Genomic DNA, 57671 nt, shown 5'->3' on the forward strand with positions numbered 1-57671 from the left:
ATTGCATACATCTTACTCAAGATATGATGTGACGCTTCGTGTGCCATTGTAAATCTGCGACGTCCCTGCTCCTTTTCAGCAAGAAGAAATTTATCAAGTACGATGGTATCTTTCGGGAAAACAAAGGGAATAATTTTTCCGTCCTGATGTATCAGCAGTGGTGTTGCTCCATCTGCCAGAAAACCAATCCTGCCTGCATCATCTTCTGCGAAAGAAGCGTATTCAATTCGTAACATAAGAAATTCTGTAATGAAATGTTCTATGTCGATGGATTGAATCACTCGATTGCTAAACTTATTAGCATAAGCTGTTATCAAGCCTTCGCTGATTTCTTCCAACTCGGCTCTTGACATATAAATACTCAAGTTGTGTCCACCTCCGACTCCACCTTGTCCGGCGGTGCAACTCCTCCGGCAAAGTTCTGTTGTATTTCCGCACTATCCAAATTGATTAGATAGCGAATTCCTTCAAGTGTTCTCATTCGTCTGTCCTCTGTTATAGTTCTTTGATGATGTGACAAGCCACACCCTGAATGCAGCACTCATCTACAATGATGTCTTTCATCTTCTTATTTTCCGGGTGGAGAATGATTTTCTTATTCTCATCATCTCGGAAGTAGCGTTTCAATGTATTCTGATTATCCACAAGGGCAACTACTATATCGCCATCATTGGCTTCTACCTGCTTTTTAACAACCACAAGGTCGCCGTCATCAATCCCTGCTTCAATCATAGACTGACCGCTTGCTCTTAATATGAAGAAATCTCCTTTGCCGAAAATGGCAGTAGGAAGTGATACATATTCTTCAATATTTTCTTCCTCATACTGAGGACTGCCACAAGGAATAGAACCTACAATCGGTGTCTGTGTCTGTTCGCCACTGTACTTACGGGTCACATTGGTACGAATCTCCTGCCCGTCATACTCAATCATATTCTTCTCAGCCATCTCTACCAAGTATTTATATGCTGTACCTCTGGCAATACCAACCGCTTCAGCAATCTTTGTAGTCGATGGGGATTGTCTGTTTTGCAGGTAATAATCCTCGATGTACTTTTTTATCTCACTCATAAGTTCAGGACTCTTGCTTCTCATACCTGCACCTCGCTTTCTTTTCTATCGGAAGCAATTTGCTTTCGATAGTTTTATTATACCTGATACGAAGAAATTTTCAAGTAGGTTTTTCGCAAAAGAAAAGAGGTGTCGCAATTTGCTAACACCTCTCCATTCTTTAATATTGACTTTACGCTTTATGCAGACCATCTACATAAATGCAAATCTGCACTATTCATTCTCTTTCATATCTTCAGTAGCTTTTGTAAGCATTTGTCTGTATTGCTCTTTCAAGTTTTCCGGTGCAAGTATCTGTACCTTGCCATTAAAGCCAAACACCCAACCGAAAAAGGTTGGACTGGCTGATACTTCGGTCTGTACTCTGAAAGACGTCATATCATACGCAAGGGTTGTCACATCTTCTCCGAAACGGTCAACCATTGTTTTCATCAGGCTGTTATCACACCGTAAATCCACAAGGACTTTTTCGCCTGAGAACATAAAGAAAACTTCCTTTGTGTAATTCTCAATATCAAAATCATCCGGCATAGGAATAATATCTTTATCCAATATCTCCGGCTTGGAAGCAATACGGTCTACCCTGAAATTGATAACCTTTCTTTTCTTCTCTGAATATCCGAGAACATAATAATAGTCCCCACACCAGAGAAGTTTATACGGGCTGAGCTTATACACTTCGCCCTTGTTCTTCAGAACCTTTTTCTTTAATCCGGTATAATCATAATACTGAAAAGAAATCTGTTTACCTGTATTGATGGCATCGTTTATAGCGTCAATGATATAATATATCTGCTCATTATCCGGCTTAATTCGATTGACCACATAGTTATTACGCTTCAACTTTGCCACCTGCCCCGGACTGGTCATCGTATGTATCTTCTCAATCAGCGTTTTGCTTTTCTTCTTTGTAATAAACTTCGATGACTCCACTGCATCTATCAGCAGTTTCAGTTCCGGCAATTCAAACTTACGACTGGCTACAAAGTATTTGCTCTGAGTAGAATGGATAGTAACAATATCCATTCCAAACTCCTGAAGTGCAGCAATATCTTTTGTGACCGTCGTTCTATGTGCAGATATTCCGTATTCATCATTCAATATATTGATTAGCTGCGTCGTCGAAAGCGGATGTTCCTCGTCCGTTCGTTCCTCTAATATTTTCTTTAAGTATAATATTCTCGGCTTTGTTTCCATTGTTTGCCCTTTCCAAGTTATTACTCATATAGTCCTTTGAACATTTCTCCCTGTATCACGCTGATTTGTTCAGTCGGAATTACTGTTTCATCCTGCATAATCAGTTTGCGTTCAAATTCATCAATCTTTTTCACTATGCCGGAATGCGTGAGATATGCTCCTCCGGATTTTTTATCATCAGGCACGAAATAAGTTATTGATATTTCCTGTTCTGTGCCGATATTATCTCTAATCATATTTAATTGGTCATTTAATTTCATAATGACTTCATCGCTTAACTCTAACCGTTCATCTGTTAGCCTTGCAGTCTCTTTAATGGCTGCATCGTGTCCTGTAAGTGCCGCAAAAGGTGCAAACTGTGCTGCTCTGTCGTGAAGTGACATACGAGGATGGTTCTTCGATGTCGGATTCGGCAGATTGATTATATCGTCATAGGAATGTTCATCCATCTGTTACAGCACCTCCTTTGCTCGACAAACTTGAATTGAGATTTCACATATTCTAAGGGATTTAATAATTATTATATTATGTTATCAAATTCCTTACAAGCCCTTGAAAACACTAAGTTTATCGCAGGTGAGCTTTCCCTTAGGCTTTCCCTTATGTTATATCTTCCCATACGAGTTTATGAACTCTGATAGGGGAAAAAATAAGGGAAAGAAAATTATATAAAACAAAATAAAACTGACATAGTGAACTGATTGAAATGCTTCTGATTTTTTTACTGATGATTGAATGATAAGGAGATTCGATACGATGAGAACAATATTTGCAGAATACAATCCTAATCAAAACAGCATTGATGTTTATACCAGTGCAGGCTATATACTCCGTATTGATTGTTGGGAAGCCGAAAAGAATTTAAAAACCACACCTGGATCTGATTGTGCTTTGACATCGCTTGCAATTGATGAGCCACTAGAATATGCAAGGTTATATCTTGATGAAAATTTGCAGATGTGGGTAGATGCTGAAGATTCCTTAGAATTATAAAGTTTTGAACTGTGATTTGCAAGTCTTGAAAACATCAGTCATAATGTGTTTAACAGTTCCGATCCGGTTCCAAATGTACTTCGGATTCCCGGAACCGGATACTCCGGCAATTCCCACAAGCTTATTTAGTGGAATATCCACATTAATATGTTTCAGATTATGAACATGTGCATTTCGAATTTTAATCACATTCGGATGATTCTGTTCCTTCATTTTCTTATCCTTTCCGTATAACAATTTTCTTATCCTATTATACAGCAAAAGCGTATTGCCGGTCGTATAAACCACAATACGCTTTTGCCTTTATGAAGCTACTTTGTTACACAATACTCATAAACCATTCCACTGTTTCTGGTGAATAATGGGAAAAGAATAAACTCTTTCCAGTATCAAGTGCCTCGATCTGCTTCATTTAGTCTTCTGTCAGCACAAAATCAAATACATTGAAATTCTCCTGCATTCGTTCTTCGTGCGTTGATTTTGGAATCACAACAACGCCATTCTGAAGCAAGAAACGAAGTGCCACCTGAGCTACACTCTTTCCATATTTTGCTCCGATTTCTTTCAGTACCGGAGTATTGAAAAAATCATTTTTTCATTCTGCAAACGGTCCCCAGCTCATAATCTGTGTATTATGTTTTGCAAGATATTCACGAGCCACTTTCTGCTGCTGGAACACATGTGTTTCCACCTGATTTACCGCAGGAACAACTTCTGCGAAATGTGCAATATCGATATAACGATCCGGATAGAAGTTTGAAACGCCGATTGCACGTGCCTTGCCTGCTTTATAGGCTTCCTCCATTGCACGGTATGTTCCGTAATAATCGCCAAATGGCTGATGAATCAAAAGCAGATCCACATAGTCTGTTTTCAGTTTCTTCAAGGATTCCTCAATCGAAGCCTTTGCTTTTTCATATCCTGCATTGCTGATCCAGATCTTTGTGGTAATGAAAAGTTCCTCTCTTGGCAGACCGCATTTTACAATTGCCTGACCTACGCCTTCTTCAGAGGGGTATTGTCAAGTGTGTATGTAAGATTTTATGAAATTGCTTCTATTTTCATCTGAATCCATTAAACTAAAAAATTAAATCTTCCGCCGATTTTATTCTCCTCCGGTTTGGTAGAATCCCAGTCAATATTTTTGATCTTATCCAAAAGTTCTTCTTTTGAATTTGCCTGAACCGTAGTTTTTCTTACTTCGATTTGCTTGGACTGATCCTTTTTCTTTGCCTCTTTTTTCTCCTCAGCTTTCTTTTCCTGAAGCTTTTCAAGATATTCTTTCTGACTGGCTGATGATTTTTCTAACTCTGCAAAGAATGTGGTAGTTCCGTCACTATTAAAAGAGATGCCAAATTTTGTAATTTTTGTATCAGTATCTGCATTGCCGTTAGTCTTACCGAATACTCTTTCAAATCCGAACTGGGCATTGATTTCATCTGACATACGCAAGGCTCCCTCAATGCTATGCATTTTTTCTGCATAATACTTCGAATCTGATTATTTACACCTTCAAATCAACCTTGTTCTTTTTTATAACTTCTTTATGCTTTTTCATCGAGAATACTTCTTTTCCTTCCTTTGTATCCTTTGCTTTTTCCAACTGCTTCTGTAGGATTTCTTCGGCTTTTTCACTCATATTCTGGAGAAAGGATTTTACTTTTGAATCTTTATGTCCTATTGCCCATGAACTAATATTTCCATCTTTATCTATTGCCCATCCCTGTTCAACTCTCCATCCAATATCTGCTTGTTGCTTTGCAAACTGCTCATCTAGTTTTTTCATGTTACCAATTTCTTTTATGTACTCATCTTCTAAGTCTGAATCATTTGCCATTTTTGTTAAAAACTGAGGAGAAATCGCTACATTCGTGGTAGTTGATTTACCATATTTCATCCCCGGACTATAATTTGCTGATACAAAACTATAATTGTCAAATTTTTTAGAAAGATAGGAAAGTTCATCCGCTGCAGTTTTTCGGGTTGTCCCTGTCTTTACATCTTCTGTTTGCTCCACAACCTGCTTTTCTGTGGTTTCCTTAGCATTATTTTTCCGTATATTACCGGTATAAGCATTTGTGTAAATATTAGAGTAATTGTTTACACCTGTAACTGCCATACTAACATCCCTTTCGTATTACAAAGCTTTCATTACCTTTTATTAGCATAATAATCCCAAATACCATTAAGCATTTTCCGATCACCATCTGATACATTCAGATTTAGCCTTAAATCTTTCCAGTCACCCGAATACTGCTGCAATAATTTCTGGTTATCCGACTGGATGGCGGATAAAAATGCCTGATATGCCGAATTTTGGATAACCCCCTTTTCTTTAGATTTTGCAGTATTCTCCTGGTTCTCACCTATGTTCTGTTCATTTGCTGTCTGTCCACTTCCTTTATGGTAAACTACCGATGGGGTAAAATCCTGTAATTCTGACCAGATTTCTGTTGAAGTTGCCATAAAATTACTGTGATTTTCATATGCCTGATTCAGCATATCCAGTTCTTTTTCTTTGGTTAATTCCTCAATTTTGCCCGATTCTGTCACATAATACTCCGGCTCATAATCTTGTTCCGCATATTTTTCTTCAATGCTGTTTTTCATTTTGTTATATGCTTCTGCCATTCTGTTTACATGATGTTCAAAGGAATCAGTTTTTACACTCTCTGTATCTTCTTTGACAAATATATCCGTCACTTCCTTCTCAAAACGGTTCTGATAATCCATAGAACTGACAGAAGATAAATGTCGAAAGCTCTCCTGCCCTGTTTTGGAAATGGAAAGTGTATCTGTATACTGTGTCATTTTCTTTTCTAAATCTGCCGGAACATTTTGCTTTGTATTTTTCCTGCTGTTATGTTCGATTGCAGAATATGTAATATTTGTATTATTGTAAATCTTCATAGCTGTTTCCTTCCCAGATAAATACCATTAGACTCTAATATCAATCGGCACATACCTTTTAATTGTGTCTGTTTGTACCATTTCTGCTGCCTCTAAACTATCTGTAGCAAGCTGCTCCTGCAAAACCTCGTCTGGAAGTTCTTCCATATTCTCCACAGTTTTTTCCGTCATCTGCTCTGTCATTTCTTCGGTTGTCTCCGAAAGTTCGTCCATGATTTCAGACATCATGCCCTTGTTTTCTTCTGTTCCAAGAGCTTCATCCACCATTTCTTCCTTTCGTTCTTCTTCTGTTTTAGGCTTATTCCTCTCAGCAGCTTCCGCAATCTTTTCGCCATGTTCTTCTGCCTCGTCCATGACATGAAACATCTGTGAATTATTATACTCCTGATTTGCTGCCGCAATTTCATCCTCATAATTATGAAACATTTCCAGCTTTTCAGAGATTTCTTCCAAACTGTCAGCCTTTCGGTTTTTCAAATTTTCTTTTTGTGCTTCAAAAAAAGCCACCTTATTATCCCGTTCCTGCTGTCGCTGCAATTTTTCCTGTGTACTTTTCAACATATTAGAACTATTAAATCTATTTATCAGTAAACCTCCACCGGATAAATTGACTGTAAAACTCATCTGGTTCCTCCTTCCCGACAAATTAATACAAAAGATTTTTCTTCTTGTCATTTAGGCTTAACATACTATACTTCCTTATCTATCTTACTTGACGTTAGAGAGGAATCTTTTTTAGAATATGTACCATTGTTTGTATAAGTCGCACTTGCCCGATTCGCAGCATTTGATATACCAGCTGCTTTCTGGGCTGTTTTGCCTGCAAAGGAATTGTAACCTGTAAAAACCGTTTTCAATGAACTGATATCTGCTTTCTTCAATTCATCTTCATCCAGCTCCAGCTTATTCCCCTTTCCTATGGTAATACCTATTTTAGAAAGTAAATGACTGGTTTTGTCTGTCATGCCTGTCATCCATGAAGCATTTCTAAGGACATCTTTTGTATTGGATTCTCCTGCCTCCTTAACAACATCATTATAATCATCAATAAAAGATTTCACTTTTTTGGTAATTGCATCCCAGTCATAATCCTCTACCTCTGTTTCTTCCCCGGTCTTTTCATCCTTCTTTTTTATTTTCTTTTTTTCCCAGAGTGACGCATCGTTTAGTGCATCTGCTGATTTTTTCAGGGAATCCGCACTTGTTTTCATCAGTGTAAGCTTCTGTGAAGTATCGCCTTTACCCGATAATTTTTCTGCATCCTGCTTTGCATAATATGCTTTCATAAGTTTTCCATAGCTTCCGTTTTTAATCGCAGCATAATCAGAAAGCATATTGGTGTTTCCTACGGATGAACTGTCGGAAGTTCCTCCAAATAATGCGGAATAATCTACATTGCTGTTATATTTACTTGTGTAATCACTAAAACTCTTAATCTCTGACATAATACCATTCTCCTTTACCAACTATAAACGAATATCAATCGGTGTATACACTGCCTGCTGTGTTGCATTCTGTGCATTTTCCAGAGTCGGTGTTTCTACTGTCACCTGTGTTTCCCCTTTGATATCCGTATTCTTTACGCTGTCTGTCTCCTCTGCCGCAGCCCCCGCAGATTCCTGTGTTTTCTCGGATTTATCAGTATTGTTCTTTGTTGCAGTGTCTTCTGTATTGCTGTTCTCCGCTTTTGCAGCTTCTTCTACTGATTTATTTGCATCTGCAAGTGTAGACATCTGTGCTGCTGTCGCAGACTGTGCCTTTGCCTGCAGCTCTGCCAGTTCTTCTTCCTTCTTCTCAGTATTTCCTTTTCCGGCATCCTGTTTGATTTCAGATTCAAGCACACTGGCACGTCCCTGTATCTGTGTTGCCATACTTCCCTGCACCTTTGCCTGTTTCATGGAAGAATCTGCGGAGATCATCGCCTGCATACTTGCCTGTGACAATCCGGTGTCTTTCTTTTTAGAAGTGCTGCTTGTTCCAGCCACCATATCATCCATAGATGACGAATTTTTACTCTGCTGTTCCTTTCTCTGCTCGATCTGGTGCTGTCTTAACTGCTGATTGAGATTGTTAATCTCCTGCTGTATCTCCTGACGCTTTTTCATCTTATCCTCTAATGACATTTCTTCATTCGATGATAAATCCTGTAGCTTCTGCTGTGCATTTGCAATCTGATTCTGAATATTTTTACTTACAGAATCATTCCCCTGTGTCATTCCCATTGTTCCTATCTGCGTATTTGTCCCACTAAATCCATTGATTCTCATCGTATTGGCCTCCTTGAGCTTAAATTCTGAAATCCGTTTTCTAAAAAATCTGTACAACATGATTTCTCTTTACTGATTTTTCGGCATATCTTTCTTCACAATAAACAGCGATGTTGTGAACCGCCCTTTTTTTGTTGTGAAGCAAATAAAAAGCACCTTGAAGGTGCTTTTTGTCCTTATTCTACCTGTAACATAATACTTAGAACCACTTCCTGATTCTCCTGCTCTAAAGATATATCTCCCATATACATCCTTGCAACTCTCCGGATATTATGCAGTCCAATTCCATGCTCCTTCCCGGATTTCGTTGTTTCAGGCAGATCACTGTCCTTATAATTTAACTCTCCCTCATATCTGTTCTTTATGGTTATCATAAAAATACTGTTTTTCCGAAAAGAAGAGAGACTGATATAAGGATTTTCTCCACTTACATTTTCCATGCAATTATTCAGTGCATTGTTTAAGATCACGCTTAAATCAAATGCATTTAATTTCGTATCCCCCGGATAATGAAAATCTGATATAAAACGAATCTGCTTTTCCTTTGCTTCTCTTAACTTTTCCATCAGAATCACATCAATGACAGGACTCCCCGTTTTTATCTCAGGAGATATTTCATTCCACTCCTTTTTCAAATGCTCCATATATTCTGCTGCATCATCCATATGATTCTCTGCCACAAGATGTTCCAGCATCTGTATATGATTCCCCATGTCATGACGCAGGCTGCGGATATCCTGATACAGCTTTTCCACTTCCCCGATATGCTTTTTCATGTCACTGACCTGATTTAACACCAGCTCCTGCCCTGTCTGTTCTTCCTGTGCCACCTTCCAGTTTTGAAACATCGTAGTCATAACAAGAATTGCTATGATAGAAATAAAATAATGCACAAAGCTTAAAGCTCCATAAAATCCATAGGTATCTGTCAGGCTCTTTCCTGTACCTTTTTCATAAATATTCAAATAATATTGTAGAATGCCATACCCTGTAACTCCCACGAGAGAAGGTATGATAAGCATTACCAGCTCTTTGACGCTCATTTCATCATTTTTGTATACATATGCTTTATTGATCAGACCAATTGCAACTGCAAGGAAAACGATACAAAGCACAATATCCAGAATTCTCGTTCCAGCATAAAGTACATATTGCAGCCATTGTCTTCCTGCAATCGTATTTCCAAAAACCAGAGCTTTTGTGATAAAATCATCCATTCTGCCTGCCATTGCAACCGCAAGCCAACGGATAGAAAAAAATGTCACTGCAAGAAATATTTTCTGATAAATGTTTCTTCTGTCCTGTACATACATCACAAGAAATGCAGCCACAACTCCCAGCATATATGCAGAAAAATTGCCAATCTGCTGCGGTATCAGATACAGCACAGACATAATTCCAATATAAACAATACTGACCAGAGCAGCTTCCCTTTTCTTTTTCATATATGGATATACAAAAACACCAAAACAGATTCCTGTAATAATCAAAATTGCAATAACAGAAAACTTCGATGTGATCATCCAGCATCTTTCCACTAAACTCATCTGACTTCATTTCCTTTCCTCTGGTTATACTTCAGATATTGCTTCACGAACTCCGGATAATTCTTTTTTGCAATCAATGCAGTTCCATTTTTCATAGTTACACAAGTTGCATCATATTTTTCTACATATTTAAAATGTACCAGATAGGCTCTGTGTGTTCGGAAAAAATCTGTTCCTGCCATATCACTTAATTCCTGTAATTTACCATAGTATTCAATATCCGTACTTCGTGTATGGATAATAACTTTCCGGTTATACACCTCGGCATACACAATATCACGCAGAAAAATTTTTATATGACTTCCGGCGTTCTGTACCATAATATACTTTTCGTCTTTTTCAAGTCTGGAACTCCTTTTTATGTTATGGACTGCCTTTGTCACAACCTCTTTCAATTTCTCATCGGAAAATGGCTTAACCAGATAATGAAATGCTCCGACATCAAATGCCTGAAAAACATACTCCTCTGCTGCTGTCACAAAAATGAGTATCATATCCTCATTGTCCTGACGAAGCATCTTTGCCGTTTCCATCCCATCCATTCCCGGCATCTGAATATCCAGAAAAAGAATATCCGGCTTACTGCCACTTGCGATCAGTTCATCACCCGATAAATATTTATCTATAACCGCATCCGGCAATAACTTTTTTATTTTTTCTTCCAGTATCTGAACCATAGATACTTCATCATCGCAGATAGCAATTCGCATATTGTCACTTCCTTGCTTACATATATTTATAGCTATTATATCGGATAAGTTCATGCAATATCTATCTGGAATGTTGTGAATTGACCTTTTTTTGTTGTGAAAAGGTCATCAATTTATGCTAACAAATTTGTAAACATGAATAGAAGAACATAGTAATCCATATAATTGGGAAAACAGAAGAATTTATCTCGCCCATTTGGCTTGGTTCTGTTTATTATATTGCCTGGAACTTTCCACCTCATTCTGCAGTCTATCAAGTTTCTCCGACATTGTTTCTGTCTTATCCTTTGAAACAACTACATTGTCATAGCCTTTCTTCCAATCTTCAATTTTCTGCTGATAATCTGCAAATGCCGTCTTAGATTCCTTATAACTTAGATAAAATTCATTCATGTTCTCAAATCCATAGTTGCGAACCATGTTTGAAAGTCCAATCTTCAGGCGATCAATATAATCTGTCTTTTCATCAATCTTTCTCTGCAACTCTGCTTTCCTTGTGAGCTTTGCCAAACCTTTTAAATCTGACAATTCAATCTCAAAATTACCTCTTCGCTGTTCTGCCTCAAAGATAAGTTTATTCTGATTATCAAGCTCTTCCTTTATCTTCTTTAGTTTGGTATAATCGGCTACCACTGGTGTCATTACAGGCTTGGCAGGTGTTTTCTGAGTAGCAACCATCTCTTTCGATGGTGAGGTAATAACATTCTCAGCTGATTCCCCTTGCTTTGGTTTTATATCCTCAATAATTGCATTTTCTTCAATATGCGTAGCTGTATCTGCCACTATATGACTTACATTATCAGTCTTATCAGCTATCACAACATCCGTATGCTGTATCTTACTCCAAATAGTTCTGGCTGCTTCAAGCACCTTCGATATCAGCAGTACCAACTCCGTAATCGCCATATTTAGTATCAATGTTAATCGTTGTGGTTTGTTTCCATATCGTTGAATCGACCTTTTTATCGGTTCTGTGATATGTTCCCTTTTTATCTGTAAAATATCATCCATAGGAACATCGCTTATAATTGCCCTGTCAACTTCGCGATTCCAATCCATCCGTAGCTTATTATCCTGCTCAATCTGTTCTACCTTTGGATTATTCCTGCCAATTTTTTTAGTAGCAAGATATGGACCGTTACGGTCAAATACTGTTAATCTGTCTTTTTCATCCGTTACCCAGCGGTTTATCATTCTGGTATAGAATAACTTTACCTCGTCCAGAAAATCTTCCTGCTTGAACCTCGTATTCTTTGAAGTAAACAGCTTCTTCTCATAGATTTCTCCTTTTTTGATAACCTTACACCTTTTGCGGATATTGCCAGCTTCATCAAGGATTTCTTTCTTAGTTCTTACATGATTACCACGCTCATCATAGAACATATTTCTTGTGGCAGTCTTGATAACCAGCTCTGCCAAAAGCTGCCTTTCAGAAAAGATAAGATGGATATGGAAATTTGTCATACGCTTGTTATGGTGAAGTGCCGCAACACATTCTACGCCATACTTTTCCTTAAACTTATCTGTAAATGATCTAAGCACAATATTAGGCATTCCTTGTTCAAAAAGTGATTCTGGCAGAGCAATGATAAGCTCCCTTGCCTCGATACATTTTCCCTCAACACCGCTTTTCTTAAATTCCTGCTGGCTACATCGTGCAAGTTCTGTCCAGTAACTTCTTTCCGTAGTTTCATAGACCGCATACAGATGTTCCTGCTTTGCATGGCTTGATATATAGGTTATTCTTCCTCGGACATTCGACAGTTTGGTCATCTGTATAAATGAATGTCTTGTTGTCAATGTGCTTTCTTCTCCTTCCTCTGATAATTGGAATGAAAGATGAACAGATAATATAAGTGGTATTGCTATTGGCTTATTGCCGTATCCGGCATAACCAAATGCGACAGCATTTGTATAAGTCACGCTTGCGTGGCTTTGCTCCCTGCAAGGGCGAAATACGCTGAGCATAAACCGTAGGTTTGTGCGAGGGGTGTATTTCGCTCTCAAACGCCGAGGGCTTTGATATCTTGTGATTTGTCAGTCTTCCATTCCGTTAATTGGTTGTTGCATATCAGAAGAAGCACATGTTATAATCCTCTTGCGTGTAGGTATATCATGGCTTCGGTCTGATATATCAGGGGCGGTTTCATTAGAAGCCGCCTCTTTTAAGTTATTACTTTTCTTGTGACTGCTTTTACGTTGCTCTTATCTCTTAAGTCTCTGCCTTCGTTGACTTCCATAAACTTTTCAAGCATATCCGTTTTTATGAGAACTTTTCTTCCTACCTTTAGAACCGGAAGTTTTTCCCACTCAACAAGTTTTCTCAGAGTGTTTCTTCCAATTCCTGTATAATTGGCAGCATCTTCTATAGATAAAGCTATCTTTCTTTCCGTCATTTAATCCTCTCCTTTCAAATTGCATTATGCAATTTATTTTTCTGTCAGTATATCGCGTTTATATTTTATTGTCAAGCGTTACGAAATTATAAAGATAATTACTGTATTGCATATTGCAATTTTATTTTTTATATGATATAGTATGAACATACCGAAAGGAATAACCGAAAAGGAGGCAGACAACATGAAGGATAAGGAACTTCGCCGGATTATCGGTGAGAGAGCTAAAAGCCGCAGAACAGAATTAAACCTTACACAACCTTATGTTGCAGACAAGATGGGAGTCACCGCTTCCACCATACAGCGTTATGAAGCTGGAACAATCGACAATACCAAGAAGATGGTACTCGAAGGACTTTCCGAAGCACTTCATGTATCTGTGGAATGGCTTAAAGGCGAAACTGACAGCTACGAAACAGATATAACAGATAAGAAAGAACTTCTTATAAGAGACGCTATGACAGGAATTATCGAAAATCTACCAACTAACCTTGATAATGCAGATGGAGATTTCGCCAAGAACCTGTTGCTGGCAATATTAAACGAATACAAGCTCTTTGCTGATTCATTTACAAATGCCTGCAATAACTTCAAGGGAAATACAGAATATGAAGATGTAGCAGCCAAGATGGGTTTTGAATCCAATCAGGAATACAATGAGATAATGTTTTTAAGAGAGATAACCCACTCTGTTAATGCATTCAATGACATAGCTGACATCATAAGAACATATTCCAAGAATCCGGATGTGGCGGCACAGAGACTATCCCATCTCTTAGAAGATAATTCCGATTCGGTATAGAACGACAACCGGAGTTATGATACAATGAGCACGAGCAAGTCAGGCTGTTTACAGATTTGACGAGCGGCGAATTGGCTTATGGACTTGTCCATAAGATGCCTACACGCAAGAAGCATTTCATCAGTTCCGATTGTCTGATATCGAAAGGAGACACACGATTATGGCAAAAGGATCTGTAAGAAAAAAAGGAAAGAAATGGTACTACCGCTTCTATGTAGAAGATCAAAGCGGCAATCTGGTTCAGAAAGAATACGCTGGAACAGAAAGCAAGAGTGAAACGGAAAAACTGCTCCGTCAGGCAATGGACGATTACGAAAGCAAGAAATTCATTGCAAAGTCGGAAAATATTACAGTTGGAGAATTACTTGATATATGGGCAGAGGAAGAATTAAAGACCGGTACTCTCAGTAATGGGACAGTCCAGAATTACCTCGGTGCTATTACCAATATCAAGAAACATCCAATTTCAGAAAGAAAGCTGAAAAATGTAACATCTGAGCATTTACAAGCCTTCTTCGATCTGCTTTCCTTTGGTGGCACTTATCCCGATGGTTCAGAAAGAAAAGGCTACAGCAAAGATTACATCCGTTCTTTCTCGGCAGTATTACAGCAGTCATTTCGATTTGCAGTATCACCAAAGCAATATATCACTTTTAATCCTATGCAGTATATTAAGCTGAAATACCAGACGGATGAGGTTGACCTGTTTTCCGATGATGACATGGATGGCGATATACAGCCAATTCCACGAAAGGATTATGAAAGACTGATTGAATTTCTACAGGATTACAATCCACCGGCAATTCTTCCAATCCAGATAGCTTATTATACAGGACTTCGTATCGGTGAAGCCTGTGGGCTGGCATGGCAGGATGTAAATCTTGAAGAACAGTGCCTTACAATCAGACGAAGCATCCGTTATGATGGTTCAAGGCACAAGAACATCATCGGACCGACCAAGCGAAGAAAAGTAAGGATTGTTGATTTTGGAGATACGCTGACAGAGATTCTTCGTAATGCCCGAAAGGAACAGCTTAAAAACCGAATGCAGTACGGAGAACTTTACCACAAAAACTACTACAGAGAAGTAAAAGACAAAAATAGAGTTTACTATGAGTTCTATCATCTGGACGGAACAGAGAGTATTCCAGAGGATTATAAAGAAATATCCTTTGTCTGCTTAAGACCGGATGGAAGTCTGGAATTGCCAAGCACGTTAGGAACTATTTGCAGGAAGATTGCTCAGAAACTGGAAGGATTTGAAGGATTTCATTTTCACCAGTTGCGACACACCTACACAAGTAACCTTCTGGCAAACGGAGCAGCACCAAAGGATGTGCAGGAACTGTTAGGACACTCAGATGTCAGCACCACAATGAATGTCTACGCTCACTCCACAAGAAAAGCCAAGCGGGAATCCGCAAGGTTACTTGATAAAGTGGCAGGAAACGACTAAATAAAACTTTCCCTTATTTCCCTTGTGATTATCTCATAAGGGCAAAAATAAGGGAAAATACATATCATTTCACTAATGAATGGGCTGGAAAGCCTGTAAAATAGGGAAAGTTAGCCAGATATTTCGGCAAACTTGAATTTATAGTCCTCTCAAAACCAATTTGCTTTTTCTTCTCGAAATACGGGAATATCACTATCTCGATATGGATTGTAATTATGAAGATTGCAACCAAACTCTTTTAATGATTTTATTTTGTTATCCTGTGTCCATACAATTAAAGATATTCCGTCAAATTCTTCAACATTTCCATTATTCATTTTGCTTTTAAAATACCACTCCACGATTGTTTGATTTCCTTGATGAAAAAATTGCTTAATCTCCCAGACAAGAACACTTCCGCGTGTATTCCATTCGTCAAACCAGTGCTTTACCGTTTTGCGGTTTTCATATTTAGGACTCCAACTCTCAGTATATACAACATCATCTGTAAAAATATTGTCAATTCCTAAATCTGCTTTCTTAATCCACATATCAAACCATAATCGGATAATTTTTTCTCTCTCGTTCATAAAGTACCTCCATAACTTCCGATTGAGATTTCACCTGTTTTAGGGAATTTAATAACTGTTATATTTTGTTATTAAATTCTCTGCAAACCCTTGAAAACACTGGATTTATCGCAGGTGAGCTTTCCCTTATTGTTTCCCTTGTGTTATATCGTCCCGTCAGCGTTTACGAACTCTGATAAGGGCAAATACAAGGGCAAGAAAAATCTATAAAACAGTATAACACAAAATAAAAGTGACATGGTGAACTGATTGAAATGCTTCTGATTTTTGTAACAAATGACTGATTGAATGATAAGGAGATTCTATACGATGAGAACAATATTTGCAGAATACAATCCACACAGAAACAGCATTGATATTTATACTTCTGCTGGTTATATGCTCCGCATTGACTGTTGGGAAGCCGAAAAGGATTTAAAAACCACACCCGGATCAGACTGTGCATTGAACGCACTTGCCATTGATAAACCGCTTGAATATGCAAAATTATATCTTGATGAAACAATGCAGATATGGGTAGATGCAGAAGATTCATTAGAACTATGGTGATTTTTTCAACAGCACTAAGGTTACTTTTTCCCAATCTCATTTATTGAGAATCGTCTTTTTACCGTGCATATATATTCAATATCTTTTTATCTATTATAATGAAATCAAGGGCTGGTCTAATGCCAGCCCTACAAAAATGAAAATTCACATAGAAAATAAATTTACAATTTTTCCGATATAAACCTGTTATCAACAAATACAAACATAATTTATATTATCGTATCTATTGATATGATATGTATTTCAAAGAGTTACCAGAAGTTTTTGAAAACTTTTCCCTTGTGATATTATCTAAAGCTCCTAATTTTATACTTTTCCCATGATGGAGCAGCTTATTTGACCGTATCTCTAGCACCAAAGATGTTGTATTCTATACTGATACATCAATAGAATTGCGAACTAACCTATTACCATTTTTGACAAGCGTAGATTCCACTGATTCTCTTGTAACGTTATCAAGAATGCTTGTATCAAACTTTTGTCCCGGCTTCCAATTTGGATTAGCCGATTTCACTGCTGCATACATAGCAGCTCTATACTGTCCTTCGTATTGCTCTAAAGTCCATGTACCACTTAAACGTTTGTCTTTACTTACGCTTAACTGATAATCCTTAAAAATATCTGAACGCTTAGTTGTATCACCATTTGAAATACCGTTTTCCTTAATAAATTCCCTCTTCACATTATCAAACATCTTTTGACGATATTCCTCGGATACACTCGTGAGCTGCTGCCATGATGTACCTTTTCCGGTAACATCCATTCCCGCCACTCCATTTGCATTCAGTAAATCGCCATCCGAATCAAATTGCTTCATCAGATTCTTAATAATGGTATCTCTTCCACCGAATGTTTCATATATCAATCTTTCTTCTGCTGACATCATGGCTTCATTTTGCATAATACCAGATAACCAGCCTTTTTCTTTCAAAGCCTTATATTGTTTACTATTTGTGTTGATACCATTATAGGTATTGCCTAATCCGCTGATATTCATTGACATATAAAACCTCCTTGTAAATAAATTCAAAATCCGTTTAGAATTAACTCAATGCTATATAGTATATATCGTCATAAATCTCCAAGAAATAAGTTTCACTGTTAAGTGCCCTCTTGATTATACAGGTGGTTGTTGCGTGTTCTTCGTTCCTCTTTGGATAACTTTTGACGCAACCTCTTTTCCAAGTTCTCAAACTGGCGGATTTTCTTCTTTCCATCCTCAATCTCGGCTGTCCCTTGTGGGTGTCAATCAAAATTATTTTTCTTGGTCTGCGTCAACCGTTCCAACACCGTCATCAGTATATAGCTCGGCTGGAATTGAATTGACAGCAAGTTGTTTTTCTGGCGGTATCGAATTATACCACTCAAGCCATTCAAGGGTTTCTTCGGATAAGTCCGATTTGTTAAATAACTGTCCTTCAAATTCAACCGTTTCATTTTCAGCATCTTCCATATGACTATATAAGAAATATTTACCATCAATTAAAACCACAATATTATTTTCATATTGATATACTTTAGCACCTACAATATCGTCATTGGCTTGGAAATTCTCTTTTGGCTCTTGCGATGAGCTAACTTTGCTTTCGATTTCCCCTAAATAAGTGAACTGGCTTTCTTTATCTGTAAAATCGAGTTGACTATCCGTATATTGATACAACTTGTTATTTACATAAACCATAGGAGCCAAATCTCCAGAAATAGGGGGATTAGAGCCATTAAGTAAACGCGGAATTGTAACTACGCAAATTATAAGGCAAAGACAGGCTGCCATAATTCCCCACTTTATCCATATAGGCTTTTTCATTTTCGTTTTGTAGTTGAGTGCTTCATCAACATATTTTGTATCAAGCTCGCTCATAGCGTCAGAAAATTTCTTTGCGTTCATACGAATACCTCTCTTTCAATCAAGTATTGCTTCATTTTCTCGCGGATACGGGTCAGCCGGACAGAAATATTTTTTTCTGAAAGCCCTACAAACTCGGCTATGTCCTTGTAGCTGTCGGAAAACCAATAGCGGCGCATAAAGATAACGCGGTTTTCGATAGTCAGCGTGTCTAAAAAAGACTCAATGATACAGGCTAACTCTCTGACCTCGATTTCTTCTTCAATGTTTTTCTGGTCTGCAATACAGGCTTCAATTTCCTCCAAAGCAATCGTGTAATGACTGCTTCGTTTGGCTGCTTCCTTTCTCCAATAGATTTTGAGCGAAATATTCCGAACGATTTTCAAAAGATACGACAACAATGGGTTAGGTCGTGCTGGGGGAATGGCGTTCCATGCACCTAAATAAGCGTCGTTTACACATTCCTGCGCGTCCTGTCTGCTCCCTACTATATGGTAGGAAAGATTGTGATAGGCTTTTCCGTATTTTATGTCCAGTTCCCGTATGCCCTGTTCCGAACGCTCAAAAAACATTTCTATGATTTTTTCATCGTCTATCATCACACCGCCTCCTTTCCGGCTTCACTCATATACTACGGTTTCAGCGGCAAACACTACATCTAATCCGAAACTTTTTTCAAAAAATTACCATTTTGCTTTATTATAAAATACATAATCGCAGAACATGCAACTCCTACAGGATATGTTATTGTCATAGATGCCATTCATATAATTGTTCATACTAGACATTTTATAATACCTCCATTCTTTCATTAGGCTTTCGCATTAAAAACCGCCTCAAATGATATGTTTATAACTGTTTCTGTTCTCATCCGTTACAGCAAGTCCTGTTAATCCGGTATTCGGATCAATCCAGTCTCCATTTTTGTCATACTGGCTCATCAGGTTCTTAATTGCCTGAACATTTGTAAACATTGCACCGTTTCCATTTTTCATCATCTCACTCAGTACTGCTTTATACTTTTTACTGTTTGTGTCGATCCCTGCTGCTTTTAATTGTTTCTGTACAGAACTGCTATTCATTTGATAATCTGGATTACCAAAGACTGCTGGTCTATCTTTCAGAATGTACAAGCGATCAGATAACCACCATTCTTGCACTTGTAGAAGCCTATCTTCGTACATATAAAACCCATGAAACAGAATAGCAGAAAGATTTTGATTTTCTCTTGATTATTTCTGCATTTTTCTGGATAAAAACAGGGCGGTCAGCTCTCCATAGCCTTCCACCCTGTCATCTTATCTTTTCATAGAAGAAACTATTGATTATATTGGCAACTCACAATCTTTTAGCCAAAATCGCAGTTCCAACCAAAGTACCGATTTGATATTTTCCTTTTACCGAATCTTCTTATGCCTTAATATCAAAACTCGATCTATCAGGTACAGAAATACTCACAGATCCTGCTACAAGGCTTTGTGTCATACTTTTTACATCAGTACCAGTTACGGATAAGGTATAATCACCCGTTTCCTTTCTTTCTGCCGATTTTTCTGCACGTTTCTTTGCAGCTTTTTCTTCCTCTGCTTTTTTAGCAGCTCTTTTCTCTTTTACCTTTTCCTCTTTTTCTCTGTTCTCTTTTGCTTTTCGTTCAGCATTCTCTTTCGCTATTTTCCCATCTGGATCATTTGTACCAGATATTGCCACCGAAATATTTCCGTTTTCATCAACCTTATAACTCAGATTTGTCAAAGTGCCCAAACATCCATTAACCGCACTTTTGGCACAATCTGGAATGGCTGCTAAGTTTTCCTCCAGATACTTTGCTTTTTCCGGATCATTCATACACTTCTGTAAAAATGCACTTGAAACGGATACTGTTGTCGGAACCCCTTGCATTGAAGTCGTTCCCGTATTCACATAATGGTATTTTCCCTGCAAGTATTTTGAATAATCATTTACATTGCTATACCCCGTCTTAATCTGCTCTGTTTTTGTCACACCGGGACGTGATGTTTTTAATTCAACTGTACTTGTTGTCACGTTGCCGTCTTTTGTATTTGTACTATCCTTTTCACTATCTGTTTTTTTAACAGTATTCTTGTAATTTGAAGCATAATACGATGTGCAACTGCTGTTATTGATACCTGTAATTGCCATAATCCTACCTCCCTGTTATTGAAACTTAAAATAATTTCTATTATATTGAACGACTTGGATATTTAATTTCTCTCAGCCTCAATATGATATGTAATTACTATTTTTATTTGTAAATCATAGTACTAACATCATCAAATCTTAATGCTCATCAATAACTGCTCTCTATTAGGCTGAATCATTGTATATTTCTCCTTAAATGAGGTAATTGCACCATACATTTTCTCAGTTAAATTTTCTGGGATTTCGTCCTTTCCCCTGGTTTTTTGCTCCTCAATGTAAGCCGATGCCAAAGTTGACCTTGTGGTAATTTTTGAAATTTTATTCATTTCTTCACCAATAATTCCACGGGCATGCTGATTGGTTGTCTCCATTGTCACAAAGTCATCCACTGTTTTTTTATATGCAGCATCTAAATTGCTTAACTCTTCATCCTTTGTAAGCTTACGAGGTCCATTTTCATCAGCTACATATATTTCTCTGGTTCCATTTTCATAGCCCTTCACAATTTCATCATATAATTCTGCGTATGCTTTAACATAATTATTTGCCTTGTCAGTAATATTTAAGGCACTTTTTCCTGTATCAACATTTTGATTCTGCTGTGCTGCCTTCTTTTGAATTTCATAACTATAATCAATATCACTGATTTTTTTACTCGCTAACAGTTCCTTTCTTTGAACCACATCATCATATTTTTCCTGTCCACTCTGCTGTATACGATTACGATAATACTCCAATCCCTCATTAGAAATCGAAAGCTTCACTGATTGCCCCACTGTATGTTTTTCGTTTGTCTGACTATTTCCTTTCTGTACTTTATCAGTATTTTTTTCCATTATTGAATTCGTATTATTCATGTAATTAGATATTTTCATATCCTATTTTTCCTCCTTAAAACCCATTATCTTAGTTTCACCTCGTGGCTCACAAATAAATCTATCTATAACTTTATATCTACTGACTTCCTGCCACTTTCCGCCGACTCCCTTGTAATACCATCCAATGCACCAGCCGGTATTGGTTTACCCGCTTTCCATGTAGGATCAGCGGCTTTTGCTGCTTCTGCAAATGCCTGTCTGTATTGATGTTCATATTGTTCCATTGTCCAGCCTGCTGATAAGCGGTCATCTTTATCCATTTTTCTATATAAATTGTTATATACGCTCTCTCTTTTGGTAGTATCACCATTTAAAGTACCGTTTTCATTTAAGAATTCTTTCTTTGCCAGTTCAAACATTTCTTCCCGGCTGCTCTCTGGAATAGAAATGATATGTTTATAACTGTTTCTGTTCTCATCCGTTACAGCAAGTCCTGTTAATCCGGTATTCGGATCAATCCAGTCTCCGTTTTTGTCATACTGGCTCATCAGGTTCTTAATTGCCTGAACATTTGTAAACATTGCACCGTTTCCATTCTTCATCATCTCACTCAGTGCTGCTTTATACTTTTTACTGTTTGTGTCAATCCCTGCTGCTTTTAATTGTTTTTGTACAGAACTGCTGTTCATTTTGGACAACTGAATATTGTTGACCAAATTTGTTTTTGATGTTCCAAATGTTGTTTGAAATAAAAAACCGTAGTCCGTAATTCTTGACATAAGCGAAACCTCCCATCATTAAATTTTTTATATGTATCATCCACTTTATTTTTTTCTATCGACACACCCCTTCTGATATTTTACCTTTTCTGCACCAAGTACGATTTTTTTGCACGAAGTAAGACTCTTTACAAAAAAATAGCCAAAAATGCTCTTTTATGAATTAAGGAATAACTCAGCAGCAAATTTATTTCCATCATTCTTCAATGTTAAATCTCCATCATATTTTTTTATACTGCTCTGAACATTCAGCAATCCTATTCCACCATTTTTTCCTTTATTTGATACTGGAAAACCATTTCTCCACTTTACTTCATTACAATTATTTTCAATGCTGACAACTATCATCTTATGATATGAACCAATCTTAATGCAAATATATTTCTCGCCTTTCAGCTTTTCTGTTGCTTCAATCGCATTATCTAATAAATTTCCAAAAATAGTTGTAATGTCGATTGGTTCAATGAAATTCAAATTCACATTATCTACCTTTATTGTTACTGAAATCCCCTTTTCTCTCATAACAGATTCTTTATCTGTAAGAAGTATATTCAAGATCGGATTTTCTGTGTATTGAACCGGAATAAGCGGCTTCAACAACTCTCTGATCTTTGTTGCATATTCTCCTGCCGTTTTTTCCTGCTCTGCACCATATAACCCTTCGATTGCTTTAATATGCTTATTTACATCATGTAATATCTGAATGGTTTGATCATACTTTTTTGCCTGGGTCAAATAGTATTCGTATTGTACCTTTGCCTGCTGCTCTAATGCGATCAACTGCTTTTCGTAATAGTTCTTTTCATCTGCCATTTTTACAAAATATAAAAGGTATAAATCTGCCAGAACAATACATCCCATGTTGACTGCACACAAATAATTTTCTTCTCCATTTTTAAAATTCTCTACAATTACACTCATGTTAATCAGACTGTATAGAAGTATAATTCCATACATGATGTACCGTGTCTTTGAATAAGGGACATCACTTTTTTTCACAAACCTGTTTATGAATGTGTAATACAAAAAAATAAGTATCACCTTTGAAAATGTTACCTCAAGGCAATAAAGCATCGTTTCATTCACATTTTTTATATCTGCGGCTTGCAAAATGCATTGTAAAAGAATCACTCCCAATGATTCACAGACAGACATACAAAATACTAATGCTTCACATTCAATAATACGTCTTAAGGGTTTATCTATATCCTCATAATACAGAACATATACTATAATCCCCGTCAAAACGCCCCAGACTACTAGATTTAATATGGAATGATTGAGCATATTTATACAGAATGTAAATATTACTGTGGTAGTCTCAATCACAATATATACATATCTATTTCGACTACTCTTTTTATACTTTCCATTCATAAACTGAAATAATATCGTACTTATTATAAAACATGAAAGTGCATTACATAATAGCAGTAAAATCGTATTCATTTTTCCTCCTATGAATTTCTCTGCAAAAATTTATTTACTTCTTCTCTAAAATCGTTGCTTCTCCTTTGTGCAATCTGAAGTTCTTTTCCATTATCCATATAAATAATAAAGTCCTTTATTTTTTCAATATGCCTTAAATTAACCAGATTTCCTCTACAATTCACAACAAAATCATATGGTTGCAGTTCTTCAACCAGTTTTTCAAAGATACAATCATACTCATATGTAATATCAGACAATGCTATCAGTACTTTTCTGGATCTTTTTATGTATTCAAAATATAAAATATCCCTCAGTTTCAGTTTGATCGACAGATACTCTTTTCCATTGCTGTCAGTCACTTTATAAAAATTCTTTTCTACTATGGCATCCGGCAGTTGATTCAGAAGTTCCAATATCTGCAATTCCAGTTTATCATATTCCAATGGTTTACATAGAAATGAAAATGCATGAACTTCGTTAATGACCTGCATACAATATTCTTCATAACTCGTAATATACACTAATTTCACATCTGGAAATTTTTCTTTCAATTTTCTCCCCAGTTTAATACCATTCAGTTCTTCCATCGAAATATCTAAAATTCCGATATCAATACGACTGATATTTTCAAGCATTTGATTTGCAGACATAAATTTCTCTATATGATAAGCAATCTTTTGACTTGTAAAAATCTTATGCAGCATATTCACTGCACACTCAAGATCTGCTATATCGTCATCACAAACAGCAATTTCCAGCATATTACTCACCTTCTTCCTATCTTCCTACTATATCGGTAATTTTTATTTTTCCATTAAATAAATATAAAGTACTCTGCATATTATCTAAATAGGCTCTAAATAAATATCATATATATAGAAAATGTGCCATCATCTTGACGGCACATTTCCTATATTTTCCCCCCAAATTATATTGCTACAGTATAGAATACCATTGTCTGTCCATACTATCAGCTTCATACTGATATGTAATCAACTGATTCATGTCTTTTAAACCCGCCATTTCTATTAGGTTCTATCATTATATTATAGTTTTCATATTTTTATAGTATCCTGCATTATCCATAACACTATTATTGCCAGATGTACCCACAGTACTTACCTCAGAGTCCGAAATATTATACCCTGCCTTAAATGCAAGAATATCCTCCAATCCATATTGATTTTTATAATCCGTCAGCATATAGATATTATCTCGTATTTCCTCATATTTCGCATTGGCTTCCTGGGAGTTCATTATTTTACACATTTTCTCTGGAAGTCCGGTAATCTTCCCATTGTCATCTACGTTTATATCGTCAAATGAATACTGTCCATTTGTTGCTTTCTGAATGAACTGTTCCACTTCATAGTAAGCATTTACTAATCTATATTGTGTGTTAGAAATATCTGCTGTCTGAATATATTTTTCCCACATATCATCAGCAAAATTTTCCGATATCATATTTTTTATCTGTTCTTTGTTTTCTTCTGTAATGTCCCCGTTAATCGTAATAGTTCCAGATACATCTATTTCAATTTTCCATGATGTATCTGGCAGTTCAATTCCTTTTTCATTTGCTATTCTTTCTATTTCTGCATAAAAATCGTTTTTTATATAATTCGACTTCTCTGCTCTCTCATAATCAGATAAATTGGCAAATATTTTCACATATGCCATTTCCGACACACTTAACTGCTCCCCCTTTTTCATCTTATTTAATAATTCTTCTACACTATCCGTTCCCGAATATTTTTCATCTTCCGGCAACGCTTCAAATTGCATCTGATGTAATTTGTCAATTTCGCTTTGATATGTTTTTTCATATTTCTGCTTTATTGCATTTTTTTCTTCTGAATTATCTGCATTTGCTATTTCTTGTGAGTGCTGCACATTACTACTTGAAGTATCCCTGTTTTTCGTTTCCGTAATTTTTATTCTATAGGAACCTTCCCCGGAATCCGATGTCATATTGGAATTTTCTACTCTGATCACATAATCTGATGTAACGCAGTCCCAATTAGGTACCGTAAGCTGTTTATTACCATGTCCATCATCTGTCGCTATTCCAATCTGATTGCCATATAAATCGTACAATACTAAATTATATGCCTGACTATTCTTGCTTTCCAATGAAATCGTTATCTCTGAAGATATACCCATTTTAGAGTAAAAACTTTTTTGCGGATAAGAAAAAGAATAGTAATCTACATCATATTTTGAATCGATTGTTCCCTCTAAATAACTTTCATTATTATGCAACAATGTTCCTATATCATATGTACTGTAATAGCGATCTACCTGATCATCGTATTTCGTATGCTGATGATAACTATCATTCTTATTTGTTTTGGCATTTTCTATTAACACCGTTTGCTCATTTAATTCTTTCATCGGCGATTTAAAACTTTTTGCTGCATTTCCTGTCTCATATATTTTACTATCTACTATTCCGCCACCTATATAATGTACATAGTGTCCCATCTTATCGTCACCTCTTGGAATCCACGGATGGTATAAAAATACCATCAGTAATTTATTTATCTTTCTAAATATTTAGCCCACTATTATTCCGAAAGGAACTAAATAATCCAATGTCATCTGTGTCATTGTAGTGCAACTAGCATTTACATAAGAAATACCACTTACCCAATGTACTGTAACAGATGTTGCATAGTTTCCATCAATTGATCCTGATGGTGGATTATTGTCAACCAAGTCACTCCACCAACCACCTGTTTGTGCTAGTTTTTTTGAATAACTAGCAGTTGCTGGCGTATAATAATAGTCAATGCTTGATGCGTATGTATTATTAGCAAATGCTTTTGATTTATCCGAAAATTTCACACCTGTCAATGCATACTCATCTTCACTTCCACTAGGACAATTAATGGTCAATGTTTGCGTACTTGCTGATTGGCTAGATGAGCTTCGATTCCACTTTATTGTTGTATAATGTGTAAGATCCGAAAAGGTTGTTGTTTGTGCTATTGGCAATGGTTGTCCAGCATAATATCCATAATGATAACCGGTAGTTGCTGTTGCATCTTTTACCTTAAAAACAATATAATAATTTCCATCAATAAGACCTAAACTAATTACCTTATTCGACGTTCCTGCAATCGTTTTAGTTGTTGAATAATATCTGTCAAAATAACTGGTAACTCCCGCCTCATCCGATGAACGATATATTAAATTTATATCATTGTCAAAAATAAATACATTAACATTAGATTCTAACATAAATGTAATATTATTACAGTCCTCATCCGAAACAACACATTGATAATAATGTCCCTGATTTTCATCATATGCAGAATCATTCAGATACCCCTCTCTTAATGCCGAATTATAGTTGCTCTGACCTTTTGGATTCAGTAAGAAACCAGACATTACAAACCCTTCTGATGTTTTTGCATATGTACTAAAAATTTCTGTATTCGATGTCCATTTCTGATCAGAGAAATTATATTCCATCGTGCTTGCACTCCACATATATTTATTTGACACCCTTCTTGTATCTGCATATGCACTTGCTCCATCATTTGTTGCATCCGTAAAGTCACAAGTCACTTCTTCGGTTGCAATTTTCGATTGTAATAATGTTAAATCCGTGTCGTTATCTTCTGTATTGAAATGTACTTTATTGCCATTATCAATACTTGCCGCATTCGCTACTGAGACATTTCCTAACAGCAAACATGCTGCCAATAATATTGTTGCTATTTTTCTCTTTTTCATGAATAATTCCTTTCTGTTCATAGTTCTTTATTTTATAGTTTTTTGATTTATATAGATTCATTATTAAAACGCTTTCCCTCCCTCTATTGTTTATTTTTTAATTTAAAAATTTCGAATCATATATTTTATCTAAAAAACTATATTACTATACTTGACACACTTCCCTATATTTTTTCAAAAATATTATATTTCTAAAGTACAGAATACCATTGCCTGTTTGTACTATCAGCTTCATATTGATATGTGATCAACTGATTCATGTCCTTTAAACCACTCTTTCCATATAAAATGCTTAAAGTCATATCCGGCACATTGTTCCATCCTTTAGTTGACATAGTTGAAACCAGGTCATGTATCCAATTCTTCATTTGCTGCTTGAACTCTTTCGGAACTTTTCCAGAATCTTCAACAGCCTTATCCACTAAGTCTAATATATTCTCTCCTGACTCCGTATAATATGTCCCGTTTTTTTCCTCAAGTTTATCTAATTCATATCCTGTATAACTATAAACTTGATGATATGCTTCGTATTTCATTTTTGATTCCTTTGTTATCTGAGAACTCTCACAGCCATCTTGTGTTGAACAATAATATATATGCTTATAGAGGTTTTTTCCGTTATCTCCTACATTTAAGGCATCCTGCATCAACACCTTTGTTTCTTCATCCACGCCATCTACCGTTATTTCATAACTGTATGGATCGACAGTAAAAGTACAATCTTTCGTAATAGAAGATGTATCTACACCAGCCTGCTTTAAAATATTTGAAATTTGCGAATTTATCAATGCTCTTTCAAATTGGATTTTATCCGAATCTACACTGTCACCGTCCACTTCAATTCCCCTGAACAAAGAATCCTGATAATTTACACCATTTATCTTTCCTGTCCGGCACATCTGCATCTCATAATTATATGCAATCCTACGTTCTGTATCAGTCAGATTAGTCTCGTAATACTCTGAACTCTTATCAAAATACTTGGAATGAATATAATTTTCAGGATTGGAATGCGTTTTTGCTTCTGCGGCAAGTTTAGAATACTTTTCCGTTAATGCCTCCCTAAATGCTTTACCTGTACTCATATATTCACTTGTTTTCGCATTAATCTGTGTTCCTGCATTCTCAATGATCTCCTGATTCGTTTTTTTGGCTGAAGCTATATAGGACTTTAAGTCAATGCTGCTATCAATACTTGTATTATGTGTTCTTCCACTTGTACTTTTTGTAAGTTTTTCCTTTCCTGATGCGCTTATCGTCAAAGTATCTCTTGTGCCTATACAACCATTGCTTCGACTGATTGTCGCTTTTTGTTGTTGACCAAACAGGACATTAAGCAATGACTGATTAGCATAAATTCGGCTGTTAAAAAATATATTCATAATATCACCAACCTTCTTATTATATATCGAATTATCCTAACCTTGTTTGTAATCTTTTCTTTCTTCAAAATTATAGAATTGATACTATGCATATGTATCAAAACCTACCTTATTTTTAGTTGTCGCTTCTATAGCAATCATATTTTCTGTTTTTTTATCTTCTTTTTCTTTATCCTCTTTCATTCTCTCTAGCCATTTGTCAATTTCTGAATCCGTACCAGTCTCTCCAAAAATGCCACAGGTTGTCATTTCGGTTCCATTATTTGTAAACTTAAACTCCACTGATATCAGTTTACTACCATGACTTATTGCCGCCTTCTGTGCATTTCGTATAACATCTGGCATAATTGCTAAATTTTCCTCAAGCCATTTCGCAGTTTTTTCATCTCCACATGCCTTTCGCATTACACTTCCGTCAATCAATACAGAAGCATTTTTGCATGGAGTCAAACATTTATACTTGTTAGTCAAATATTTTGAATAGTCTGATACATTTTTAAACTTATTGGCTGAATTCATAGTGTATCCTGCATAATAATTCTTTTCACTATTCTTTGATGGCTTTACATTTTCATTTTTTACATTTCCGTATGTGTATGTATTGGCATACGATGATACTCCATTAATTCCCATACTGCATCTCTCCTTTCTATTTAGCCTTGATTTTTTATTTGCAGGCTATTGGGTTTTGTTCGATACGCTTACTGCCATTGTAAAATTTGCCTCATAAGAAGCTACTGCCTGACTTATTGTGACAGTCTTAGCAGACGAACTACTCTCAGCCACCAATCGAGTTCTGGCATCCTGAGCTGATAACCTTTTATTTTGCACATATTCTTCATAAGCTGTTCTTTCCGCTTGTTTTTTCTGAATCCGCTTTTTTTTCTGTTGTTGCTTTACCTGATTTTCTATTCTATTTTTATTTTCTATTCTGCGCTCCCAAAAACTATTTTTTGACTTATCATTAAAAATCTTTTCACCATTCCCATTGTTATAACCGGCACTCCACATCTCAGCATGACATTCTTCTTTTGATGCTCCATAATATATTGTAGAAAACGCTCCTCCACATATACCGGACCATTTATCTGGTTGTGACCAACCCACTTGCAAATCATTTAATACCCATGCTTCATACTCTGGATCATTCTTCATTGCTTCAAAACCCGCCTCTGAAATTGTAACAGATATTGACTCGCCTGCTCTTGTGGGGTGCATTGGAATTTGAGATATTTTATTGTAAATGTACTGCTTGTATTCCACCATCGTCATATCTTTAGCAGACACAGAACCTATTTTTGAATTGCCCACTATACTTCCACTAGCTTCGCTCTTTTCTCTTACACTATCCGCAAACCTTGTATCTTCCTTCTCCTGATCTTTAGCCGCATTTTTCTGCTGGTACTGATTGTAAGCCCGTGTCATATAGTTCACATTAATTGTATTACTCATAGTAACCTCCTTTGCTTTCTTTATCGGATAAAATAACCTGTTCTCCCAGTCCCATATCATCAAACGACCATATTACGCACACAAAGACCATCTCTTTACAAGATGACCACTGCCTTAAATTCATTTTCATCGCAGGAAAGCACCATATCACCGCCATATTTATCCACAACTGCTTTTACATTTAACAATCCAATACCGTGATGATCCCCTCTTTCAATTATTCAAATATCCCTGATCCAGTTCTTCTTTCGACCAGACTCTTTCATACGTTCCTCCAATTTCGTCAAAAACGTTTTGCCATGTAGAAAATTTATGGATTTCCTCCATGCTATCCTTGTGATTCTGAAGCCATTCATACAGCTTTTCATACATAGAACCAGAAAACCGGACACTCCAATTGTTTTTATAATTTTCATTGTCACTGTATGACATTCCATCAGCTCCTATGGATATAATTCCCTGATCTGTCCGTTTTGCCATTCCTCTAATCTCTAAATCAGCCCAGATAAAACCTTCTTCCCGACTCTCAATTAAATTAGGGTATTTGTCAAAATACATCTCCGCTAATTCTTCATACCTCTTCCGATCCGCTTCATTTTGCAGAAGAACCTTGCCACCTCTGCCTTCTTCACCGTCTTTTACTAAATACTGGATGCCGGTACCTGAATGTGTATTTAATGTAAATCCCTGCAAAGTCTCCACATCCAGCGAATCTTTATCCATTACATTCTGCAATGCATCTTTTAATTCATCATCTAATACCAGGGCATCGTAACTCATCGTTCCATGCTCAGAAATCAAAAACTGCTTTCCTGTTGTTTCATCCTGTCTTATTTTTATATCAGAATAGGAAAATGCCCCCAAACGCTCCCCGTCTTTATTGTATATATCAAAACATTCAGCTTCATTATCGGGTACGATTCTATAATTTTCGGATTCGTACTCTGAATATTCCTGTTTCAAAGTATTTATCGTTTTTCCTGACAGTGCCAGATAAGAATCCATCACTGTACTTTTCTTAGCACGATTGATATCCGCTCTACTGCTAATATCCTCCTTATCCACCGTCTGAGCCAAAGTGTCAGCCCACTTATTCTGGTTCCGATTTGGTTTTAGGTTGTTATAACCTGTTGAATAACGGCTCTCCGCTCCTATACTTCCAATCATTTTTTAAATTCCTCCCGGCATTTTATTCTCTTATTTTAGATGCCAACACGGTATAAAATTCTTTTTCCTGTTGCAGATATGCTGCCCTTTCATCTGTAACGGCTGCCAGCGGATTTTCTATTCTCTCCAATACTTTGTCGATAGCTGCTAAATAACTTTCTTTCGTTTCACCAAAAATATTGTCATCACCACCTGTCAGAAAATCCTGCTCTACCGATAGCTGCGTTAATATACTGGTTACATCCGTTTGAAATGGATTAAAACCAGTTTCTTCCAATGTTTCCTGCCATGCTGCCTTGACACTCTGCGGCACTGTCTGAAGGTAATAACCACTCATATAAGCAATCTGCTTTTTGGTTTTTTCGTCTGCAAACTGATAAGTTCTGTTATTCGCTTTTTTTGTACTTTTTCCTTTCGATGGAATATAAGACCAGTTTGGTTCTCCATTACTACCAGAAGTAATTAGCTGTTCCCTTCCAACTGTTCCTATATTTGAAAAAGAGATTCCCATAAATCACACTCTAGCTTCAAACATACTTTGGCTAACACCTTTCATCCACATATTCTGTGCTGCTCCATATCCTTTTTCCTGCCCTATATCATACAATCCACTGCTGTCAAAGCCTATTTTTAATACCAAATCATTTTCTTTCTTCCAGCCATTTTTAGCATATTGCAGCCATCTCTTAGAATAAAGTTCATACCCTGCACCATTTTTAGATTTTTCCTTAAACAATGCAAGTAAATCTGTACCATCCTCTGCAATAAAAGTACCATTTTTATATGTCGCATTGCGTGCATCATACCCGGTTGTCTCATACACTTCATGCCATAAAGAATATTGGTTTGCCTTTGTCATATTTGCCTGCGAATTAACAATTTCATTATCTGCATCATGCATACAAATCCACGCATGCGTCCAAATATTTTTTGCATTATCTCCTTCATTCAGCAATTTTTCTATCTGCGATAATGTATCTCTATCTGCATTTCCCGACACCGTTAGTTGATATGTATATGGGTCAATAGAAAATACCAAATCTGCCTGTTTTGATATTGATATCCCATTCTTTGAAAGTAGATTTGAAATTTGCTGATTTACAACACTTCTGGCATGCTGTTTTTCCCTGTCAGTATTGCGTACATAACCAACACTTCTTGAACCACCTGTATATACATCCTTGTAATTCCTTAATGCATAATCATACCGTGCAAATCCACCCACAGGTTTTCCTCCGGATTGTAACATTCTTTTCTCTGTACGGTAAGCTATGGAACGCTGGTCTTCTGTCATATATGAGCAAAAGTTAGGTGAAGTCACATCACAATATTTCGATATGACATATGCCATTGGATCAGAATGCGACATATTTTCTTTGTACATTTTATCATAATGCTCCCGCAAAACTTTTTGTACGAAACGATCTTCCTCTGTAAGTCCATCATACTGATATCCTACAGTTGTACCGGCGCTGGAATTATTGGGCAGCTTGTTTAAATCCCTGCCAGCTGGAATGTTGTTATAATAGTCAGAATTATTTACAGTAACCATATTATCCCCCTGCCTTATATAAGTCTTATAATCTGTATCTTTAAATTCCTCCCGGCATTTTATTCTCTTATTTTAGATGCCAGTACGGTATAAAATTCTTTTTCCTGCTGCAGATATGCTGCCCTTTCCTCTGTAACTGCTGCCAACGGATTTTCTATTCTCTCCAATACTTTGTCGATAGCTGCTAAACAACTTTCTTTCGTTTCACCAAAAATATTGTCATCACCACCTGTCAGAAAATCCTGCTCTACAGATAACTGCGTTAATGTACTGGTTACATCCGTCTGAAATGGATTAAAACCAGTTTCTTCCAATGTTTCCTGCCACGCCGCCTTTACACTCTCCGGCACTGTCTGAAGGTAATAATCACTAATATATGCAATCTGCTTTTTGGTCTTTTCATCTGCAAACTGGTAGGTTCTGTTATTCGCTTTTAACTGTTCATATGCCGCCTGCGCATCACTGTTCGCTTCTGACTCATACCAACCATCTTTATTTTTGCTATATTTCATACCATTGACCGTAAAATCTTTGGAAGTGTCTACACCCAGATAAGACATAACATCCGTAATTCCCTCTGTATACCGGGCATATTCCTCCTTTGAATGTGCTACAGTAGTCATTGTCCCACCTGCATTTCGCAGCATGGATGCCAATGCATCTGCCATTCTCTGTGCTTTTACATATGATTGTGTATCATACGGATTATCTCCACCAGAAACCTCTACTCCATGCGCCGTAACCGTAAGCACATGACCTCCATTAACACGGATTCTTTGCCCTTCCGCAATATTAACAGAATTATTCTGTCTGCTAAGTGACGAACTCTTCGCCAATTTTATAGGTGTTTTTAACACTTGAACCAAATCTTCTACCGGATTTAGTAAGTGCTGCGACATCGCCTCATTATAGGTTTCCTTATCTTTAATAGCTGTATTTTTGTAATTAGATGTAAGTCCTCTTGTATTAGGATTAATATAACTTGATATTGACTGCATTGTCTCAATCTCCTTCGTTTATTCTAAATTCTCTTTTCCTTCTATGTCCAAATAACTAAGCCTTATTTATACTTACTATTTGCATTTGGCAAATTAAGATATGTATCCATACTTTTCGTCCAAAGCAACGATAAGTCAAACCTTCCCAATTTGTTTAAATCTTCTATGCTTTTTTTGAACATTGAGATAAAATCTCTTCTGTCGTTAAGTCCCATATTACCAGCTTCAAGCGGCAAAGATGTGAAACCTCCCTGCTTCTCCACTTTGTAATGTGCCTCCAATGCACGCATTTCGACTACTGTAGCACTTGATGGATTAACGTCATTGATATATATTCTTTGTTCAAACTCTTTTCCATTTTCATCCACACCTTTCGCTAACACCACCGGATTTTCATCCGTCGAATCATCCGCATATTTAAGACAATAAGAAAGACCGGTGCCATTACCTCCTGTCCACAACATATTATCTGTTGTGAATATCTGGTATACCTTTGGTGTTTCAGCCGTATAAAATGTCTTTTCCGCAGATACTGGGGCTTTCATATTATTGCCTTTTTGTTGGCGGTACATTGAAGATACCGTATTTAGACCAGAACCAATGTGCATACTTCTGTTCCTCCAATCATTTTATCTGAATTGTAAATGTACTGCTTGTATTCCACCATCGTCATATCTTTAGCAGACACAGAACCTATTTTTGAATTGCCCACTATACTTCTACTAGCTTCGCTCTTTTCTCTTACACTATCCGCAAACCTTGTATCTTCCTTCTCCTGATCTTTAGCCGCATTTTTCTGCTGGTACTGATTGTAAGCCCGTGTCATATAGTTCACATTAATTGTATTACTCATAGTAACCTCCTTTGCTTTCTTTATCGGATAAAATAACCTGTTCTCCTAGTCCCATATCATCAAACGACCATATTACGCACACAAAGACCATATTTTTACAAGATGACCACTGCCTTAGTAGAAGCTCTGTATCTCAAACTCTTTGAAATACAATGCTTCCCTGCATTTTCTATATCGTCATGTTGATATTATTACTTTACTATCCTGCACACTCTCTGAGAGTGACTGTATCTATCAAAAAAGAAGCCAGCAGTTTATTCACGCACTGCTGACTTCTTATAATACTACTCATTTTATTTACTTCGCTGCGTCTCAGACAATTTTTTTATTTTTAAACATAACCTCTGTTTTCCCGCCATCCCTTTACATACCACCTGATTCCAACATATACCAGTTGCACGAATAATAAGAGAAATAGCAGATTGATTGGCAATACTTCCTTTATCCAATCCCCAAAGTAGATAGCTATTGCCATACTTACAAGTATCACCATTATGGTAATCATATCCCAACAGTATTTCTTATATAGCCCTGCAATCTTTATTTCGATGAATGCCAAAAGTATTCCCACACCCACCAGACATCCACCGCAAATCAATATTCTTATCAGCCAGTTTATAATTCCAGCAACGACAGGATTGGATATTCCATCACTAATCTGTGCCACGTTCTTTCCTGCCAGTACAACCCAGCCAGCAATGGTCTGTGTGAAAGTTGCGATTGTATCAAAGAATACCACGCAATCAGAAATAAATATTTTTGACCGTATCATCTGAAAAAGAGTAGTTGATACGGAATACCATATCAGCAGAAACATCAATGCTTCATACATGGCTGTTTTTGTTTTATATCTGCCTGCCAGTTTTTCCCTCTGCATATCATACTTTTCCTTAACTTTCAGATAAGCTGTCTGTTTACAATTCCCGCACTTTTGATAGAGTACCGGCTTTTCAACCGGTATCTCTACTTTTTTCTGATGGGAGAGTGCATAATCCCGTTCCTGTTCTGCCTGTCTCTGCTTATCTCGACATTCCTCTATCATGGCTTGGACGGTGTGTGTTTTCTCTTTCTCGCTCTGCAACAATTCTTTTGTTTTCCTCAAGTCGTTCTTTAAGGCTTGAATGTTCTCTGTTTTGTTCTCGCTGTTTAACTTCTCGTTCAAGGTCAGCGATTCGTCGAGCTGCACTTTCAGTTCCCTGATAGTCCGGTCTTTCTGGTCGAGTTCTTCCTGCATCTGCTCTGTCAGCAGAAGCAACTCTTCCAGTTGATCGTCGCTCTTTGAGTTTCTTAATTCGTTCATCAATCAACCTTCCTTTCTCTAATTGCTGTTCAAGTTCAGTAATTCGCTGTTCTGTTTCTGCAATAGCCGGTTCTCGCTGTTTAATTTCTGTGCCAATTCCTGCCATTGCTGATTTTCGTCTGTGAGTTTCTGTATCTGGTCTGTCTTTTCTTCCAGAAGCATCAACAGTTCTTCTGTATCCGGTAAGATTTGTAGCAGCTCTGACAATTCTTTCTCTAATTGCTGCAATCGTTCTTCCTGCTCCTGAAAGCACATCAGCTTCTCGTCCTTTTCCTGTATCTCCTGAAGCATCTCTGCCATGATATTCTGCTGTTCCTCTATCTGTGTAATCATTGCTTCCATCATGGGAATTACTTCTTTGCTTTCTTCTAATGTCATTCAACCACTCCCTCCACATCGACAATGCACCGGATACCTTACCAAAGGTTGCAATTACCTTTTGCAGCAGTGCATTTTGTTTTTTTATCATCTGGTTTTCCTCGACCTTCCATGAACCTTTCCTTATCTGCCCGGTGAGATATTTTTCCTCAATCTTCCTTGCATCTGCACCCTCATGAATCGTAGGGACTTTCAATTTGCCCTGTCTTTCATAAGAGCGGTGGTCAATCAGATTGTCTATGGATAAATGCCGGTTACACATCTTTGCCCATTCGCTTCGCCATAACTCACAATTCTTTGGATTGTTCCAGCCGGTAGCGTCAGTCAGAACCCTTTTCCATTGTTTTCTGTTTCTTGCCCCGACTTTCTGTACTCCGTTTTCATCAAGTACCGGAATACGGATTCCATGACGGTCTGGATTTTTCTTATCCTGCCACCAGTCCGGGTGGGATTCATCAACCACGATATTTCCGTCAGTATCTCTGACAAAATCCCAGTCCTTGACTTCCTTGCTGCCCCATGAGTGGTCTGGATTGAATGGTCGCATGGTTACAAGTAAATGCACATGTGGGTTCCCGTCGCCCTTATCGTGTATGCTCCAGTCGGCACACATTCCCTCGTCCACGAAAGTCTTTTGAATATATTCGGTTGTATAATCAATCTGTTCCTGTCTGCTCCATTCTTTCGGCAGGGAAAATTCAAATGAGCGTCCAAGCTGTGCATCTGCATTTTTTTCTATCTTCAATACCTCATTCCATAGACGCTGTTTCTGAAATGTGATTTTAAACTTTTCCAGTGCGGCATCTTTATCATCCGCTCTTTTATAACGGATAGACTGTTGAAACCTTTTTATATTTTCTTCCGGTACATGCAGCCATTCAGGAGGTGCATTTTCGCACATCATCAGACTGGTGTAGACGACTTCCTTTTTGGAAGTATAGTAACTGATTCTGCCTGTTTCCTCATTCTTCATCACATCTCCATTAAGATATGCCGATGCGGATATGACAGATTTTCCTTTACTGCGCCCGACAATCTTTACTGTAAAGTGAAATATCGCCATGATACGATTCCCCCTTTCTGCCGTATCCGGCATTGATTTCCGACAGCATCTTCTTCTGGTTTGGCAGAAGTGAAGCTGTCGGAACGCCCTCTGCGCAAGAGTGCCCCCTGCGGCATGAGCAGGTCTGGCTGAAAGCCCCGCCGACGGAACGAGCCCGGCAAGCGTAAGCGCAGACCGGTTGCCACTTGTGGCAAACTTATAAGGACGACCTCTGGTTGTCCATAAGTGCGCCCTTCATTCAAAGGCAATGAAGGGAATGGAAAAACCACTCCCTCCGCCATTACACTTCCTCCATATCTGTAAGTGGCTCTTTCTGCATCGCCTTTGAGAAAAACTTTCCGTTTGTTTCCTGCCTTTTTAAGAAGCCTATCAACTTTGGTAAATCTTCCTCCTCAATCGGACAGCCAAGAACCGATTCCACCGCACCGCCAATCTGACAGAGCCTGTGGGTTCGTTTTTTACTTTCCTCGGCTTTCTTTCTCTTTTCCAGTTCCTTTCGCTGTGCAATGAGCTTTTTGGTAGCTTCGATGCTTTCCTGTTCCTTTTTCTCTAATGCACGTATTCTTTCTTCATAAGTCTTTGTTGATTTCGCCATATCGTCTTCATCCTTTCTCTTATAATCAAATCTTGCTCTGCTAAGATTTGGCACACGATTCTGGTCAGCTCTGTTGACATAATTCCAATCAGAATCGTGGTGCATCCTTGCGGAGCATTATCTTGTCGATGTTTTTCCGACAAGATAAACATTAGTTCCCGGTTGCATATCAGGAGAAGCACATGGTATAATCCTCTTGCGTGTAGGTATATCATGGCTTCGGTCTGATAGAACCTTTGGCGGTTTCGTAGGAAGCCGCCTTTTTAAGTTGCCACATTTCTTGTGACAGTTTTTACATTTCCTTTATCCCTCAGATCTCGCCCCTCGTTGGCTTCCATGAACTTTTCCAGAATGTCAGTTTTAATAAGGACTTTTCTTCCGACTTTTAATACCGGAAGCTTCTTCCATTCAACCAGCTTTCTCAAAGTGTTTCTGCCAATTCCTGTATAGTCGGCTGCTTCCTCGATGGATAATGCAATCTTTCTTTCCGTCATCTTGTCACCTCCTTATGAATTGCATTATGCAATTTTTGTTGTGCTGTTAGTATAGCGGTTTTATATTGTGTTGTCAAGCGTTATGAAATTTTAAAAATAATTATTATATTGCATATTGCAATTATGTGAGGTACATGCTATAATTCATACATACCGAAAAAGGAGGCAATCAGCATGAAAGATAAAGAACTACGCAAGCTGATAGGCAGCAGGGCAAAACAGCGTCGTCTGGAATTAAATCTGACACAGCCTTATGTTGCAGAGAAGATGGGAGTTACCGCTTCCACAATCCTGCGTTATGAGAATGGTTCGATTGACAATACCAAAAAGATGGTGCTGGAAGGTCTTTCGGAAGCACTTCATGTATCTATTGAATGGCTCAGAGGGGAAACCGATGAATACGAAACCGATATTACGGATAAGAAAGAATTACAGATTCGTGATGCAATGGGCGATATTCTCAAACAGTTACCTCTCGACCTTAGTAAAAAGGAAGATGCTTTTTCCAAAGATTTACTGCTGTTGATGTTAAAGCAATATAACCTGTTTCTGGAATCATTCCAGTTTGCCTGCAAGAATTACAAGGGCAACACGAATGAAGCTGATATTGCAAAAGTAATGGGGTTTGAATCGAATGATGAATATAACGAGATTATGTTTCTCCGGGAGATCACCCACACTGTTAATGCCTTTAACGACATGGCAGATATCGTAAGGCTTTATTCCAAGAAACCGGAAATGGCAGAACAAAGGCTTGAAAATCTTTTATCAGAAGTTTTGTATGAGGATTCCGATTCGGTATAGAACGACAACCGGAGTTATGATATACTTACACGCAAGAAGCATTTCATCAGTTCCGATTGTCTGATATCGAAAGGAGACACACGATTATGGCAAAAGGATCTGTAAGAAAAAAAGGAAAGAAATGGTACTACCGCTTCTATGTAGAAGATGCAAGCGGCAATCTGGTTCAGAAAGAATACGCTGGAACAGAAAGTAAAAGTGAAACGGAAAAACTGCTCCGTCAGGCAATGGATGATTACGAAAGCAAGAAATTTGTCGCAAAGACAGATAATCTTACTGTAGGAGAACTTCTTGATATGTGGGCGGAAGAAGAACTGAAAGTCGGAACACTCAGCAATGGTACAGTGGAAAATTATCTTGGTGCAATCCGTTGTATCAAGAAACATCCGATTGCAGAACGCAAATTAAAAACCGTTACTGCTGAACATTTACAGGCATTTCTCGATCTGCTTACATTCGGTGGGGAATTTCCAGATGGAAAAGTGAGAAAAGGATACAGTAAAGATTACATCCATTCCTTTTCAGCAGTATTACAACAGGCTTTCCGGTTTGCAGTATTTCCAAAACAGTTGATTACTTTTAATCCTATGCAGTATATTAAGCTGAAAAAACAGGCAGAGGATGTGGATTTATTCTCAGATGATGAGGTAGAAGAAGGCATACAGCCTATTTCCCATGAAGATTATGAGAGACTGATAGAATACCTCAAAGTAAAGAATCCACCTGCAATCCTGCCAATCCAGATCGCATACTATGCGGGACTTCGTATCGGTGAAGTTTGCGGATTGACATGGCAGGACATCAATCTTGAAGAACAATGCCTGACCATTAAAAGAAGTATCCGCTATGATGGCACAAAACATAAAAACATCATCGGACCGACCAAGCGAAAGAAAGTAAGGATTGTTGATTTTGGCGATACTCTGACTGAAATACTGAAAACCGCCAGAAAAAAACAGCTTAAAAGCCGGATGCAGTATGGTGAACTTTACCACCGCAATTTCTACAAGGAAGCACAGGACAAAAACAGAGTGTATTATGAATATTATCATCTGGACGGAACCGAAGAAATCCCGGTAGATTACAAGGAAATCTCCTTTGTCTGCCTGAGACCGGACGGATGTCTGGAACTGCCAAGCACACTCAGCATTGCCTGCCGATCAGTTGCAAAAAGGCTGGACGGATTTGAGAATTTCCATTTCCACCAGTTGCGACACACCTACACAAGCAACCTCCTCTCAAACGGAGCTGCCCCAAAAGATGTGCAGGAACTGTTAGGGCACTCTGATGTCAGTACCACAATGAATGTCTACGCCCACTCTACAAGAAAGGCAAAGCGGAACTCCGCCAGACTTCTTGATAAAGTGGCAGGCAACGACTAAATAAAAAATTCCCTTATTTCCCTTGCTGATTCCGCATAAGGTCAAAAATAAGGGAAAATACATATCATTTCACTATTTAAGGGGCTGGAAAGCCCGTAAAATAAGGAAAGTTCAAGAAATCTCTCCACAAATTTCGATTTTTCGTTCTCAGCGACTTCCCAATAAATGGGAATTTTATAACTTATCAATCCCAATATAATATTATCATATGGTCTATCTTCTTGCGGTCAGTCAGCTCTATAATATGAGGATTATTCTCTTCCTGAGCTATAATCCATACTTTATAGTTTCCACATTCATCACTATCTCCAACAAAAGAAATATTACTTGGTTCAGCAACACCACTTTTTTCAATATATCTCTCTATTTGGGAAATAGGTAAAACTGTGTCAATCCAAAGAGCATCGGCGTATGTTGATTTTTCTCCTTTACTATTTGTGATTTCATAGCCATAAGTAGATACATAAATTACACTATCTGAGTCAGCAGACTTAATCTGTGCTACAAAGTTTTGTAAAGGATTAATATCTTCTTCGTCTAAACAAAAACTATTATAATCCTTACTTTTTTTATCAAAGTAATTATCAAATCCCATCAGAACATCATCATTCAAATCAAATTTTCTTGAATTAAAAACTATTTCTAATATGCCCATATTTTATTCCTCAAATTCCAGTTTATTTAAGCCTTATGACCGCCGATTTGCTCGTTTCGGTCTTTGGCGGTTGCACCTTCTTCAAGGTTCATTCCCTTCAACACAGCATTCTTGCCAAACTTCTTTTTGATACTCAGCATTGCTTCTTGCATACGCCTTTCCCGTTCTAATTTTTCTTCTTCCTCCGCCTGCTTCTTCCTCTGTGCTTCGTAATCGGTAAAGAGGTCGAGTTGCTGGTATTCATCTTCCTGCTTGACGGATTTTTCATCAACAAGTTTATTCGCTGTGATTGTTATTCTGCGTACAAGCAAATGCTCGTCAACTATCCTGTCATACAAGTCCATCACGGCGTTGGTAATCAATCGAGTAGAGGAAGTCTTTTTCTCAAGATTCGCTGTTCCGTGTGCGTGCTTTGGAACTTTGCGTCCATATCGGTCAATCGTAACCTCGCCTTTGTATTGATATTTTAGGTTCGGATTACTTAAATTCTCAATATCATAGCCGATTGTCAACACAAGCTGGTCAGTTACAAGTCCTTTATCCACCAAATCAAGCACCATTTGGTCGGTCATTTCTTTTACAATCAACTTTGCCTTTTCGTAATCATACGGGCAGTGAAGTACCTGTCCTGAACATACACTATTGGTTTCCGGCTTATAGGCTTTGACCTGCTCCATCGTACAAGGTTCATATCCCCAAGCATGGTCAATTAGCAATTCCGCATTGATTCCAAACAGCTTGTAGAGCAGTTCTTCGTTATACAGTTCATTCGACTTTCCGATGGAACACCTTGCAATATCTCCCATAGTAAAAAGTCCATGTTCTTCCAGTTTCTTTGCATAGCCTTTACCAACTCTCCAGAAATCTGTAAGCGGTCTATGATTCCATAGCTGTCTGCGGTAAGACATTTCATCCAATTCGGCAATTCGCACACCGTCCTTGTCCGGCTCAATATGCTTTGCCACGATATCCATTGCAATCTTACACAAGTACATATTCGTGCCGATTCCGGCTGTTGCCGTAATTCCTGTTGTTTTCAAAACATCCTGTATCATCGTCATGGCAAGTTCCCTTGCAGTCATCTGATAGGTATTCAGATAATTGGTTGCATCTATGAATACTTCATCAATCGAGTACGGGAAAATATCTTCCGGAGCAATGTATTTCAAGTAAACACTGTAAATCTTGGTACTATATTCCAGATAGTATGCCATACGAGGTGGTGCAACGATATAATCAATCTCCAATGCCGGATTCGCATTTAATTCTGTACTGTCATCAGACGAACCAGTAAATGTACGATTTAGTGCTTTCCACCTTCGGGTATTATTAGCTTCTTTTACCTTTTGCACGACTTCAAACAAGCGTGGTCTGCCGGGTATCCCATAACTTTTTAATGACGGAGATACCGCAAGGCAGATGGTTTTCTCTGTCCTGCTCTTATCTGCAACCACAAGATTTGTTGTCAATGGGTCACGATTTCGTTCTTTACACTCCACAGAAGCATAGAATGATTTAAGGTCGATTGCGATATAGGTCTTTTGCTTTGCCATCATTCTATGCCCCCTTTTAAAAATCCTTTGAGTAAATTATGCTATCGTTAGTGTCAATCCTCGGTATAAAAACCATCCAATACATATGTTGTGACTGGTGTTATATACAATTCATATTTAATAACCAGTCTGATTAAATCATTTCCGTCAATCAGTGTTATCGGCGTACCTTCTCTCGCAGCCTCTCTTGCCTTATTGGTAAATCGGCTATTAGTAATAAATACTCCATAATCGGCTTGATATTTGTTCATCGCCCCAAGAAATTGATTGATATCCGGCTCACTCACTGGATTTGAATTAAATCTTTTACACTGAATAACCACTCTGGTTGTTCTAAAATCATCGGCATCTACGTGATATCCATAACCATCAATGCCACCATCATTTGACACCTGAACGCCTTTGTTGGTAAACTCCACTCCCATCTTTGTAAGAAGTGCTCGTGAAAATTGTTCAAACTTTGCTGGAGACATATTAGCGATTGCACTCTGAAGTTTTACCTTGAAATCATCTAACAATTCGTCATCTGTGGATTCATTCTCCTCGTCTTCAACCTCCAGTGTTTCTACTGGCTTGTTTTTCGATTTGTTCTTAGTCGAATGTTCCTCCCAATAGCTTCGAGCCTTATCCCTTACTTCTGTCTTAACATCAAAATCTGTTAAATCTACATTTGCTCCATCTTGAGTAAGTGTAATCTTTGGATTGAATTTCACATAAGATATGAGTCCGACATAACTAAGCTCTTTAATAGCAAAATTAAACTTAAAATCAAATTTTTTGTACTGATTTCCTGTTTTATTAGATGTATATAGTTTCTGTTCAAATTCAGCAATATGCTCATCCAACTCACTAATTCTGTCTCTAATTTCAGAACGCTCTAACTGTCCACCTGCTTCCTGAAGGACTTGAAGGATTGGTTTAATAAGGTATGATACTTGTTCTTCTGTATTTAAATCGTCATAAAACATATTTACATTTACACCTCTCATTTACTGTGCATACTTCTTGAAATTCTCTGCCTGCTCAAGAACTTCCTTGTAAACATCATCAATGGTTACTGGCGGATAGCCGAACTCATCAAGCAGCAATATCAAATCCACTTGCAAGTTTGCCTTAATATCATCACGGGCAGACCAATCGGTATAGCGTGACTTATCATCAACAATCAGCTTTATCCTTTTGGAAAGTTCAATCATTTTATCGTCCGGATATTCAAACTCAAACTTCTTGGAAACTGCTTTCAAAATATCATAGAAAGCTTTTTCCTCATAATCTATTCCCATATTCTTGAAGGAGTTCTTTTCTGTTTTCAGTTCAGACAACAACTGTGCAAGCTGCTCCGCAACATCATCAAGGACTTCGTTGGCATACGCTTCATCACGACGTCGGTTATTATACTCATCAACAACTTTCTTGAGTCTGTCTGCAAATTCCACACCCATAATTTTATTAACTTTCTTAAACTCGTCAATCGCCTGAGAAAGAAGTCTTTGAAGTATCTTGATTTTCGTATTCGGCAACTGAATAGCATTTATCTTATCCATATACTCATCGCTGAAAATATCCACCGATATATGCTTTCCGGTTTCAAATAATTCCTCAATGCCATCCGACTGGATTGCTCCCTCAAGCATTTTGCGGACACGAGCATTCATCTGCTCAATATCCGGTGCGTCGCCCTTTGTCAACTTGAAAAGGATAGAACGGACAGCACAATAAAAATGGATATAATCTTTATCTTCATCAGAGAATTTCTCACTTGAACTACAAAGATTAAATGCCTGCTTCATTCTCTTGACTGCTGCCATAAATCTTCTTTCCAGTTCTTCAGACAACTGCACATACTCAACTGCACGGTTCAGACAGGCAAGCTGTTCGGTAGGCGAACCATTGAAGAAATCACTGCTGTTGAAGTTATGGAACATCTGACCAAGAACTTCTAACTGGTCTTTTACAATCGTGATAGACTGCTCCACACCTTCAAATTCTTCGCTCTCAAAATTCGTATATTTCTTGAGGGCAGTGTTCATGTTTTTTTTGATACCTATGTAGTCAACAATCAAGCCTTTATCCTTGCCCTCGCATACACGATTTACACGGGAAATCGTCTGAATAAGGGTATGCTGCTGAATAGGCTTATCAATGTAAATCGTATCAAGTTCCGGCACATCAAAACCAGTCAGCCACATATCTACAACAATGGCAATCTTAAAGTTTGACTTCGGATTTTTGAACTGACGGTCAAATTCTTTCCTATCCTCTTTTGTGCCAAGCATATCAAAGAGGTCTTTTTCATCATCTTTATTACGAGTCATAACCAACTTAATTTTTTCCATTGGCTTCAACTCTTTTTTATCTTTTTCACTCAGAACAACCCCGTCATCACAAATCTTCTTTTCTGTCCATTCCGGTCTGAGTTCCTTTACTATTTTATAGAAATCGTATGCTATATTTCGGTTGGAACATACAAACATTGCTTTGCCTGCTACAGTTGCACCTTCTGCCACACGGGTTTCATAATGTTTGATAAAGTCCTCCGCAACAGCACGAAGTCTGTCAGGGTCGCCAATAATAACTTCCATTTTGGCAACTGCCTTCTGGCTTTCTTCTACTTGATGTTCATTTGCTCCCTCAAGCTCACACTGTGCATAATATTCTTCAATCTGTCTTACCTTGTCCTGATTAAGCATAACCTTAGCTGCACGACCATCGTAAACAAGATTAACTGTAATACCGTCCTTAACAGCTTCCGTCATTGTATATGCGTCTACAACACCACCAAAGACTTCGATTGTTCCATCAACCGGAGTTCCGGTAAATCCAACATAAGTTGCATTTGGTAAAGAGTCGTGCAAATACTTGGCAAAGCCATAGGTTTTCTGAACACCTGACTCTGTAATCTTAACCTTTTGGTCGAGATTGATTTGGCTTCTGTGTGCTTCATCAGAAATACAAATAACGTTCGTTCTGTCTGTAAGAAGCTGCAAATCCTCTGTGAATTTCTGAATGGTAGTCAGATAAACACCGCCACTCTCTCGTCCTTGAAGCTCCTCACGAAGTTTCTCACGGGACTCAATACTTACAACAGTTTCATCCCCGATATATTTCTTTGAACCTACAAACTGTTTGGAAAGCTGGTCGTCAAGGTCTGTTCTGTCCGTAATAATAAGAATAGTCGGAGAAGAAAAGTATTTGCTTTTCATCAGCATACGGGTAAGAAAAAGCATTGTATAACTCTTGCCGCAGCCTGTCGCTCCAAAGTATGTACCACCTTTACCATCTCCTTCGGGGCGAAGATGAGCCTTGATATTCTCATACAATTTATTTGCCGCAAAGAACTGTGGATAACGACACACTATCTTCAAATCCTTATCTGAGTTATCCGGAAAATAAATAAAATCTTTAATAACTTCAAGCAAACGGTCTTTTCGGAAAAGTCCTTTTATCATTGTTACAAGAGAATTGATACCGTCCAGTTCTTTATCGTCTGAGTTTATCTTTCTCCACGCATAGAAGAAATCATATGGGCTGAAGAAAGAACCATATTTATTATTTGCTCCATCACTGATAACAACAAACGCATTGTATTTGAAAATCTCTGGAATATCTCTACGGTAACGGATTGTAAGTTGCTTATATGCGTCCATTATGGTCGTATTCTCTTGTACTGCACTCTTAAATTCAAGAACAACAACAGGAATACCATTTACGAACACAATGCCATCAGGAATACGCAACTGATTATTTACGCCTTCAATTTCAAACTGATTAACCGCTTTGAAAATATTGTTTTCGGGAGTGTCGAAATCAATAAGTTCAATATAGAGGTCTTTCTGCGTTCTATCCTCACGGTTAAGAATAAATCCATCGCAGAGCAACTTAAATACAGCTTTGTTTGCTTCATAAATTGTACCGGAAATATTACGCAGCATTAGAATGACACTATCCACCTCACTCGGTGTGATACCATCTTTCGCATAGCGATTATAGAGGTATTGCTTCAGGTCGTCCGTAAGCAGAACCTCCGTCCTTTCTCTGTGTATCTGGTCGCCACTGACATAGGTGTACCCCTCGTCTTTGAACAACTCCATTATTGACATTTCCAATGCGTGTTCATTAAAATTTGCCATTGCGTTCACTCCTTTGGTATTCTGCATCAAATTATGATGCAACTACACTTGTATAATAAGCATTATAAAGTGCTTGTACTGTTTCATAATATTTATCTTCATAAGTTTCTGCTTGTGCGTCGGTATACTCTAAGAAAAACTGACAATCAACATCTTCGCCAAACTTATTATTTATAATTGTTGCTATATTCTCAACAAGTTCCATCATCCACATACAAACGGTTTCTTCTCTTGTGTGTGCTAGACTTTGATATTCCCATACATAATCAATCGGAGGTATAGGTGTTTCCTTATCAAAATCCATTTTTTTATCTACGAAATAATAGAAATATTCATCAATATACTCTCCAATAGATATTTGAGCCACATTCAAAATCATCATCAGACGATTTTCTTTGTTTATAGGTTCAAAGATATTAGGAGTGCCGTTCCATTCTAATTCTCGGTATCTATCATAGCTTCGATGAAAATATTTTGCTCCATCATACAAATAATCCCTTCCCAAATTATATTTCTCTATATCTTGCTGAAGTTTATCTATACATCCCTGTAACCAATACTTTCCCGTAAATTGTTTAATCTTATATCCGGCTTGATTTAATATCTCATTTTGTAATTCTTCAGAACACCGGCAGTATTCCGAATAAATTTTCCTTGTATGCTTTTCAAGCGGATATAGATTAGCTGCTATAATACACCACGGCAAATAATCTCTTTCCTCTTGATTATCAATTAGAAAAAGTCGAGCTTTTTCTTGCAATGCTATACGTTCCTTTTCGCATTGCAATTTCTGTATTTCCTTTTCATGTCGTGATTGCAACCAATAAATCAAAAAAGAAACTGCTATTGTTGCCACCAGTGACAATACTCCGATTATAATCTGAATTATATCTGCTAATGACATAGGTTCCTCCTTGTAAATGATAATTTAGTGGCGGTTGGCACAGCTTCTATCCAAAAGAATGTCGGCAGAGGTGCATTGATAAATCTGACCGAGCCAGAAATGGATAGACTGACTTTGCCTGATGATTTTGAAATTCAAACCGTATCTGAATTTTGTAGAGAAACAAAATCTGGTTCTACTCCATCTCGTACCAACAACGAATATTGGGAGAACGGAACGATTTCTTGGGTAAAATCAGGCGAAGTCCATAATAATATTACGCTTCAAACGGAAGAATACATCACTCCATTAGGGTTGAGTGAGAGTTCCACAAAACTGCTTCCAAAGGACACAGTTTTAATGGCGATGTATGGCGTTACCGCTGGAGAAGTTGGTTATCTTGCTATTGAAGCAACGACCAACCAAGCTATTTGTGGTATGATTTGCAATTCAAAAGCTGATGCAGCATACTTGTACTTCTCACTAATTCAGAGCCAAGCGGCAATAAGCAGACTTTCTAATGGTGGAGCCCAAGATAACCTCAGTAAGAACTTCATTGATAACATAAAAATTGTTGTTCCTTCGTCTGAGTTTATTGAAGAACTGAATCTTGCTGCAATAGTTGAGCAAATGACCTTAAACACAAAGGAAATCGCTCTACTTGAAGAACTGCAAGCCACAGCTTTGGCTCAGTTATCAAGCCACTAAATTATCATTTATCTTCTGTTTCAAATCTATTCTATCGGTTATCGTCTTGTAGGCTTTCACTATTTTTCTCTGCTTTTCAATATCTGGTACTGGAAGTTCCACCATACAAAGCTCATTCCAATCGAAAATCTCTCTTACGCTTCCGTGTGACTTATACCTTGCATAACGGTCAAATTCTGGTCGGCTGAACCAAAGCATAAGATATTCAGGGTCAAGTTCCTCTTTATTTTCAACTTCAAAAACTGTATAAGAGCTTGAAATGATACAATCTTCTTCATCTAAATAAGCAATAGAAATTTTCTCTCCATTTCGTGAAGTAACGGGTCCGTATGCAAACTGTCCCGTTCTGACTATCTTATAATTCGATAAATCAGTTCCTACAATATTTGCGATTGAAGGAATAAATTTTTTACTTATACTTACGCCAAGCAACTTTGTTACGGCTAAATTCTTATTACGCTCGTCCACAAGTCGAATGTAATTGCCTAATATCTTATATCCTTTTTCCATTCCTACCACCTTAACCAATGTATTTTCTATGAGCAATTTTCACATTGCTCTGCTTGACCATTGCATATTGCAATGTCGTATCTATTCTTCTATGCCCCAAGAGCTGCTGAAGCTGCTCTATTGGCATTCCTTTGTCTATTGCCATTGTTGCAAGTGTTCGCCTGAATTTATGAGGGTGTACCTTATTTAATCCCAAGCGTTTTCCAAGCTGTCGTAATCTCACTTCAATACCTCCGATATTCATTCGATTATGCGGAGATTGTAATGAAACAAAAAGTGCTGGATTGTCGTCCTTTCGGCTATTTAAGTAATTCTGCAAATGTATTTTTGTTCTTGCATCAAAATATACTATTCGCTCCTTATCGCCTTTGCCGAAAACCACACATTCTCTTTCGTTAAAGTCTATATCCTCACGATTTAGCAACACCATTTCTCCGACACGCATCCCCGTTGAAGCAAGCATATCAATCATCGCCAAGTCCCTGAGTTCTGTGCAATTATCTCTCATCAATTCAAGTGCTTCATCTGAATAAGTTTCCTTAATGTTTGTTCCGGTCTTAACCTTATGTATTCGCCTGACCGGACTTTTCAAAATATAATCCTCGTCCTCAAGCCAAGAGAAAAAACTGGAAAGTATTCGTCTTATATTATCTATCGTAACTTTACTTGATTTTTTCTTTGCTTGATACTCTGTCAAATAACAACGAATGTCGTCAGTTACGATATATTTGATACTCTTTCCAATACCATCAAGCATTGACTGTATCGTTGCATTATAGTATTTCAGAGTTTTCTCAGAACAGCCTTCAATACGCTTTGCCGATAGGAAAGATTCTACTAAATTCTGTTCTGAAAGTTCCTCATCTTTTTTTATCTTTGTTACCTCATAATCAAAAAGTGTATACTGCAACACCTCTTGCAATCTTTCTGTCTGTGCGTTATTCAGATAAGGTAACATTCCTTGAATAACATCAGTGATTAGGTTCTGTTTCATAGTCAATTCTCCTTTTCTTTTTTAAGAGAACGACTACCAGTGGCAGTCCCTTGTTTTAACTCCCGCCACTGATGGGAGTTCTATTGTAAATGATAATTTAGCGGCTTGACATTGTTGTAAGAATTATTTTCTGCAATTCTTGCAGTTTTTCTATTTCAGAAAGATTTTCTTCTTTGCAATAAATAAGGCTCATAACCTTTTGGGAGAAAGATTTCTGTAATTCAAGTGGTGGAATTGCTATTCCATAAGCATGAACATCGTTTCGATTTAATGTAGGAACTGCACTACCACCAACAAAGCCATCATAATTTAGATTTTTGAGCAAATAAAATACCCACAACGGTTCTGCTTCATAAATTTGTTTTACATAGAGCGATGTGTTATGTGTCCAACAGTTGCAAAGGTACAATCTTGGGTTGCCAATATTGCCGCTTCGTCCCATTACAATAACAGGAGCTTCAGCAGTAAATTCATCATGATACCCAATTGTTCCAGTTGAACCTGCAACGGGATATTTACCACCAGTCATTTCAGTTCGAGGTAAATCATGCCCCCTTTGTAGTTGCAACACATCGCCAACAGTGCCTTGTTTCCAAGAAGATTTATCTGAGTTGGACTCAAAATATTTTTGATACAATGTTTGAGCAGTATCGTCTAAATTATCATTTATCTTCTGCTTTAAAGCAATTCTCTCCGTAATTGCCTTATAACTGTTCACTATTTCAAGCTGGTTTTCAATAGGCGGAATAGGCAATTCTAGTCTGCAAATATCGTCCCAAGTAATCCCACCACGTACACTTCCGTCAGTATGTAACCAACAAATACGGTCAAACTCCGGTCTGCGAAACCACATCATCAGATAATCTTCATTCAAAATGCTGTTATCTATTACCTCAAACATAAAATATGCCGGAGAAACAATAGCAGGTTTTTCTTCATCATACAATGCAACCGGAAGTCGTTCATCACGACCAACATGCATTGGATTACATGCAAACTTTCCTTTTGTTATCAGTTTATATTTACTCAAATCCGTACCAATGACATTTGCAACCGACGGCATAAAGAACTTGTCTATGTTAATTCCCAAAACTCTGTCTGTTATGCTTTCTCTGTTCCGAGTATCAATCAGTCGGATATGGTTTCCTAAAATATCATAATTCGATTTCATATCCCAACTCCTTAAATACAGCAAGCAAATCTGATTTGGATTTTTCCTCTTGAACAAGAAGTTCTTTGAGTTCTCCCTGCAATGACTTCATTTTTGTATCAAAGTCGATGTTCTCATCACGGTTGACAAACTCAATATATCTGCTTGGTACAAGAGTAAATCCTTTTTCTTTTACTTCTTCAAAAGAAGCAGAATAGCAAAACTCCGGCACATTCTCATAAGTTTCCTCATAGCCTTCCTGCTGCCAGTTATGATATACACTTGTAACTTTGGCTCTATCTTCCTCTGTCAATTCAATGTACTTCTTCTCATAAGGACTGCCCATCTGTCGTAAATCCATAAAGAGTATTTCATCTTCTCGGTCACGATAGCGTTTGAGCTTTCCGTTCTGTTCCACAACACGAGCCTTTTTATTCTTATTGAGTACCCAAAGGGTAACGCTGATGTCAGTGGTGTAGAAAAGGTTTCTCGGAAGAATAATAATCGCTTCTACCAAGTGATTTTCTATAAGCTGCTGCCTGATTTTCAGCTCTGTACCATCATCAGATAATGCACCATTGGCAAGCAGGAAACCTGCCACACCGTTTTGTGAAAGTTTAGAAACAATATTCAGTATCCAACCATAGTTTGCGTTGCTTGTTGGTGGAACTTCATATCCATTCCAACGAGGGTCGTCTACAAGCTCATTCTCGGCTCTCCACTGCTTCTGATTGAAAGGTGGGTTTGCCATAATGAAATCTGCTTTAAGGTCTTTGTGTTGGTCGTTGGTAAATGTATTGGCTGCCATCTCTCCAAGATTTGCAGAAATACCACGGATAGCTAAGTTCATTTTTGCCAGTTTGAAAGTGGTATTTGTGTATTCCTGACCGTAAATAGACACTTTCTTTTTATTACCGCTGTGTGCTTCTACGAACTTGATGGACTGAACAAACATACCACCCGAACCGCAACAAGGGTCATAAAGTATTCCATCGTAAGGCTCAAGCATTTCGGCAATCAGGTTTACAATACACTTTGGTGTGTAGAACTCTCCTTTACCTTTTCCTTCTGCAAGAGCGAACTTACTAAGGAAATACTCATATACACGACCTATAATGTCGTTCTCTTTATCATCAGTGTTGATACGATTGATTTCATCAAGCAAAGAAGCCAACTTTGCCGTATCTATATGTAAGCGGGAGTAATAGTTATCCGGCAAAGCACCTTTCAGTGCCGGGTTGTTCTTTTCAATCGTATAAAGTGCTGTATCTATCTTCAGGGCAATATCGTCCTGTTTTGCGTTTTCAATAATGTATTTCCAACGGCTTTCTTCAGGAAGATAGAATACATTTTCCTGAGTATAAAACGGTTTCATATCCGCATACTTTTCGCCGTGTGTAGCAATAATCTTATTACGGCATTCCTCAAACTTGTCACTGGCAAATTTAAGGAAGAATAAACTCAGAACAACGTGCTTATACTCCGCAGGCTCAACAGAACCTCTCAGTTTATCAGCACTTTTCCAAAGTGCTTCTTCCATTGATATTTCTTTCTTTGGTTTAGCAGCCCTTGCCATCTATAATTACCTCCGTGTTTTAATCTTCATCTAAAATGACTTCGCATATATCTCCGATGTCACAGTGAAATACCTGACATATCCTCATCAGTACTTCAAGAGATACTGGCTCATTCTTATTTATCTTCGTTGCAGCGTATGATGTAATTTCGGCTGCACGCATTAAATCCTGTCTTTTCATTTGATTGTCAATCATAAGTTTTTGAAGTTTGTTATAGCATATCTTCATCAGTAACACCTCTTCATCTTATAATTCTTCTTCGTTACAGTTAACCATTTAACATTATATATTAAATTTTCAGGCATTTCAAGATTTCGGACAGAAATGTAACCTTTCAGACACTAAGGTGTCACTTTTTACAAACACCTAATACAACTCTTTTAAAGAATAATAAAAAAGAGATGCCGAAGCACCTCAATTATACATTCTATTATTAACATTCAATGCAATCATTGCTATGACCTTTTCTATCGGCGGCTCTTTTCCGTCCGGTGCAACTGCTTTCCAAAAAGCTATTGCTTCCGGTTCAGCACTTTTCATTGCTTCCCGAATGGCAAACTGCATTTCCTCTTTTACTGCTTTTTCGGTTGTTCCATTTTCTTTTGCTATTTGTCTGAAAATGTCGTTCACTTCTACTTCCTCCTATGTCTATTAGTATGTGTCTATCACTGACAGTTGTTGTTATAGCATATTTGCTCTGTCGAAGTCCCGAAAAATTTGTCGATAGCTGAAATTTTTTATACTGAAAAAAAGAAAGCTCGTCGATTAAGACGAACTTCTGTGTTTTATGGAAGTATTTGCTTTGATTGCTTCACAAGTGTATCTATAACTTCATAAATTCTGTTTCTATCTTCAGGAGCAAGTTTTTCAAGCTTCTCATTCAGCATAGAGTTCTTGACTGTATATCCCGTTTCCAGGACATCAGTAAGAACCATATCCGATGATACACCTAAAGCATTTACTATCTTTATGAAAGTTTCGAGTGACGGAATTTTCTCTCCACGCTCAACCATACCAATATAATTTGTTGTCAAATCTGTTTTCTCAGCCAAATCTTCTTGGCGTAATTTCCTCGCAAGTCGGAACTTTCTTATATTCTTGCCGATTGTATCGAGCTTCATCACATCACCTCCCTTAGTGTGTTTCCATAACTAATAGTATAGGTTAAGTCGATTTCAAATCACACGCACCCAAAGGAAGTCAAACCAACTATTAGTGATGATTCCCAACTATTTTTATGTTATACTATAAAAGTAGTAATTCACGATTGTTAATGGCGAAAGACAAATCACAACCCAAGAGCCAAGTTAAACAATCTCCATAGAATAAACTTAGGGGTAAAAAGGAATGGACGAACAAAAGATAATATTCAGTAATCGGTTTGAAAAAGAGAAATTTGAGGATTACAAAACAGATTTGGGAACTGGCAACACAATCACTCCTGACTTTACGGAAGCTGATGATTTTTTGAAATTCATACAGAAGAACCGCAGAAGTGTTCCAAGTAAAGAACGAATTGCTGATAAGGACAAATTCATCAAGACCGTTTACGAGTTATCCAACAGCTTTGAAATTGACGCTGACCTGATAGAATTTGCCGAGGGATATATCGCCAACATCTATGTAGATTATGCCTGCTACACTGGATATATCAAGAAGCTGTTAGCAATTCTTTTTATCCTTGCCGATGATATTTCCTTTTTAGACGGCAGTAAAGAAAATGCCGATATGCTTTTTAGCTTCACTTATCACACACACCATATTTTCCTGAATAACAGAGAAACAACTGATTTCTCATAATGTACCCGATGGCTACTCAACTGAGCAGCCATCTTTTCAATTTTCCAGACACCGTCTGGAATTTTTAATATGCCGGAATACCGTATCCATAGATATTGCTGCTTCCGACTGCGTACTGTCTTTGCTTGCAGGCGTCGCCTGAGTTGCCCTCTACGGTATAAACTGTGCCATTCTCACACTTCTCTACGATACCAACGTGGTCTGTTGTACCGTCGCCTTCCCAATCAAAGAAGATAATATCTCCTACCTTTGGTTCATAAGTGCGGTCTTGCCATTTTCCATTTGACTTAAACCAGTTTGCACCATCCACGCAACCTGCAAATTTCGGAACAAGTCCGCTTTCAATATACCCGCATTGGTCAGCACACCAAGATACGAAGCAGGCACACCATTCCACTCGACTATTAAAGCCGTACCAGCTCCAGTAAGGTTGTCCGCCCTGATTGCCTAGCTGTGTCAAGGCAACCTCAACAATCGCCTGATTACCTCCGGCAGTAAAGGCTCGCCCATACGGATAGTATCTCAAAACGTGAGCCGGATATTGGGTATCTCCATAACTGTCCCAACCAAGCCTTTGTGCCTGCTGAGTGGAAAACTCCACTGCATTGGCATAAGAATAACCGCCATACTTTGTTTTTGCCCAAGAAATATACCCATTACCGAAGTTGTAGCCTTGCAAGGCAAGTTTGATATGCTCCATATCTATCGGACTTTCCACTTCTGCCGAAGTAAGAGCCGCTTTCAATTCCTGAACTCCACACTGGATAGAATATTCAGGGTCTTTAATTCCATTAGGTTCGTGCGGATACCTTGTATTGAAACTTCCCTCTGCTGCCTGCATAGGGTCAAGTCCTCTGCCACCGCTTTCCTGCATCATAACCGCCTTGATAAGTTCCACATACTCAGGAATGCCGTACTCTTTGGCATACTTCTGTATGATGGGTTCATAGGCTTCTACCTCTGCACTTACCGGAGTATAGGAATTACTGTCACTTCCTCCTCCAAACATTGCTACGGCAGCACCAAACAGCACGACAATCATAATAATCAGAACCGCTATCCAACCGCCTGCGGCGATTGCTGCTACAAGTGCTTTTGTCCCTGCAATAATCGCTTTGACTGTCGCAACAGTAGCTTTCGCTGTGGCTTTAACGGTATCTGCTGTGGCTTTCGCCGCTTTCTTTGCCGTCTGAGCCGCTTTCTGTGTTGCTTTGGCTGTTGTTTTTGCTGTTTTCTGTGCTATAATGGCAGCTTCTTTGGTGGTCTTAATAGAAGTCTTTGCCGTTTGTTCTGCGGTCTTGACCGACCTTTGAACAGTATTGGTTGCACCTTTCGATACGGTCTTGACTGTCGTATTTCCTGCCGACCTTGCAGACTGTTTAATTGTTTTCTCCGTACGCTCCAGAGTTCGGATGCTCTGTTTTCCGACAGGATTGACCGATTGTTTCTGAAGCTGTTTCTCTGCACGCTTGGTCTTGAAATTCTCAATTCCCGTTTTGGCTTTCTGATAATTCTGCCTTGTTTCACGCACACCCCATCTGCCGACTTTATCCGCACGGTATGCAGTTTCGTGAACAGCCCTATCCGCTGCCGCTTCGATTTTATCGGAAGCATATTCCTCTGCGGAATTTTCCGAAGCATTGGTGGAATGTTCTGCCTTATCTTTCGTCATCACATAGGCTTTCTTCATTCGCTCCGTGGCAACTGCTGCCTTATTTATGGTCTTGATTGTACCTTTGCTTGTATCTCTTGTTTTTATATCAGCCATCGGTTTCCTCCTTTCTCGAAAAATAATAGAGAGTGGGGTTTAATCCACTCTCTTAGCGACAACAACAAGCCTGCCATTGTTTCTTGAATATTCACAAGTAGAAAGAGAAATAAGCTTGTCGCCATACTCTGCCGATACTCCGGTATCATACAGAGAAAGTTCCTTGCACTTGGCAACATACGCATCAAACTCTGCCGCATTTTCTGCGTCCGTAAACTCATAATACTTAAAGCTGTCAGAGCTGTTTGTATAAACAACCGTCTTAAAGACTGCAATCACTTCATACTGGTGTCTGTCCGTCAGTGTATCAAAGGTAATCATCTTATGACCTTCCCAAAAGCTCTTGTTTCTGTACTTCATCAGTCCCGTAAACATAGAACCGTCATTCATGTGGTGTCCGTAAATAATGATGTTATCTGAAGGTTTCTGCACATCACAATTTTCCTGCACATATGGACAGCCATAAGCGGAATAGGTCTTATCAAACTTGTGCTTCAGGTAAAAGTTCGGCTCATTTACAGACTGCACGACCGGATAGTTGATATTGGTATCCTCAACCTTTATCCAACCCACCATATCCTCATTCTGCCGATAGAGTTCAAGATATTCCGCAAGATAGTCCTTATCTTCCGAAAACGTCACTCCCTCATTTTCCTTTGGCGGCTCGTCCTCCACAATCTCCGCAAGGTTATCATAGACTTCATTCTGCTTGGCAGAGTCAATGTGATTACGGATAATAAAGAAGGTGCTTACAGACAACACTACCGTAAACACCATCGCAATAATAATATAGATTTTTCTGCTCATTTTCTCTTACCTTTCCATATCGTTTCTCTTAGGTGGAGTCAAATCTCTGCAATACTCCGGATACCTCAACTTGATACCCTCCATGAAATACGGAGCATATCCACAACAGAACAGTTCCTCCGGTGTATAGAGATTTTCCCTGCCTTCTTCCGTAAATCCATTCCAGAGATTAAAGGCAAGGTGGCAGACCTTGACTGTGCCACTGGTCTGCCAACCGCCATGCATACCTTCCGGTATGATACAGTCCCTCTTGAAATCAAACATCTTTCCGATATTCATTCTCGTTTCTTCTGAAATACCCATCACATAGAAAAATGCTCTGTGATAGCAGTCGTTGACTTTGCACTTATCCAAATTTTCTAATACAAAATCTCTGTGTGCAGCATTACGAAATTGAATTTTAGACATTGTAAATCCCTCCTTACGCTTCGCCCGGCTTGGTCGTCATCAGTTTATAAAGTTTCGTGTTCTTAG

Annotated in this window: 64 protein-coding genes and 4 pseudogenes (2 of these 68 running past the window's edge); 9 read left to right on the top strand and 59 right to left on the bottom strand. The window is 37.9% G+C overall.

Annotated elements, in window-relative coordinates; genetic code table 11:
* The 4 genes from NQ488_11395 to NQ488_11410 all read right to left on the bottom strand — a co-directional run.
* Positions 1-365, bottom strand: the 5' portion of a protein-coding gene (locus tag NQ488_11395) for an ImmA/IrrE family metallo-endopeptidase (GenBank protein UWN95172.1). It extends 361 nt beyond the left edge of the window; the window shows 365 of its 726 coding nt (coding positions 1-365); it begins with the start codon at positions 363-365; the stop codon falls past the left edge of the window.
* Between the two features lie 130 nt (positions 366-495).
* Positions 496-1095, bottom strand: coding sequence for a transcriptional repressor LexA (gene lexA, locus NQ488_11400; protein UWN95173.1), 600 nt, complete (start codon positions 1093-1095; stop codon positions 496-498).
* A gap of 189 nt (positions 1096-1284) precedes the next feature.
* Positions 1285-2268, bottom strand: coding sequence for a WYL domain-containing protein (locus NQ488_11405; protein ID UWN95174.1), 984 nt, complete (start codon positions 2266-2268; stop codon positions 1285-1287).
* A gap of 20 nt (positions 2269-2288) precedes the next feature.
* On the bottom strand, positions 2289-2717 hold the full coding sequence (locus tag NQ488_11410; GenBank protein ID UWN95175.1) for a hypothetical protein: 429 nt from the start codon (positions 2715-2717) through the stop codon (positions 2289-2291).
* Between the two features lie 307 nt (positions 2718-3024).
* Between NQ488_11410 and NQ488_11415 the strand changes: the two genes are divergently transcribed.
* Positions 3025-3261, top strand: coding sequence for a DUF6061 family protein (locus tag NQ488_11415; GenBank protein ID UWN95176.1), 237 nt, complete (start codon positions 3025-3027; stop codon positions 3259-3261).
* Between the two features lie 319 nt (positions 3262-3580).
* Here NQ488_11415 and NQ488_11420 read toward each other — a convergent pair.
* The 11 genes and pseudogenes from NQ488_11420 to NQ488_11470 all read right to left on the bottom strand — a co-directional run bounded on the left by NQ488_11420 (position 3581) and on the right by NQ488_11470 (position 13091).
* A pseudogene (locus NQ488_11420) lies at positions 3581-4273 on the bottom strand (aldo/keto reductase).
* A 62-nt stretch (positions 4274-4335) separates the two neighbouring features.
* On the bottom strand, positions 4336-4707 hold the full coding sequence (locus NQ488_11425; protein ID UWN95177.1) for a DUF6033 family protein: 372 nt from the start codon (positions 4705-4707) through the stop codon (positions 4336-4338).
* Positions 4708-4765: 58 nt separating this feature from the next.
* Positions 4766-5380, bottom strand: a complete 615-nt coding sequence (locus NQ488_11430) for a DUF6033 family protein (protein ID UWN95178.1) — start codon at positions 5378-5380, stop codon at positions 4766-4768.
* A gap of 32 nt (positions 5381-5412) precedes the next feature.
* A complete protein-coding gene (locus NQ488_11435) occupies positions 5413-5964 on the bottom strand; it encodes a hypothetical protein (GenBank protein UWN95179.1) in 552 nt (183 codons plus the stop codon).
* A 234-nt stretch (positions 5965-6198) separates the two neighbouring features.
* The gene (locus tag NQ488_11440) at positions 6199-6795 is read right to left on the bottom strand and encodes a hypothetical protein (GenBank protein ID UWN95180.1); all 597 of its coding nucleotides are present in this window, start codon (positions 6793-6795) and stop codon (positions 6199-6201) included.
* 65 nt (positions 6796-6860) lie between these two features.
* Positions 6861-7616: a hypothetical protein gene (locus tag NQ488_11445; protein UWN95181.1), complete on the bottom strand. Its 756-nt coding sequence runs from the start codon at positions 7614-7616 to the stop codon at positions 6861-6863.
* 21 nt (positions 7617-7637) lie between these two features.
* Positions 7638-8438 (bottom strand): FlxA-like family protein, encoded by an 801-nt coding sequence (locus NQ488_11450; GenBank protein UWN95182.1) that lies wholly within the window; start codon positions 8436-8438, stop codon positions 7638-7640.
* Positions 8439-8614: 176 nt separating this feature from the next.
* A complete protein-coding gene (locus NQ488_11455) occupies positions 8615-9985 on the bottom strand; it encodes a GHKL domain-containing protein (protein ID UWN95183.1) in 1371 nt (456 codons plus the stop codon).
* Entirely contained in the window at positions 9982-10695 is a 714-nt protein-coding gene (locus NQ488_11460; GenBank protein ID UWN95184.1) for a LytTR family DNA-binding domain-containing protein, read from the bottom strand. The genes NQ488_11455 and NQ488_11460 overlap by 4 nt, the downstream gene beginning before the upstream one ends.
* Positions 10696-10878: 183 nt before the next feature.
* Positions 10879-12618: a MobA/MobL family protein gene (locus NQ488_11465; GenBank protein ID UWN95185.1), complete on the bottom strand. Its 1740-nt coding sequence runs from the start codon at positions 12616-12618 to the stop codon at positions 10879-10881.
* Positions 12619-12860: 242 nt separating this feature from the next.
* Positions 12861-13091: a helix-turn-helix domain-containing protein gene (locus NQ488_11470; GenBank protein ID UWN95186.1), complete on the bottom strand. Its 231-nt coding sequence runs from the start codon at positions 13089-13091 to the stop codon at positions 12861-12863.
* Positions 13092-13275: 184 nt separating this feature from the next.
* Here NQ488_11470 and NQ488_11475 point away from each other — a divergent pair, with 184 nt between their 5' ends.
* Positions 13276-13893: a helix-turn-helix domain-containing protein gene (locus tag NQ488_11475; GenBank protein UWN95187.1), complete on the top strand. Its 618-nt coding sequence runs from the start codon at positions 13276-13278 to the stop codon at positions 13891-13893.
* 160 nt (positions 13894-14053) lie between these two features.
* On the top strand, positions 14054-15349 hold the full coding sequence (locus tag NQ488_11480) for a site-specific integrase (protein UWN95188.1): 1296 nt from the start codon (positions 14054-14056) through the stop codon (positions 15347-15349).
* 149 nt (positions 15350-15498) lie between these two features.
* Here NQ488_11480 and NQ488_11485 read toward each other — a convergent pair whose 3' ends face one another.
* Positions 15499-15918 carry a nuclear transport factor 2 family protein gene (locus NQ488_11485; GenBank protein UWN95189.1) on the bottom strand — a complete coding sequence of 140 codons (420 nt, stop codon included), beginning with the start codon at positions 15916-15918 and terminating at the stop codon, positions 15499-15501.
* A gap of 309 nt (positions 15919-16227) precedes the next feature.
* Here NQ488_11485 and NQ488_11490 point away from each other — a divergent pair, with 309 nt between their 5' ends.
* Entirely contained in the window at positions 16228-16467 is a 240-nt protein-coding gene (locus tag NQ488_11490) for a DUF6061 family protein (GenBank protein ID UWN95190.1), read from the top strand.
* A gap of 370 nt (positions 16468-16837) precedes the next feature.
* On the opposite strand, the gene NQ488_11495 is transcribed toward NQ488_11490, so the two are convergent.
* From NQ488_11495 to NQ488_11510, 4 genes and pseudogenes are all read right to left on the bottom strand, one after another.
* Positions 16838-17464, bottom strand: coding sequence for a DUF3879 family protein (locus NQ488_11495; GenBank protein ID UWN97154.1), 627 nt, complete (start codon positions 17462-17464; stop codon positions 16838-16840).
* 258 nt (positions 17465-17722) lie between these two features.
* Positions 17723-18355: an entericidin like toxin protein gene (locus NQ488_11500; GenBank protein UWN95191.1), complete on the bottom strand. Its 633-nt coding sequence runs from the start codon at positions 18353-18355 to the stop codon at positions 17723-17725.
* Positions 18352-18912, bottom strand: a complete 561-nt coding sequence (locus NQ488_11505; GenBank protein UWN95192.1) for an RNA polymerase sigma factor — start codon at positions 18910-18912, stop codon at positions 18352-18354. The genes NQ488_11500 and NQ488_11505 overlap by 4 nt, the downstream gene beginning before the upstream one ends.
* Before the next feature lie 240 nt (positions 18913-19152).
* Positions 19153-19398 (bottom strand): annotated as a pseudogene (locus NQ488_11510) (DUF3879 family protein).
* Between NQ488_11510 and NQ488_11515 the strand changes: the two are divergent.
* Positions 19398-19520: pseudogene (locus NQ488_11515) on the top strand (XRE family transcriptional regulator). The pseudogenes NQ488_11510 and NQ488_11515 sit on opposite strands and share 1 nt — an antisense overlap.
* Before the next feature lie 203 nt (positions 19521-19723).
* Here NQ488_11515 and NQ488_11520 read toward each other — a convergent pair.
* The 23 genes from NQ488_11520 to NQ488_11630 form a co-directional block, all read right to left on the bottom strand.
* The gene (locus NQ488_11520; protein UWN95193.1) at positions 19724-20473 is read right to left on the bottom strand and encodes a hypothetical protein; all 750 of its coding nucleotides are present in this window, start codon (positions 20471-20473) and stop codon (positions 19724-19726) included.
* A gap of 131 nt (positions 20474-20604) precedes the next feature.
* A complete protein-coding gene (locus NQ488_11525) occupies positions 20605-21348 on the bottom strand; it encodes a hypothetical protein (GenBank protein UWN95194.1) in 744 nt (247 codons plus the stop codon).
* 65 nt (positions 21349-21413) lie between these two features.
* Complete coding sequence (locus NQ488_11530; GenBank protein ID UWN95195.1) at positions 21414-22070, bottom strand: DUF3879 family protein; 657 nt, start codon at positions 22068-22070, stop codon at positions 21414-21416.
* A gap of 156 nt (positions 22071-22226) precedes the next feature.
* The gene (locus NQ488_11535) at positions 22227-23519 is read right to left on the bottom strand and encodes an ATP-binding protein (protein UWN95196.1); all 1293 of its coding nucleotides are present in this window, start codon (positions 23517-23519) and stop codon (positions 22227-22229) included.
* An 8-nt stretch (positions 23520-23527) separates the two neighbouring features.
* Positions 23528-24262 carry a LytTR family DNA-binding domain-containing protein gene (locus tag NQ488_11540; protein UWN95197.1) on the bottom strand — a complete coding sequence of 245 codons (735 nt, stop codon included), beginning with the start codon at positions 24260-24262 and terminating at the stop codon, positions 23528-23530.
* A 280-nt stretch (positions 24263-24542) separates the two neighbouring features.
* The gene (locus NQ488_11545; GenBank protein ID UWN95198.1) at positions 24543-25985 is read right to left on the bottom strand and encodes a hypothetical protein; all 1443 of its coding nucleotides are present in this window, start codon (positions 25983-25985) and stop codon (positions 24543-24545) included.
* A 72-nt stretch (positions 25986-26057) separates the two neighbouring features.
* A complete protein-coding gene (locus NQ488_11550) occupies positions 26058-27242 on the bottom strand; it encodes a hypothetical protein (protein UWN95199.1) in 1185 nt (394 codons plus the stop codon).
* A 191-nt stretch (positions 27243-27433) separates the two neighbouring features.
* On the bottom strand, positions 27434-28624 hold the full coding sequence (locus NQ488_11555; GenBank protein UWN95200.1) for a DUF4885 domain-containing protein: 1191 nt from the start codon (positions 28622-28624) through the stop codon (positions 27434-27436).
* Positions 28625-28708: 84 nt separating this feature from the next.
* Positions 28709-29257: a hypothetical protein gene (locus NQ488_11560; GenBank protein UWN95201.1), complete on the bottom strand. Its 549-nt coding sequence runs from the start codon at positions 29255-29257 to the stop codon at positions 28709-28711.
* 45 nt (positions 29258-29302) lie between these two features.
* The gene (locus tag NQ488_11565; protein UWN95202.1) at positions 29303-30076 is read right to left on the bottom strand and encodes a hypothetical protein; all 774 of its coding nucleotides are present in this window, start codon (positions 30074-30076) and stop codon (positions 29303-29305) included.
* Positions 30069-30206: a hypothetical protein gene (locus NQ488_11570; protein ID UWN97183.1), complete on the bottom strand. Its 138-nt coding sequence runs from the start codon at positions 30204-30206 to the stop codon at positions 30069-30071. Before NQ488_11570 ends, NQ488_11565 begins: the two co-directional genes overlap by 8 nt.
* Positions 30172-30243 carry a hypothetical protein gene (locus NQ488_11575; protein ID UWN97155.1) on the bottom strand — a complete coding sequence of 24 codons (72 nt, stop codon included), beginning with the start codon at positions 30241-30243 and terminating at the stop codon, positions 30172-30174. Before NQ488_11575 ends, NQ488_11570 begins: the two co-directional genes overlap by 35 nt.
* Before the next feature lie 46 nt (positions 30244-30289).
* Positions 30290-31243, bottom strand: coding sequence for a hypothetical protein (locus tag NQ488_11580; protein ID UWN95203.1), 954 nt, complete (start codon positions 31241-31243; stop codon positions 30290-30292).
* A 22-nt stretch (positions 31244-31265) separates the two neighbouring features.
* Positions 31266-31754: a hypothetical protein gene (locus NQ488_11585; protein ID UWN95204.1), complete on the bottom strand. Its 489-nt coding sequence runs from the start codon at positions 31752-31754 to the stop codon at positions 31266-31268.
* Between the two features lie 3 nt (positions 31755-31757).
* Positions 31758-32795: a DUF4885 domain-containing protein gene (locus NQ488_11590; protein ID UWN95205.1), complete on the bottom strand. Its 1038-nt coding sequence runs from the start codon at positions 32793-32795 to the stop codon at positions 31758-31760.
* Positions 32796-32854: 59 nt separating this feature from the next.
* Complete coding sequence (locus tag NQ488_11595; protein UWN95206.1) at positions 32855-33793, bottom strand: hypothetical protein; 939 nt, start codon at positions 33791-33793, stop codon at positions 32855-32857.
* 62 nt (positions 33794-33855) lie between these two features.
* Positions 33856-34401, bottom strand: a complete 546-nt coding sequence (locus NQ488_11600; GenBank protein ID UWN95207.1) for a hypothetical protein — start codon at positions 34399-34401, stop codon at positions 33856-33858.
* Entirely contained in the window at positions 34380-34646 is a 267-nt protein-coding gene (locus NQ488_11605; GenBank protein ID UWN95208.1) for a hypothetical protein, read from the bottom strand. Before NQ488_11605 ends, NQ488_11600 begins: the two co-directional genes overlap by 22 nt.
* 331 nt (positions 34647-34977) lie before the next feature.
* Positions 34978-35688, bottom strand: coding sequence for a DUF6040 family protein (locus NQ488_11610; GenBank protein UWN97156.1), 711 nt, complete (start codon positions 35686-35688; stop codon positions 34978-34980).
* A complete protein-coding gene (locus NQ488_11615) occupies positions 35666-37387 on the bottom strand; it encodes a MobA/MobL family protein (GenBank protein UWN95209.1) in 1722 nt (573 codons plus the stop codon). The genes NQ488_11610 and NQ488_11615 overlap by 23 nt, the downstream gene beginning before the upstream one ends.
* Entirely contained in the window at positions 37363-37668 is a 306-nt protein-coding gene (locus tag NQ488_11620; GenBank protein ID UWN95210.1) for a hypothetical protein, read from the bottom strand. The genes NQ488_11615 and NQ488_11620 overlap by 25 nt, the downstream gene beginning before the upstream one ends.
* The gene (locus NQ488_11625; GenBank protein ID UWN95211.1) at positions 37668-37982 is read right to left on the bottom strand and encodes a DUF3847 domain-containing protein; all 315 of its coding nucleotides are present in this window, start codon (positions 37980-37982) and stop codon (positions 37668-37670) included. Before NQ488_11625 ends, NQ488_11620 begins: the two co-directional genes overlap by 1 nt.
* A 263-nt stretch (positions 37983-38245) precedes the next feature.
* Positions 38246-38476, bottom strand: coding sequence for a helix-turn-helix domain-containing protein (locus tag NQ488_11630; GenBank protein ID UWN95212.1), 231 nt, complete (start codon positions 38474-38476; stop codon positions 38246-38248).
* 174 nt (positions 38477-38650) lie between these two features.
* Here NQ488_11630 and NQ488_11635 point away from each other — a divergent pair, with 174 nt between their 5' ends.
* Both NQ488_11635 and NQ488_11640 read left to right on the top strand, forming a co-directional pair.
* The gene (locus tag NQ488_11635; GenBank protein ID UWN95213.1) at positions 38651-39280 is read left to right on the top strand and encodes a helix-turn-helix domain-containing protein; all 630 of its coding nucleotides are present in this window, start codon (positions 38651-38653) and stop codon (positions 39278-39280) included.
* An 86-nt stretch (positions 39281-39366) separates the two neighbouring features.
* Positions 39367-40662 carry a site-specific integrase gene (locus NQ488_11640; GenBank protein ID UWN95214.1) on the top strand — a complete coding sequence of 432 codons (1296 nt, stop codon included), beginning with the start codon at positions 39367-39369 and terminating at the stop codon, positions 40660-40662.
* A 184-nt stretch (positions 40663-40846) separates the two neighbouring features.
* Here NQ488_11640 and NQ488_11645 read toward each other — a convergent pair whose 3' ends face one another.
* Genes NQ488_11645 through NQ488_11665 form a run of 5 tightly spaced genes read right to left on the bottom strand, consistent with a single transcriptional unit; the run spans position 40847 to position 47904 of the window.
* Positions 40847-41317 carry a hypothetical protein gene (locus NQ488_11645; protein ID UWN95215.1) on the bottom strand — a complete coding sequence of 157 codons (471 nt, stop codon included), beginning with the start codon at positions 41315-41317 and terminating at the stop codon, positions 40847-40849.
* A gap of 26 nt (positions 41318-41343) precedes the next feature.
* The gene (locus tag NQ488_11650) at positions 41344-42870 is read right to left on the bottom strand and encodes a DNA methylase (protein UWN97157.1); all 1527 of its coding nucleotides are present in this window, start codon (positions 42868-42870) and stop codon (positions 41344-41346) included.
* A gap of 53 nt (positions 42871-42923) precedes the next feature.
* Positions 42924-43838: an Mrr restriction system protein gene (locus NQ488_11655; GenBank protein ID UWN95216.1), complete on the bottom strand. Its 915-nt coding sequence runs from the start codon at positions 43836-43838 to the stop codon at positions 42924-42926.
* A gap of 21 nt (positions 43839-43859) precedes the next feature.
* Entirely contained in the window at positions 43860-47000 is a 3141-nt protein-coding gene (locus NQ488_11660; protein ID UWN95217.1) for a type I restriction endonuclease subunit R, read from the bottom strand.
* 31 nt (positions 47001-47031) lie between these two features.
* A complete protein-coding gene (locus NQ488_11665; protein UWN95218.1) occupies positions 47032-47904 on the bottom strand; it encodes a hypothetical protein in 873 nt (290 codons plus the stop codon).
* A 27-nt stretch (positions 47905-47931) separates the two neighbouring features.
* Between NQ488_11665 and NQ488_11670 the strand changes: the two genes are divergently transcribed.
* Entirely contained in the window at positions 47932-48591 is a 660-nt protein-coding gene (locus NQ488_11670; protein UWN95219.1) for a restriction endonuclease subunit S, read from the top strand.
* On the opposite strand, the gene NQ488_11675 is transcribed toward NQ488_11670, so the two are convergent.
* The 7 genes from NQ488_11675 to NQ488_11705 all read right to left on the bottom strand — a co-directional run bounded on the left by NQ488_11675 (position 48580) and on the right by NQ488_11705 (position 53943).
* Entirely contained in the window at positions 48580-49101 is a 522-nt protein-coding gene (locus NQ488_11675) for a restriction endonuclease subunit S (GenBank protein ID UWN95220.1), read from the bottom strand. The genes NQ488_11670 and NQ488_11675 overlap by 12 nt on opposite strands.
* 10 nt (positions 49102-49111) lie before the next feature.
* The gene (locus NQ488_11680; GenBank protein UWN95221.1) at positions 49112-50095 is read right to left on the bottom strand and encodes a tyrosine-type recombinase/integrase; all 984 of its coding nucleotides are present in this window, start codon (positions 50093-50095) and stop codon (positions 49112-49114) included.
* A 97-nt stretch (positions 50096-50192) separates the two neighbouring features.
* On the bottom strand, positions 50193-51266 hold the full coding sequence (locus NQ488_11685) for a restriction endonuclease subunit S (GenBank protein ID UWN95222.1): 1074 nt from the start codon (positions 51264-51266) through the stop codon (positions 50193-50195).
* Complete coding sequence (locus NQ488_11690) at positions 51250-52821, bottom strand: type I restriction-modification system subunit M (GenBank protein ID UWN95223.1); 1572 nt, start codon at positions 52819-52821, stop codon at positions 51250-51252. Before NQ488_11690 ends, NQ488_11685 begins: the two co-directional genes overlap by 17 nt.
* 19 nt (positions 52822-52840) lie before the next feature.
* Positions 52841-53050 carry a helix-turn-helix transcriptional regulator gene (locus NQ488_11695; GenBank protein UWN95224.1) on the bottom strand — a complete coding sequence of 70 codons (210 nt, stop codon included), beginning with the start codon at positions 53048-53050 and terminating at the stop codon, positions 52841-52843.
* 186 nt (positions 53051-53236) lie between these two features.
* A complete protein-coding gene (locus tag NQ488_11700) occupies positions 53237-53452 on the bottom strand; it encodes a hypothetical protein (protein UWN95225.1) in 216 nt (71 codons plus the stop codon).
* A gap of 155 nt (positions 53453-53607) precedes the next feature.
* Positions 53608-53943: a helix-turn-helix transcriptional regulator gene (locus NQ488_11705; GenBank protein ID UWN95226.1), complete on the bottom strand. Its 336-nt coding sequence runs from the start codon at positions 53941-53943 to the stop codon at positions 53608-53610.
* 226 nt (positions 53944-54169) lie between these two features.
* Here NQ488_11705 and NQ488_11710 point away from each other — a divergent pair, with 226 nt between their 5' ends.
* Positions 54170-54622: a hypothetical protein gene (locus NQ488_11710; protein ID UWN95227.1), complete on the top strand. Its 453-nt coding sequence runs from the start codon at positions 54170-54172 to the stop codon at positions 54620-54622.
* A 64-nt stretch (positions 54623-54686) separates the two neighbouring features.
* Here NQ488_11710 and NQ488_11715 read toward each other — a convergent pair whose 3' ends face one another.
* From NQ488_11715 to NQ488_11730, 4 genes and pseudogenes are all read right to left on the bottom strand, one after another.
* Complete coding sequence (locus NQ488_11715) at positions 54687-56390, bottom strand: lysozyme family protein (protein UWN95228.1); 1704 nt, start codon at positions 56388-56390, stop codon at positions 54687-54689.
* 39 nt (positions 56391-56429) lie between these two features.
* Positions 56430-57197 carry a class B sortase gene (srtB, locus tag NQ488_11720; GenBank protein ID UWN95229.1) on the bottom strand — a complete coding sequence of 256 codons (768 nt, stop codon included), beginning with the start codon at positions 57195-57197 and terminating at the stop codon, positions 56430-56432.
* 6 nt (positions 57198-57203) lie between these two features.
* Positions 57204-57605 carry a DUF6075 family protein gene (locus NQ488_11725; GenBank protein UWN95230.1) on the bottom strand — a complete coding sequence of 134 codons (402 nt, stop codon included), beginning with the start codon at positions 57603-57605 and terminating at the stop codon, positions 57204-57206.
* A gap of 13 nt (positions 57606-57618) precedes the next feature.
* Positions 57619-57671 (bottom strand): annotated as a pseudogene (locus tag NQ488_11730) (TraE family protein); it runs 238 nt beyond the window's last position.

The sequence above is a fragment of the [Bacteroides] pectinophilus genome (assembly GCA_025146925.1).
In the GTDB taxonomy this organism is placed as follows: Bacteria; Bacillota; Clostridia; order Lachnospirales; family Lachnospiraceae; genus Bacteroides_F; species Bacteroides_F pectinophilus.

Bases quoted from the DNA above. Each gene is read 5' to 3' on its own strand.
- NQ488_11425 (UWN95177.1), bottom strand. From the start codon at position 4,707: ATGTCAGATGAAATCAATGCCCAGTTCGGATTTGAAAGAGTATTCGGT.
- NQ488_11580 (UWN95203.1), bottom strand. From the start codon at position 31,243: ATGATTGGAAGTATAGGAGCGGAGAGCCGTTATTCAACAGGTTATAAC.
- NQ488_11570 (UWN97183.1), bottom strand. From the start codon at position 30,206: ATGAAAATGAATTTAAGGCAGTGGTCATCTTGTAAAGAGATGGTCTTT.
- NQ488_11495 (UWN97154.1), bottom strand. From the start codon at position 17,464: ATGAATATCAGCGGATTAGGCAATACCTATAATGGTATCAACACAAAT.
- NQ488_11725 (UWN95230.1), bottom strand. From the start codon at position 57,605: ATGTCTAAAATTCAATTTCGTAATGCTGCACACAGAGATTTTGTATTA.
- NQ488_11630 (UWN95212.1), bottom strand. From the start codon at position 38,476: ATGACGGAAAGAAAGATTGCATTATCCATCGAGGAAGCAGCCGACTAT.
- NQ488_11565 (UWN95202.1), bottom strand. From the start codon at position 30,076: ATGAGTAATACAATTAATGTGAACTATATGACACGGGCTTACAATCAG.
- NQ488_11550 (UWN95199.1), bottom strand. From the start codon at position 27,242: ATGAAAAAGAGAAAAATAGCAACAATATTATTGGCAGCATGTTTGCTG.
- NQ488_11450 (UWN95182.1), bottom strand. From the start codon at position 8,438: ATGAGAATCAATGGATTTAGTGGGACAAATACGCAGATAGGAACAATG.
- NQ488_11595 (UWN95206.1), bottom strand. From the start codon at position 33,793: ATGCAGTCAATATCAAGTTATATTAATCCTAATACAAGAGGACTTACA.
- NQ488_11455 (UWN95183.1), bottom strand. From the start codon at position 9,985: ATGAGTTTAGTGGAAAGATGCTGGATGATCACATCGAAGTTTTCTGTT.
- NQ488_11460 (UWN95184.1), bottom strand. From the start codon at position 10,695: ATGCGAATTGCTATCTGCGATGATGAAGTATCTATGGTTCAGATACTG.
- srtB (UWN95229.1), bottom strand. From the start codon at position 57,197: ATGAGCAGAAAAATCTATATTATTATTGCGATGGTGTTTACGGTAGTG.
- NQ488_11680 (UWN95221.1), bottom strand. From the start codon at position 50,095: ATGAAACAGAACCTAATCACTGATGTTATTCAAGGAATGTTACCTTAT.
- NQ488_11490 (UWN95190.1), top strand. From the start codon at position 16,228: ATGAGAACAATATTTGCAGAATACAATCCACACAGAAACAGCATTGAT.
- NQ488_11655 (UWN95216.1), bottom strand. From the start codon at position 43,838: ATGTTTTATGACGATTTAAATACAGAAGAACAAGTATCATACCTTATT.
- NQ488_11540 (UWN95197.1), bottom strand. From the start codon at position 24,262: ATGCTGGAAATTGCTGTTTGTGATGACGATATAGCAGATCTTGAGTGT.
- NQ488_11635 (UWN95213.1), top strand. From the start codon at position 38,651: ATGAAAGATAAAGAACTACGCAAGCTGATAGGCAGCAGGGCAAAACAG.
- NQ488_11675 (UWN95220.1), bottom strand. From the start codon at position 49,101: ATGGAAAAAGGATATAAGATATTAGGCAATTACATTCGACTTGTGGAC.
- NQ488_11685 (UWN95222.1), bottom strand. From the start codon at position 51,266: ATGAAATCGAATTATGATATTTTAGGAAACCATATCCGACTGATTGAT.
- NQ488_11530 (UWN95195.1), bottom strand. From the start codon at position 22,070: ATGTCAAGAATTACGGACTACGGTTTTTTATTTCAAACAACATTTGGA.
- NQ488_11415 (UWN95176.1), top strand. From the start codon at position 3,025: ATGAGAACAATATTTGCAGAATACAATCCTAATCAAAACAGCATTGAT.
- NQ488_11475 (UWN95187.1), top strand. From the start codon at position 13,276: ATGAAGGATAAGGAACTTCGCCGGATTATCGGTGAGAGAGCTAAAAGC.
- NQ488_11590 (UWN95205.1), bottom strand. From the start codon at position 32,795: ATGGTTACTGTAAATAATTCTGACTATTATAACAACATTCCAGCTGGC.
- NQ488_11715 (UWN95228.1), bottom strand. From the start codon at position 56,390: ATGGCTGATATAAAAACAAGAGATACAAGCAAAGGTACAATCAAGACC.
- NQ488_11485 (UWN95189.1), bottom strand. From the start codon at position 15,918: ATGAACGAGAGAGAAAAAATTATCCGATTATGGTTTGATATGTGGATT.
- NQ488_11690 (UWN95223.1), bottom strand. From the start codon at position 52,821: ATGGCAAGGGCTGCTAAACCAAAGAAAGAAATATCAATGGAAGAAGCA.
- NQ488_11615 (UWN95209.1), bottom strand. From the start codon at position 37,387: ATGGCGATATTTCACTTTACAGTAAAGATTGTCGGGCGCAGTAAAGGA.
- NQ488_11555 (UWN95200.1), bottom strand. From the start codon at position 28,624: ATGAATATATTTTTTAACAGCCGAATTTATGCTAATCAGTCATTGCTT.
- NQ488_11640 (UWN95214.1), top strand. From the start codon at position 39,367: ATGGCAAAAGGATCTGTAAGAAAAAAAGGAAAGAAATGGTACTACCGC.
- NQ488_11505 (UWN95192.1), bottom strand. From the start codon at position 18,912: ATGATAGACGATGAAAAAATCATAGAAATGTTTTTTGAGCGTTCGGAA.
- lexA (UWN95173.1), bottom strand. From the start codon at position 1,095: ATGAGAAGCAAGAGTCCTGAACTTATGAGTGAGATAAAAAAGTACATC.
- NQ488_11625 (UWN95211.1), bottom strand. From the start codon at position 37,982: ATGGCGAAATCAACAAAGACTTATGAAGAAAGAATACGTGCATTAGAG.
- NQ488_11520 (UWN95193.1), bottom strand. From the start codon at position 20,473: ATGGCAATTACAGGTATCAATAACAGCAGTTGCACATCGTATTATGCT.
- NQ488_11610 (UWN97156.1), bottom strand. From the start codon at position 35,688: ATGATAGAGGAATGTCGAGATAAGCAGAGACAGGCAGAACAGGAACGG.
- NQ488_11405 (UWN95174.1), bottom strand. From the start codon at position 2,268: ATGGAAACAAAGCCGAGAATATTATACTTAAAGAAAATATTAGAGGAA.
- NQ488_11545 (UWN95198.1), bottom strand. From the start codon at position 25,985: ATGGGACACTATGTACATTATATAGGTGGCGGAATAGTAGATAGTAAA.
- NQ488_11430 (UWN95178.1), bottom strand. From the start codon at position 5,380: ATGGCAGTTACAGGTGTAAACAATTACTCTAATATTTACACAAATGCT.
- NQ488_11695 (UWN95224.1), bottom strand. From the start codon at position 53,050: ATGAAGATATGCTATAACAAACTTCAAAAACTTATGATTGACAATCAA.
- NQ488_11535 (UWN95196.1), bottom strand. From the start codon at position 23,519: ATGAATACGATTTTACTGCTATTATGTAATGCACTTTCATGTTTTATA.
- NQ488_11500 (UWN95191.1), bottom strand. From the start codon at position 18,355: ATGAACGCAAAGAAATTTTCTGACGCTATGAGCGAGCTTGATACAAAA.
- NQ488_11470 (UWN95186.1), bottom strand. From the start codon at position 13,091: ATGACGGAAAGAAAGATAGCTTTATCTATAGAAGATGCTGCCAATTAT.
- NQ488_11620 (UWN95210.1), bottom strand. From the start codon at position 37,668: ATGGCGGAGGGAGTGGTTTTTCCATTCCCTTCATTGCCTTTGAATGAA.
- NQ488_11650 (UWN97157.1), bottom strand. From the start codon at position 42,870: ATGGCAAAGCAAAAGACCTATATCGCAATCGACCTTAAATCATTCTAT.
- NQ488_11480 (UWN95188.1), top strand. From the start codon at position 14,054: ATGGCAAAAGGATCTGTAAGAAAAAAAGGAAAGAAATGGTACTACCGC.
- NQ488_11440 (UWN95180.1), bottom strand. From the start codon at position 6,795: ATGAGTTTTACAGTCAATTTATCCGGTGGAGGTTTACTGATAAATAGA.
- NQ488_11605 (UWN95208.1), bottom strand. From the start codon at position 34,646: ATGAGTAATACAATTAATGTGAACTATATGACACGGGCTTACAATCAG.
- NQ488_11710 (UWN95227.1), top strand. From the start codon at position 54,170: ATGGACGAACAAAAGATAATATTCAGTAATCGGTTTGAAAAAGAGAAA.
- NQ488_11660 (UWN95217.1), bottom strand. From the start codon at position 47,000: ATGGCAAATTTTAATGAACACGCATTGGAAATGTCAATAATGGAGTTG.
- NQ488_11600 (UWN95207.1), bottom strand. From the start codon at position 34,401: ATGCACATTGGTTCTGGTCTAAATACGGTATCTTCAATGTACCGCCAA.
- NQ488_11525 (UWN95194.1), bottom strand. From the start codon at position 21,348: ATGAAAATATCTAATTACATGAATAATACGAATTCAATAATGGAAAAA.
- NQ488_11585 (UWN95204.1), bottom strand. From the start codon at position 31,754: ATGGGAATCTCTTTTTCAAATATAGGAACAGTTGGAAGGGAACAGCTA.
- NQ488_11445 (UWN95181.1), bottom strand. From the start codon at position 7,616: ATGTCAGAGATTAAGAGTTTTAGTGATTACACAAGTAAATATAACAGC.
- NQ488_11410 (UWN95175.1), bottom strand. From the start codon at position 2,717: ATGGATGAACATTCCTATGACGATATAATCAATCTGCCGAATCCGACA.
- NQ488_11705 (UWN95226.1), bottom strand. From the start codon at position 53,943: ATGAAGCTCGATACAATCGGCAAGAATATAAGAAAGTTCCGACTTGCG.
- NQ488_11645 (UWN95215.1), bottom strand. From the start codon at position 41,317: ATGGGCATATTAGAAATAGTTTTTAATTCAAGAAAATTTGATTTGAAT.
- NQ488_11560 (UWN95201.1), bottom strand. From the start codon at position 29,257: ATGGGAATTAATGGAGTATCATCGTATGCCAATACATACACATACGGA.
- NQ488_11665 (UWN95218.1), bottom strand. From the start codon at position 47,904: ATGTCATTAGCAGATATAATTCAGATTATAATCGGAGTATTGTCACTG.